Here is a 45,969-nt window from a genome sequence, read left to right as displayed (position 1 = left end):
AGCAAAATCCATTTTTATTTCAAAATATTACATGATTTTATTTTCGATTATTTCATTGATATACTGCGATTTAAGAATCGAACTGAGGTTTATAGTAACCCTGGAACAGTCCGAAATATTTACGTTTACAACTATTTTACCCAAAACAAATCCAGAATATATTTTTGCAAGATTTTAATTTTAAAACCCTACAAAAACATATCCGGGACAAAAAATTATGGCTACGCGTATCTAAATGAATATTGAACCCGATAGCCATGTTATGAGTGACACGTGTTAATTTTTATCTGTGCGCTAAATCTTAAGTTGATTACTATTTAATAGATAATAGCACTACATTTTCAACGTGGTGTGTATGTGGAAACATATCTACCGGCTGAATTTTTTCAACCTTATATTTTTCATCTAACAGATTAAGATCGCGAGCCTGTGTTGCAGAATTACAACTTACATAAACTATTTTTGGAACATTTGTTTTTAAAATGGTTTTTACCACATCTTCATGCATACCTGCTCGAGGTGGATCTACAATCATTACATCCGGCTGACCATTTGTTTTTATAAATTCCTCATTTAGGATATCCTTCATGTCTCCCGCATAAAATACAGTATTAGTAATACTATTATTTTCTGAATTTATTTTAGCATCCTCAATGGCCTCTGGCACATATTCAATACCCACTACTTTTTTAGCCTTTGAAGCCACAAAATTAGCAATGGTACCAGTACCTGTATAAAGGTCGTATACAACCTCATCTCCTGATAAGTCTGCAAACGCTCTTGTTACTTTATAAAGTTCATAGGCTTGTTCCGAATTGGTTTGATAAAAAGATTTTGGTCCGATACGGAATTTCAATCCTTCCATCTCTTCTTCAATAAACTCTTTTCCTTTAAAACAAATAATATCCTGATCACCAATGGTATCATTTGCCTTTGAGTTTATCACATATAGTAATGAAGTTATTTCCGGAAACTTTTTGTTTAAGTGATTCAATAATCCTTCTCGTTTCTCAACATCTTCATGGTAAAAAGAAACGATTACCATCACTTCACCTGTTGATGTTGTACGAATGATTAAAGTACGTAAAAATCCTTCATGATTTCGGATATCAAAGAAGGTCAAGCCATTTTCAAGCGCATACGCTTTAATTGCTAACCTGATACTATTTGATGGCTCATCCTGCAGGTAGCATTTTTTTACATCAATTACCTTATCAAACATTCTTGGCACATGAAATCCCAATCCATATCTATCCTTGGAATCTTCTGCAATTTCCATTTCACTGTTAGCCAACCATCTCTTGTTTGAAAAGGTAAACTCAAGTTTATTTCTGTAAAACTGGTCTTTTTTTGAAGCTAATATGGTCTGTACTTCTGGTAAATCCACCTTACCAATACGCTTAAGATTATTCTCTACTTCGCGCTGTTTATAGACCAATTGTTGCGAATAAGGTAAAGCTTGCCATTTACAGCCTCCACAGGTTCCAAAATGCTCACAAAAAGGCTCTACTCTAATATCTGAGTACTTATGATATTGGGTAACATAACCCTCATAAAAATTCTTTCTTTTTTTGTTTACCTGCACATCCACAATATCGCCAGGAACAGCATTTTGCACAAAAAGAACTTTTTCATCAATCTTTGCCAGGGCTTTACCCTCAGCTGCCACATCTATTATTTCAACACCTTCAAAAAGAGGTTTTCTATTTCTTGATCTACCCACAGTAACTATTTTTATTTCAGGCTGCAAATATACAATAGATCTTATATTTAAGACAAGTGTGACATGACTTATTTAAAATAAAAAAGCCATCAAAAATTGATGGCTTTGTATATTATTGAAAAACATTTTCATCATACGGATTTTGTTGAGTTGGTGCAATAGTAGTTTTTTCCACCTCTACATTCCCTAGTGGTTCTGTAGGAGGATTTTCATAGTCTGTCATCATCACTAAAGATATATTATTATCTATAGGAGTAACTTCTAATTCCGGTTTTAAATATATTTTCTTCTCCATACGCAGAACAAATATACTATTTTTTTACAATTACTTTTTGTGTATACGTACGTTCTTTTCCTATCACCTTTACAATTATTAAACCGGATGATTTTGAAACTATTTTATTTAATGAATCAGAAGACAGATTTCCTGATTGTAATAACTTTCCTGAAACATCAAAAAATTCATAATATGGCTTAGTTAATACAGGAACATCAATATAAACAACTTCATTTGCACTATAAATATTGATTGCTCCAGTTTGCTGAGTGTTTATATCTGTTGTTATATTAGGGATAATATGTAAAACAAAACGATTATTATAAGATCCTGCTTCTGTATTAAACTCGTACTCATCACCAACATTTAATTCGGTAAGATCGCCAGTGATTACATCCTCAAGCTTCACCACTGCATTCTTGTGAAAATTAACCTGTTCTGACAATTTAATTTTATAAGTACCTGCTCCACCTGTTTGATATGACAATCCAATAATTTTACCACCTTCATAATTGTTATATGAATCAATCACATAATCTTTATTGGAATGCTCAGTATATAACTGTAATAATGCATTATTGCCTGAAAAACGCTTTTCAGAATCTAATAAGTCATCATCATCTGCAGCTTCTGAATCAAATGTAATCAACAATTCATCTTTAAGTCCATTTGAATTTTCACCAACAAATCTCAATTGCTGAGATTCAATTACTTTAGAATTTTTTAAATAAGAAGTATGTGTATCTACTCTTGATTCTCTAGGAAACGTGATCATTCCATCTGTTTGCCCGATAGAAACCTGCACCCAAAATGAATGACACGAAGGAATATGACCTGGGTTTGTATTATTTAGATTTACATATCTAGGCTCGCTACCCGCTGTATTATAAACACCATAAATCTCTACATCATCGTTATAAATATAAAATTCATCGTCTAAATTAGATATGTATCCGTTTTGAGATAGATATTCCCAATCAATACTACAAGGGAATGGATTGCCTACTAAATTCCAACCATAATTTAATGGGGATGTAGTAAAATACGTTGCTATCGGTCCAACTTCTGAATTATTGATATTTCCTGAAAAATTGATTGTTTCTCCAGTAAAACCATAAGCTAAATAGCCAATTCCCGGTTGCATTACTTCTGATGCTCCCATTGATTCCCACTGCACGGCTTGGGCATTTCTTCTATATAAAGCATATGAGATATCTGAATTTGCCATGGTTGCACCACTAACCGGACTTGATACATACACAGACTCTCTTACTCCATTTACAGGTCCACCAATTTTTTGTTGCACATGTACGGTTGCCCCATCTGTATTTAAGCTCCCATCTAGCATTAAATTTGCATTCCCTACAACAGGATCTAAAGACGATTGCAATTCAAACAAATTACTAACAGTTAACTCACCCCCACTTGCAATAGTTAAAGTAGCTCCAGCTTCAACAATAACATTATTGGCCTCATTAAACTGGCTAACTATGACAGGTGATGTACCTGTTGCAGGTATGATCACACTCTTACCACTAGCATAATTATTATCCAACCAGTTATTTATATCAGTATATACATTTGATACAGCGCCTGTCCATGTAAAAAACACATCTGTTGTAAAAGAACTATTCTGAGATTCTGTTTGCTCAGAACCATCCATACCTTCAACTGCAGCTATAGAAACATCAATAACAGTATTAGATGGTAGGTTTGAATCTGGAACGATAGTTATTAATGTTTTATCAGTACTTATCGTTGCTGTATAAGGTATTCCAACACCACCGGTTTCGAGTGTAATTAATGATGTAACATTTAAATTTGTAATTTCAGAAGCATCTGTATTACGAACAGGTTGATCATATAATACTTGGATATCTGATTCAATACTAACACCTGTTGTTCCATCAACGGGAGTCAATGTGGTTATTGGAGAAGAACTTATTAGTGTTGTAAAACTTGTTGTTTCAACTGACGAATCCAATAAATCTACATTTTCTGTTACAATAACATGAACATAATACGTATTACCAGCAAGGTACAAGTCACTATCTGAGATATCTATTGCCTGAACAAATTCTGTATTATTTGTCATTGCCCCAGATCCACTGGTATACACAGTGGCAATTCCGGTTTCATCTAAACCAGCTTTAATTTGAGCTGCTGTAGGAGCATTAGCATTTGCTGTTACCACATAATAATACGTCCCTGTTTTATCTGTTTGACCAACCATATCAACTGAAGTGGAAGTTAGATTTCTTACCTGTGGATATCCTATGGCCCATATGGGTTCTACTGCAGTCCAAAAACGCCAACCCGTTGAAGACGTAATACCATTAAAGGGCATCCCCGTTAAAGACTCTATTAAACCACTCGGAATAATTACATTATACTCTGTATTTGGATCAAGAGTCGTGTAAGGAGTTATGGTCAGGCGATCTGAAGTCAACTGATCTCCATCAAAAGTTAGATTACCATCTACATATCCTGGCGAAACGATAAATTCATCAATTACATTTCCTCCCTGACGTAAAAATATTTTATATTCTAATGTTGGAGCAATAAACTGAACATCCTGATCAAAAGTTATTTGTAGAGATGGATTAATACTTACACCTGTAGCATTTTGAACTGGAGTATATGTATTTATAACCGGTGTTGTTGCGACTGCAATTGTTGAAAACGGGATTTGAGTCGGTACAGATGTTTCTATAGCCGTACCTGAAGACCAATCTGTTGAAGAAACTATATATACAACATAACTAGTATTTGGGCTTAGATTCGATGCTGATATATAATATTCTGTATTATCTATCGAATTAATATTTCCCCTATTAAGAGGTTGAATATCTCCATAGGTTCCTGACGGCAAAGACCCTCCATTACCATCATATGACCAGTCTAAAACATTTTGAATGGATGGAACAGGATCTGTTGCTGATAATATAACAAACGAAGTTTCATAAAGCGGAGCATCAATATTAGTATAAATATCACAAGTGGTTGATGTAATATTATTAACAAAAGGATATCCCTGAACATAATCAGCAGAGGTTCTAAGTTGTATTTGAGTGGGATTTGCTGCTTCAATAGCTGAAGTAACCAACCAATCAGTTGTTGACACCAAATACACAGTATAGTCAGTATCTCCAGATAAATTAGAAACATCAAAAGTATAAATTTCATTTGCTGTTGATACCGGACCAAACCTACCCGTTGGCTGTATATCTCCATATGTACCAGAAACAAGAGGATTACCATTTCCATCTACTCCTGAATATGACCAATCAAGAACATTTTGCATTGTTGGTGCTGAAACAGATGACGGCAATACAACAAATGATGTAACATAGTTATCTGCATTTATACTTGTTTCCAAAGTACAATAAGTATATCCTATATTTGTTACAGTTGGATACCCTGAAGTATAACTCTGCCCAAACCCAACAATGTAAAGACTTAGAAACAAAAATAACGTATATATTTTTTTCATATCTATATATTTTATATCATATCAAAACTTACTATTATCAAATCAACCCGATCAAAAACTCAACATAAACATTTGACTAACAACAACAAAAGTAACGTTTTAGTTAAAATTTAAAGCCTACATTATGCAGACAATTTATGAATAGCTTAAGATATTTGATAGAAGGCGTTTTACTTTACAGTTAGTTTAGCCAAATAGTCATAATGCAATCCCTCTGCGACTTTCTCCATCTTCAATCCACTCTTCTCTGCATAAAACTTTAGCAATTCATCATCAATAAACAACCATTTAAAGGATGCGCCTTTTATATCTTTATAAATCATTCTATAGCTGATTTCACCGTAATAATCATCATTAAGATTAATCAGAATACTACCATCATCATCTTCAAAAAGATATCGTATATCACTGGAGTCTACGATTAAACTACCTCCAGGGTTTAGTAATCGCTTCACTTTATCAAAAAACTTTTCGAGATTACTGGTATCTCCTGCTATCCCAATGCCATTCATCAGCATTAAAATAGTATCGTATTTGTCATCTTCAGGGAGTAGATAGAAATCCTGCTCCAGAATATTTTTCACTCCTCTCTTGCGCATTACATCACAAGCTGCAGGACTAATTTCATTGGCATAAACTTCTTTATTACTTTGCTGCAGGTATAAAGCATGGCTGCCGGCACCGGCACCTACATCCAGAATTTTTCCTGTACTTATTGTTAAGGCCTTTCGTTCAAGGTCAGGCATATCTTTAAATGAACGAAAAAGATATTCTACCGGTAAAACATCATCTTCAACTATATTTGACTGAACGGTGATTTGAGCTGATTTGTCTCCCAACATAAAATCCAGACATGCTGCTCCCAGGGGATCTAAGTATTTATTCATAGGTTTATTTTCACTTCCTTTTGCCATATGGTACTTGCCAGAAATAAACATCCTCCTGTGAGAAATGTTTTTGACTTCGTCCATCTCTCGATTCTAATGGCTCGTTTCAATTTATTTTTTTGCAAAAATAGCAAAATATTACGCGCTAAATAAAAGACAGATAGCTAATTATTCTTAAATTTGTGCTATTAAAATCCGTAGCTTTGGGAAATAGATTCAATTATTAAAAGCAGTTTTACGGATCTGCTTTTATTTTCATTAGGTTTCAACATTGATATACTTCGCTCCATTACAAAGTTATACCACTTTACCTTATTACCTGGCTTTTCATTCTCAGATTGGAGGGATTGATAAATATTTTACGCCTTTTTACAGGATTAACAAGCAGGGTATTTTTGAATTTGAGAGTCAGCTTAAAGCCGACTATTCCATTTGCTTAATTCCGCAAGTGTTAACCAATAACAGCAAAGATCTGGCTACTTTTGCACAAGAAATGCTTAATCGTGGCTTTAAGGAGATGAACCTAAACATAGGCTGCCCTTTTCCTATGGTTGCCAACAGACATTTAGGATCCGGTTTACTACCCTATGCTGATGAAATTAAACAAATGCTGGATGAATTCTACAACAAACAAATTCCCATAAAGCTTTCTATTAAAAGCAGACTTGGATGGCAGGATCCTATGGATATTTTTTCTGTTATTCAGGTTTTAAATGATTTTCCTATTCATGAATTGATTTTACATCCACGCATAGGTATTCAGAAATACAAGGGTGAGCCAGACTGGAGCCTTTTTGAAAAAGTATTGAACATTTGGCAAGGAGATATAATTGGAAATGGTGACATCAACACAATTGAGGATTTAAAAGAAAAACAGAGTTCATTTAATGATGCAAAAGGCTGGATGCTTGGAAGAGGATTATTAACAAATCCACTTTTACTTTCTGAAGAAGAACAATCTTCTGGATTTTTTCTAAAAAAATTACAAAATCTTCATGATGCATTTTATCAAAACCTCTTAGAGTTTGGCTATGCAGAAGGCCAGATTCTTAATCACCTTAAATGCTTCTGGGAATATCCCTCTAAAAATTTCAGTAATGGGGAACGAATTTTCAGGAAGCTTAAGAAAACTGGAAAAATGCACGACTACTGGGATTTTCCTAAATTATTTTTCGATCAGGCACTTGAAATAATTTATTAAACTAACATTTACTCCACATAAGTTACCTTGAAATATAATTATCTAAACTCATGCATACCTCTGCTGACAATTGAATTCCGCTTTCAATAATATTATTCCACTGAGTTTTAGTTAAATTCTTCAAATCTTGTTTTAATATTCCCTGCTTTAAAATGGAATGAATAATTCCCGCATTAAAATTATCGCCTGCACCAATAGTGCTAACTGACTCAATTTGGTTCACTTCATATTTTTCTTCCAATTGATTTGTATGTAAATAAACACCATTGGCATTGGCTGTATACACCATATTCATACAACGATCACTAACTAACCTATAGGCATCTTCAGAAGTTTTTGCTCCAAATATATTTGCAAAGTCCTCATCACTACCTCTTACAATATCTGCAGATGTAATATTATTAAGCACATATTTTAATAACTGATCCAAATCTTTAGCATGACTTTTTCTGAAGTTTGGATCATACATCACAATACATCCCTTGCTAATAGCATGTTGCACGATCCGGAGTATATTTGATCTTAGCCTTGAATCAATAGCATAAAAGGAACCGAAAAGAAAAATATCATCCTTTTGAAAATCCGGCAAGTCTATATTTAATCTCTCTTCCGGGTAATTTTTATAAAAATCGTACTCTGCATCATTCTTTTCATTTAAAAACGCTAAAGCCAAAGCACTTTGAGCATCTTCATATCTTTGAAGATAAGTACTATCAATATTATTATCTTTTAAAAACTTAACAACCAGTTCTCCCACTTTATCATTTCCCAGCTCGCTAATAAAACTTACCGAATGCCCCAAACGAGCAAGTGAAACCATAGCGTTTAAAACAGAACCTCCGGGTTTCGCTGAAACGGGTTGAATATCTTTGAATATAATATCTAAAACAGTCTCTCCCAGACCATATACTTTTCGCATTATTGATTTTTTTATATAAAAAGAGACATCAGAAAGTATAAAACAGACCTTCCCATATCTCTTTGAAATGATGATATCTCTACTTTACCAATTTTGATACAGCTTTAAACGTATCAGAACCTGCATAGCGACACAATTCAAACAAAACAGACTCATAGCTGGTTACGATAACACCCTCATGAATCATTCTATTAATAGCTATTCTTTTGTTTTCAGGATTTCTGGATCCAACACAATCCTCAATAATTACAGGTTGATGTCCTTTGGCCTTTAAATCAATAGCCGTTTGCATTAAACAAACATGAGCCTCTATACCAAATAAAATCACGAACTTTTTAAAGCTTCCTTCTTCTAATTTGTGCGAAAATGGGGCATCATCGCAACAACTAAATGCTGTTTTTTCAAATGTGGGATACGTAACCACCATTTCTTTAATGCCTTCAATAGTATCACCTAAACCTTTCTTATATTGCTCAGTGACAATAATGGGTACATTAAGAAGTTTAAGTCCCTGAACTAATATTTCACTATTTTTTTTAAGTTGTTCATGATCATGAATATGAGGAAACAATCGTTCCTGAATATCAACACAAACAGCTACTGCTTCATCTTTTAAAATCCTCATCTGATTAATATTTAATGGATAAATCGATTCATTCCTGATTTAAGAATGCTTACATAAGGATATCAATTTACGAAAAAAATACATCAAAACTTCTCCACTCCACAAGCAGCATATCTCGACGTTAATTTAATTGAATATCGATCCATCAAATGTTTAAAAGTATCTAAAGCAATTTCACCCCTATTATTATCCTCTGATATATGCGATAGATATATCGTTTTCAGATGCTCTCCTGCATGTGCTTCAACCAGCTCCTTTGCCTGCTCATTGGAAAGGTGACCTTGATCTCCTGCTACGCGCTGTTTTAGGTAATATGGATACTTCCCGGTTTCAAGCATGTTCACATCATAATTGGACTCCAGAAATAAGAAATCACATTTACTCAAATGTAACTTAACATTATCGCAGGCGGCTCCAATATCAGTCATTACTCCAATATTTTTACCGTTATACTCTACCCTAAAACTAACTGGTTCAATGGCATCATGCTGTTTTGAAAACGAATGAATACTAATGCCGCCTATTTCAACCGTCTCTCCGGGATTAAAAGTAATAACATTAGTAGGACGCATGGTAAAATAGCTTTTCTCATGCGTTTCTTTAGTCATATAAATCGGAATGTTGAGTTTTTTGCTCAAAACCTTTGCTCCCCGGTAATGATCTGAATGTTCATGAGATATAAAAACGGCTTTTATTTTAGATGGATCCAGACTCTTTTCTTTCATCCGATCCACTATCTGGCGCCTGCTGATTCCTGCATCAATCAATACAGCCTCTTTATCATTTCCAATATAATAGCAATTTCCATTACTCCCCGATGCCAACGCACAAACCTCTATCATAATCAATTTTTAAATAAAATAAGTTTCAACTTCCTCAGCTCCTGCATATTCAATCAGCAGCTTTTGGGTTTCCAACAATACGGAGTCCAGTTCATCTTTACCTGCAAAACCAATAAATATGAATAAGATATTTTGAGTCTTCTCAGAAATCATTGTCCTGACCGAGTCACTTGTAGGTGTTCCAAAGGCACCTGACTCATCTCTAAAAACAGGTAACAACTCAATATTAACTGTTCCACGTCCTATTCCTTCATAAGGTTCTCCTTCTTCTCCTATTCCCAGAACCACCTCACCATTAATTAAACTAGAATCGTAACCACAAATTGAATACCCAGTTTTTATCGAAATGTAGTTTAAAACATCAACCACATTCGAAATCTGGTACAATCCCTTTCCATTGGCAATTCGTCGCATTAATGATTCCGCTGCCGGGCGATATCTGTTAGGATCTTTACCCAACACTCGATAAGCATCTTTTGTTGCTTTTACAGTATGCATTTGCCTGATTGTTTCAGGTGTTAGTGCCACTTTTATTTGGTCCAACTGTTTTTCAATCCAGGTATTCAATGCTTCAGAACCTGGAGCTACTTTAACTTTTGCCTCAATGCAACCCAAAGTAAGCGTAGGTAATTTTGACTGAATTTCAGAAGATATCTTAATAGGAATCATAAGTGAAGTATTTTGAGCCTCAAAAATAATAAACTTTTGCAAGTCTATACTTTTAATAGTCTAATCAATACTTTCAAAGAAATCGTACTAGTTCTTTTTATGAAAACCTAACATTAAAAATTAGAATTCTTATTGATTTTTCATTTCCTTTGTGCCTGTTTATTAATCTAAAAGCAGTTCCACCCCTGTTTTGTTTTCGTAAAAATTCTCAAACAAAGATGAGTAGTTCTATTATTCCAAGTAATTTAAAGTGTGTAATTTTTGATATGGATGGCGTTTTATATGATTCAATGAAGAATCATGAATCGACATGGCAAGGATGTTTTAAACCTGAAGGCATTGATTTTCCTGCCTACGAGGCGTATATGCACGAAGGAAGAACCGGACATGACACCATTGGTTACGCATTTAAAGAATACTTAAACAAAGAAGCTACTCCGGAAGATAAAGAGCGTGTTTATAATGAAAAAGTACGATTAATGGGTCTGGCTCCAAAAGCCGAAAAGATGCCAATGATGTATGACCTCATCCAGTTTTTAAAAGAGAGAGGACTTGAAATTTGGGTAGTAACCGGATCGAAACAACCCACATTATTGGATAAGCTGAATAATGATTTTGGCATTAATCCTCAGCAAATCATCAGCGCAAAAAATGTTACAAACGGTAAGCCTCACCCCGAACCATATCTTAAAGCAGTTGCAGGATCTGGTTTTACTGCCGAAGAATGTATGGTTGTTGAAAACGCACCACTAGGAGTTAGATCCGCTAAGGCTGCTGGTATTACTACAATAGCTGTTAATACAGGAGTTTTAGACGATGAAATATTAGCTAACGAAGGCGCTGATATTATTTTACCAAATACTACAGAATTATTTACATATATTACAAATTTATTGTAAATAGCACTTTTACTTAGAATATATCTATCTTGTAACCAGATAAATATTTAAACCTAAGACATAGTCTAACAGTAAATTTTTAATTGCCCAAGCAATCATATTATAAAAGGTATAAGACTTGAAATTATATTTATTAATATCAATTTTTGTTTTCAGTGGACTCTCTGCGAATCGATGTTATGCGCTCGCTAAGCAACAGGAAGTTCATTATACCGATTTTTCGTATCACCAAACTAAAAAAAACGTACTCATTTTAAATGCATATCATCAAAATTATCATTGGGCTGATGATATTATGTCGGGAGTATTTTCAGAATTGAAAGACAAGCATACTTATGAATTGTATGTAGAATACATGGATACCAAACGCTGCTCGGATTCATTGTATTACACCCAACTTAGAGATATTTACTTTCACAAATATAAAAATGTTAACATTGATGTAATTTTAGCCTGTGATGATAATGCGCTTAATTTTATGCTCTTATATCGCGATCAGCTATTTCTTAATGTGCCGGTTTCATTTTGTGGAGTGGTAGATTATCATTCTAACAGAACTGAAAACCATAAATTATACAGCGGCGTATATGAAAGTTTTGATATCCCTGCAAATCTGAAATTAATTCAAAAACTGCATCCCTCGGTTAATCATATTGCATTTATTTCTGATGTCACAGAATCTGGTAAAGCATTAACTGCCCGAATGAAAAGAGCTGAAGCTGCTCATAATGGTACATTAAGTATTGACTACCTCATCAATGAAAAACCAGAACAACTCAGAACCTACTTACATAACCTTAAAGAAAACACAGCTATAATCTGGGCCATATACATGCGCTTGCCAAACGGCCAATTTATTTCCAGTGAAGAAAGTATTGATTTTATTTCGTCGAACACTTCTTGTCCGCTGTATTGCATTTGGGATGTTGTTGGACAAGGTGTGGTTGGAGGAAAAATAACTACCCCTTTTTATCAGGGTGCAGAAGCTGCAAAAATTGCAGTAAGAATATTAAACGGAGAACCCACAGACAGCATTAAAGTTTCAGGAAGTCCTATTTTATACAAATTTGATTACAACAAACTGAAAGAGTTTAACATCCCATTGTCAAGTATTCCCAAAGACAGCGTTGTTCTTAATAAACCCACATCGTTTTGGCAAACCTATAAAAAACAAGTATCAACGCTTATTATTATCATTGTTTCCTTGTTGGTTGTGGTAATGGCTTTGAGCTATTTATACCGCAAAAGCAAAAAAGTGGAGTCTGAAATAAAACGTAAAAACAAGAAGCTCAGAAAAATCAGAAATAAACTTTTAAAGACAAACGAACAACTTAGACTTTCAAAAATTAAAGCAGAAGAAAGCAATAAATTAAAAACTGCATTTTTAGCAAATCTGAGTCATGAAATCAGAACTCCTATGAATGGAATTGTTGGTTTTACCACTATACTTCAGGAAGGAGATTTAGAAACTGACGAACAAAAACTATATCTTGATTTAATTGACAACAGCAGCCAAAGGATGGTTCACTTAATTGATGATTTGGTTAACATATCCAGAATAGAATCAGGAACAGTTGAATTGCATTGTTCAGAAATAAAACTAACAGACTTTTTTAAAGAGATGTATTTGTTCTTTGAAAAAGAGGCCCATGATAAAAATTTAACGCTGGAGTTAAAACTAGATCCAACAATTATAGTACTGTATACAGACAAAATTAAACTAGAACAGATCTGCTACAACTTAATTAAAAACGCCTTAAAATATACAGACAAGGGATATGTTAATTTTGGATACAACAGAAGAGAGCAATATGTAGAATTTTTTGTTGAAGATAGTGGTATTGGAATATCGGAAAAAGATCAGCTGAAGATCTTTGAAAGATTTCAGCAGGTTGATATTGAAAATTCAACCAGAGGAGGTATTGGATTAGGTTTATCCATAGTAAAAGAATTTGTTGAAATGATGGGTGGCTCCATTCAACTGAATTCAGAAATTAATAAGGGAAGTAAATTCTGTTTTAGTTTTCTTATTACAGAAAAACAACACTAACCTCCATTCGCACTTCATTCTCTAAAATGAAAATGGAGGTTTGTATTTAATTATTTTTTAGAATTGATATTCGTAAGAAGCATCTACAGAGTAATCCTGATCACTATTAATTTTTACAGCATTTCCTTTAGCATCCAAATTAAGATCAAATGAAACCGTAGCTGTTTGATCATTATTAGGGTTTGTGAAAGTCCACGAATTTACGTTGCCATATTTATCATACCCCTGATTATCGCAATCACTATCCATTAAATGAAAAGCCACAACATTATAATTCTCATCATATTCTATATAATCTTTATTGTCACCTTCAACTCGTTTACTTCCTTCGGCATAAGTTGTTTGCACATTAATATGACCTGGAGCTTCGTTTTCAAATGAAAAAGTAATAGACTTACTATCACTAATATTCCAAACCACGCTACTAATATTTCCCAAATAATATCCTACTGAAAAAACAACCCTATTTCCATTCATTAATACTTTTGATATACCATCATTACAATACTCAAATGTATAACGATAGGTTTTATCCGGGTAATAACCTTTCTCTGTACGATAAGTCAGAGAACTGATGTTCCCGAATCTTGTATAGTTCATATTTAAATATTCATGGGATTTTTCATAATAGTTTTTGGTAATAGTTGCTGTTTTTAACAATTGAGGCTGTGCTGGAAAATAATGTATCGTCAAATAAGAGTCCCGCCACTTCGATTGTAAATATGCACTAAAAATACTATTCAAAAATAACTGGGTATTATAATTCTCTTTAGCAATATAGTTATCAAGAGGCTGCATTGGTTTATCTTTATTTTCAACACTTAGAGCCAGGTTTTGAATCATATTCTCAACATCATCTTTTGAATAAAATTCTACTGTTTTATTTCCACTAATTTGCAAACATTTATTCCAATATGCCTCAAGATTATTTACATCACCTAAAGCAAGATACCCCATGGCTATGTTAAAATTGATCTCATCAATATTTAAATCACATATTTTATTCTTTTTACCAGGAGTATATTCATCAGCATATTTTTTCCAGATATTAATTGCATCATGGATTTTAGTTTGATTATCTTCTGAATTTATATTGTAAACGCTATCTGCTTGTACAAACTCCTGAGTGGCATTGTTAAATTCAGTATAGTCAAACTTTTTGGCTTTAATTTCAAATACACGATATCTAAACGACTGATTAAATTCTCCGTATAAATCATCCAGTTTACTTTGGTAAACTTTAAATAAACCAAGGGCATACGCCTTTTTGATTTTGGAGGCATTTTCTTTCTGGATTTTTTTTGCTTCTTCCTCGGCTGCCGCTTTACTTGTTACAGGAAATCCTTTCTTTTCTATTGACTTAAGGTTTGGCTCTAAAATTATTTCTTTTACCGGAAACCCGTCCTTATTGATCATCAATAGTTTTGATTCAGAAGAAGCTGATACAACTGCAGTATAATTCGTATAAGTTTTACCATCTATATTCTGTGTACCTTTATCAATTCGAACTTCAATTTCAGGTTCTTTTACAGAGAAGTATAATTTTAAATCTTCTCCTCCCTTTTCAAATCCTTTAATACATAAATCCAGATTCTTTTCAGCAAACAGATCTTGAATATATTTGTCAAACTCTGTTTGTAAAGTATATCCATCTATATTTAAATTATACTCCGGAATATTCTTATAATATCCATCAAACTTAACTTTCTCAGGCTTCTGCGCATTTAATGACAAGCATGCAATAAATGCACACAGGGCTAAAAATTTGGCTTTCATAAATTTGTTATTAATTAATTATTAAAAATATTCAGCCTTAAAACGTAAAGACTGAATACAGCTGTTTTTAAGTGGGTATAAAAATTACGAATAAATAGTTGCTACAATATTGCGATGTCCTCCAAAATTGCGGAACTCACAAAAATAAATACCTTGCCAGGTACCCATATTTAATCTGCCATTGGTAATTGGAATTGTAATGGACGGGCTCATTAAACTTGACTTAACATGAGCTGGCATATCATCACACCCTTCCAAGGTATGTGTATATTCCTCGCAACCCTCAGGCACTATCTTATTTAAAATTGTTTCAAAATCATGTCGCACTGAAGGATCGGCATTTTCATTAATGGTTAATCCGGCTGAAGTATGTTGCACGAATAAATTAAGTATTCCTTTGTCAGGCAAATCAAGATGCGACTCTATCACATTAGTAATCAAATGAAATCCTCTTCTGAATTCTGGTAAACGAATAATCTTCTGCTCAACCATTTCTATAATATGTATTATATTTTTGAAAATAAAGACTAAAATAAAAAAATAGCCTCATTTACACACTATTGAAGTAAATTAAAATACTTCATTGCAAATTCCATGGCGTAATCCTCTATTTCATTGCAAATTTCGCGGTATGCTTTCAGTTTATCCATATCAGTTCCTTCGGCTAAGCCCGGATTATCAAATGGGTGAACGATAACTACACCTGGTTCATGAGCTAAAACAATATCGTCGGCCTGCGTATGATCCACAATAATCATATAGTCAAAAATCTCGTTTTTAAACTCTGAGATATTCTTCGACTTATATTTATTAATATCAATCACAGACTCCATCATGGCTTTTTGAGCCAACATATGAATAGGCTCAATATGCTTACCTGCACTTTCCACCTCTGCTTTATCTTTTAAATAATACGATAACCAACCTTGTAACATCTGAGATCGTGCAGAATTTCTGTTACTAAATACAAGTATCTTCTTCATCTGATTAAATTTATTTACGACGATGTGTTTTAAATTTGTTTCTTAAGTTCTACCTAAAACGATAATTATAATAACGTTTTATCCTAATTTATAAACAACAATCTATCTATTGACGATATAGTTATTTAAAGTTCCATTAAAAAAGTTACGAATAATTTCGCTAACAAGCCTACTCATTTCTTCCCTTGTTTCAAGAGTTGCAGTTCCTGTATGAGGCGTTAAAACCACATTATTCATAGCCAATAGTTCTGTGGGTATATAAGGCTCATTTTCATAAACATCTAATCCCGCACCTGCTATTTCTTTATTTTCCAATGCTTCAATCAATTCCTTTTCATTGATAACCGGACCTCGTGCTGTATTAATTATATATGCTGAATCCTTCATTAACTTAAACTCCTTTTCACCTATCAAGTGATGTGTTTCTGGTGTTAAGGGACAATTTAACGAAACCACATCAGCCTGCTGCAATAATTCAGAAAATTCAAACCTGGCAGCCTGATATTGTTCTTCAATTTGTTGAGAAAGTTTATTACGGTTATAATAGATAATGCGCATTCCAAAGGCTACAGCTCTTCGTGCTAGGGCCTGACCTATGGCACCCATACCTATAATTCCCAATGTTTTTCCGGTGAGTGTGGTACTTAAATTTTTCATCACTCCGGTTATAACACCTTCAGGCTTTCGAAGTTGGTTATTCAAAAAACCAATCTTTCTGCTCAAAGCAACCATCAAACCCATGGCTAATTCTGCTGTTGGCTCAGTTACAGGATCAGGCGTATTGGTAACAACTATACCTTTTGACGTAACATAAGGAATATCAATATTATCATAGCCTACTCCAAAATTTGCAATCAACTTAAGATGAGTTGCCTTATCAATAATATCGTGCGTCAACTTATGTCCAAAAATTGACACAATAGCATCAATTTCGGCTATATGTTTCTCCAACTCTTCTTCTGTAAACTTATCTCCCTTAGGGAAAATAATTTCAAAATCATCTGCTAACTCATCAAAACCACAAGTTGGAATCTGATGCATTACAAGTATTTTTTTCATTTCAAAACCAGTATAAAAACATAAGTATAAAGATAATTGACAAACTTAATGCACGCCATATAAACTCAAACTCTCATTAAATCATTTCCAGAAGCAGCTTAAATACGATTTAATGTAAATTAGGATTAATCTTTATACCTGTAATAAAAACATAAAACTATCGTTTTTTTAATGAATCCACAATTGGTTTTCATTAATCCAAAGGGTTCGTTACTTTTGTTAGCCTATAATACATTGAATTAAATGCATAAACAGCTATATATATTATTTGCGGTAGTACTTCTTTCTACTTCTCTTTTCGGACAAAATAAAACCGAGATTAAAGGGACTGTTTCTTCATCTGAGCAAAAAAGACTTGAATTGGTTAATGTTTCAATTAAAGGATTGCCTGGAGGAACCGTAACTGATGCAAATGGAAACTTTAGTATTTCAGTAAACCAGACTCCTCCCATTACATTAATATTCAGTAGCATTGGCTACAACCATAAAGAAGTTGTTTTAAGTAATTTTGAGAATGCTAAAAACCTGCAGATTGTTTTAACAGAAAAACAAGAAACCATTGAGGAGGTTAATGTTAAAGCCAAAGAAAGAACCAACCAAAACTTTACTGCTATTGACTCAAAGATAGCGGCCAACCTTCCTGACGCAACAGGAGGAAGCATAGAAGCCCTGGTTAAAACACAAATGGGAGTGACTTCAAATAACGAGTTAAGCTCTCAATATCGTGTTCGTGGAGGTAATTTTGATGAAAACCTGGTTTATGTAAATGACATAGAGGTGTATCGCCCTTTTTTAGTACGTGCAGGTCAGCAGGAAGGTCTTAGTTTTGTCAATCCTGAATTAGTTTCAGATATTCGCTTTTCTGCCGGGGGCTTTGATGCCCGATACGGAGATAAAATGTCATCTGTATTAGACATTAAATACAAACATCCAACAGAATTTGCAGGTAGTGCTTCCGGAAGTCTTTTAGGAGCTAATGCTCATATAGAAGGTGCAAACAAAAGCGGCAAGTTCACTCATATTACTGGAGTAAGATACAAAACCAATAAATACCTGGTTGGTTCCATGGATGTTTCCGGAGATTACCAGCCCAACTTTTTAGACATCCAAACCTACTTAACTTATCGCATCAACGAAAAATGGAGATTAGGTTTTTTAGGAAACATTTCGAGGAACAGTTATAATTTTGAGCCTGTTGACAGGGAAACAACATTTGGAACCATAAGTGAAGTTAGAAAACTTAGAATTTACTTTGAAGGTCAGGAAGAAGATTTATTTATGACCGGATTTGGGGCTGTTTCTCTGGACTTTTCGCCAGATAACAATAACAATTTTAAAGTTGTGGCCTCCGGGTACAGAACTTCAGAAGATGAGACTTTTGATATTTTGGGACAATACTGGCTTCAAGATCTGGGCGAAACCAATGAAAGTGGTGATATAGTTTATAACGAAGCTGAAGATATTGGTGTAGGCAGTTACCTTGAGCATGCCCGAAACTATTTATTTGGGGCTATAACTAATATTGCGTTTAGGGGTAATCACCGCCTGGGAGCCAACAACATTGAATGGGAGGCTAAATATCAATACGAAAGATTCTCCGACATTATTAATGAATGGGAATTAAGAGATTCTGCGGATTACAACATTCCCTTAAACGATGAAGCTTTAACCCTATCGTATGCATATAACGATGAAAATAAAATTGAGTCGAACAGATTTACTGGATTTATTCAGGAAAACAGAAACTTCGAATTAAATAATGGTTCTTTAGATTTGGCCATAGGAGTACGAGCCAATTATTGGGATTTCAATGATGAGTTTTTATTGAGTCCAAGAATGAGTCTGCTGTACACTCCTGAATGGGAGCATGACTTTAGTTTTAAATTTGCTTCCGGATTATATTATCAAAGTCCGTTTTATAAAGAATACCGATCGCAGGGAGAAGGTATCAATACCAACATAAAAGCCCAGCAATCCATCCATTTTGTTACTGGTTTCGATTACTATTTTAATGCATGGGAACGTCCTTTTAAATTCTCAACCGAACTCTATTATAAAAAGATGAAACACCTGAATCCTTATCAAATTGATAACGTGAGAATAAGGTATTCAGCTAAAAACAATGCCGAAGGTTATGCTGCCGGATTGGACATGAAAGTAAACGGAGAATTTGTGAAAGGAATTGAATCCTGGGCCAGTCTATCTATAATGCAAACCGAAGAAGATATTAAAGGGGATCACTATACAAACAGCAATGGACAAAATGTATTTCCTGGTTATATCCCACGTCCTTCTGATCAAAGGTTTAATTTTAGTCTGATGTTTCAGGATTATTTAAGAAACAATCCATCTTTTAAAGTCAACCTGAATTTAATTTATGGAAGCGGATTACCCTTTGGTCCTCCAAACTCCGAAAGATATAAAGCCACCAACAGAATGCCTGCCTACAGAAGAGTAGACATTGGCTTTTCAAAAGAAATTACAGGCTCTCAATTACATCCGGATAAAAAGTCTGGTACTTTTAAAAATATCTGGATCGGATTAGAAGTCTTCAACCTGTTTGATATAGATAATACCATATCTTATTTTTGGGTAACTGATGTAAACAACACGCAATATGCAGTCCCCAATTATCTTACTTCAAGGCGATTGAACTTAAAACTAATCACCAGATTTTAGAAAAAAAACGCCCTTCATAGATATTTTTCTTATCATGAAGGGCATCACCTAAATTTCTATATTTCAATCTTTGCGTCTTTACTTAATTGAGTTGTGGCATGCGTTACCTTTTCAATAGCTTCTGCAGCTTCATTTGAAAGATGATTTGTTTTCTCTATTTCATTTGAAATATGATTCATGCCTTTATTGATATTATCAATAGAAACCCGCAGTGCCTCTAAATGAGGTAAAATCTTTTGCGCTTCCAGACCTGAATGTTCAGCCAGTTTTCGCACTGCTCCGGCAACCACACTGAAACCCTTACCATACGCTCCAACCCGGGCTGCTTCTACAGCTGCATTTAAAGCCACTATATTAGTTTGCTTTGAAACTGACTTTATGGTATCAACAATTTTAGTGAACTCCTGTATCAGATTAAAATCATTTACAATGGTATGCGTAATCTTTTCAAAATCTGAATTAACAGCATTCACCATTCTGGCATTTTCTTTAATAACATTATTCAATAATATTATTTGAGATTCAATGGTTTCAATGGCACCAACAATTTTATTTTTCATTTCCCTCATCATATACAAGGTATGATGATGACAGCTATCCGGCTTGTTTAATCCGTTAAAAATTGCAATGGCCATACGTTCGCAAGTATTGTAACCGCATGATGAACAATCATAAAGATCCTTTTCTTTAAACTTACTCATTGATCTGTACAATTCCTGAAACTGCTGGTCGTTTGGTATTTTTAAATCATTATAACCCGACAAGTCCTTATACCCTCTTTGGTATAAATCCCGGCTCCAGTATTTTGCAATGTTGTTTTTTAGTTTTTTATGACCAATAGTTCTTCCAAATCTTTTTTCCGAAGAATATTGCTGCTTCATTTCCTTATTCCTTTCAGAAACGTAATACTCGATTTCATCCCGTGATTTTCCATGATTATTTGAACCAGGACCTGCATTACAGCCTTTTTCACAATTCAGACAGTCCACCAACAAAGGAGCTCTTCCAGCCTCTATCTGTGTATTTAACTTATCTAAATATTCATAAACAACTTCGGAGCCCTCTATTTTACGAGTTACGGAGCCAATATCCGGAATCTCTCGCTGAACAGTTTGTAACAACCCTCCCGGTGTTGAAAAAGACACAGCTCTTTCCGCTGGCGGATTATCATAATCCCGTTTCTTATATCTATCAAGATCAATCTTTTTACTTTTTAGATATTTCTCAAAGGAAGCCAGCGTTACATTATAATCACCAATACCTGTTTCTTCAAATTCTCTTTTCTTTGCCAAACATGGCGAAACAGCTAAAATCTTATGATTACGATATTGAGGATAAAAATTCCTGATCATTTTTGCAATATGCAGCATAGGACTATCAGCCGGCGCTAAATATGTTATTAACTCGGGACGATAGATTTGAATATAATCCACAATAACCGGACAGGGTTGAGCAATAACGCATTTAGGGTTATTCTCTTTAATATGATTGATATATGACTTAGCAGTTAACTCTGCACCAAAGCTAACATCAAAAATAGCCTCAACACCAAGGCTTTTTAAAAAACCATTAAACTGAAGATATTGATTTGGATAATTTGCTGCAATTGCCGGAGCTACAATGGCTATGATCGGTTCTCCCCGTTTAACATCTGAAATAAATAACTCATAATCATCTTTATAAACCCTTGCATCGTGCATACAGGCTTTAATACAATTACCACAGCCTATACACAAATCCGGATTAACAGTTACGTATTCATTACTTGCATCATTGCAGAACTTAACAGGACAAACTGAGATACACCTGTGACATTCAACGCAATTATCTGCATTGAAAGAGAAAATCAGATTTTCTTTCATATAACACTCCTTTATAATTAATGGATTACATTATGATCATTACACAATGAACATAAAAGAATTACATTAACTTGTTTTAGGGGGGGCTATCACAAGTTTTCCATAGTGTACTACGTCAGTTAATGGTGTAGGTTACGATTTTTTTTACATTTAAAACTGTTCCATCTTTTATTGAACATATTACACAAGGTAAATATAAATTTTACCTACTGATTACCTTGTTATTAACCATCGTACCTATAAAAAGAAAAAGGTTGCCTGAAAAAGCAACCTTTCTAATATTATATATTCCTATTGAATGTTATTCTACTTCAGGAACTCCGGTTGTTGTTCTTACAACCTTTTTGATTTTTCCATTTTCATCATACTCCAGTTTATCAACACAAACACTTCTTCTAAAAGGTCCTCCATCTTCTAAACCTGCATTGTGATAAATAAAGTAATCATTTCCTTTAAAAGTAATAATAGCCTGGTGGTTTGTTGGCGAATTTGGCAAAGTATCGTTAATTACACCCTGATATTCCCATGGCCCCATAATACTTTTACTTGTTGAGTATTCTGTTGTTGAAGGGTAGTGAGCTGCATAAGATAAATAATACGTATCGTTACGCTTATGAATCCATGGAGCCTCAAAAAAGTTTTTAGCCTCCACTGTTTCAACTGGTCCGTCAACTTCTGTCATATTATCTTTTAATTTTACAATACGAGCTTCGTTCCACGATCCCCATAACATATAAACCTGTTTGTCATCATCAACATAAACCACAGGGTCGATATTTAAAACAATTGAATTTTTAGTAGTATCAGCAATAATAGGCTTACCTGATGCATCTTTGTATGGCCCTAGAGGATGATCAGCCACTGCTACACCAATAGCAAAACCTTCATTTACACGAGCTGTAGAATCTTTATGCACCATTGGTACATACCACCAAAATTTCCCGTTATTTTCAACACAATGTCCTGCAAAAGCATTTGCTGCAGCCCATTCAAAATCTTCAACCTGAAGCTTTACACCATGGTTGGTCCAGTTAACCATATCAGGTGTTGAAAACACATACCATTTTTTCATTAAAAAGCCATCTTTACCCAACTCTTGCTCATCACTACCGGTAAAAAGATACAAAGTATCATTATAAACCAACACGCTAGGATCGGCAGTTAAAGGAGATTTAAACAATGGATTTCCACTGTACTTAACCTCTTTTTTACCACATGCCGACAGAATAGCAATCAACATAACCAATGGAAGTAGAAACTTTAGTTTTTTCATCTTTAAATTCATATTTGTTATTAATTTTTCTCTTTAAAAGCTGCGCATTACTTATGCAGTTTTATCTACATAAGCATGCAAAACAAATCATTTAAAGAGGAAAATTACAAAAAACAAAAGCATAATTAAACTGCCAACTTCAATTATAACGAATAGTCCTCCTAGTGTAACTATTTGTCTTCTTTCACGGAATTTTGCACTCTAAAAGTGAAATTTTACATCTCTATAAATACACCTGTAACAATCGTTTTGTGGTGATATTTATCACTCCTTTAGGAGGATGCATTTACTATCTTAGCAACCAAAATAATAACAGTTTAAAACAACTTTCAAATGACTCAAAACGAATACATAGAAAGAGAAGATAAATATGGTGCGCATAATTACCATCCACTACCTGTGGTATTAGATAAAGGAGAAGGCATTTATGTTTGGGATGTTGACGGTAAAAAGTATTTTGATTTTCTATCTGCTTATTCCGCAGTTAATCAAGGACACTGTCACCCTAAAATCATCAAAGCTCTTACTGATCAAGCATCAAAACTTACATTAACATCAAGGGCTTTTTACAGCAGTGTACTTGGAGAGTTTGAAGAATATATTACAAACTACTTTGGTTACGATAAAGTATTACCAATGAACACAGGTGCTGAGGCTGATGAAACAGCTTTAAAACTTTGTAGAAAGTGGGCATATGAGAAAAAAGGTATTGAAGAAAATCAGGCTAAAATCATTGTTTGTGAAGGCAACTTCCATGGTAGAACTATAACTATTATCTCCATGTCAACAGATCCTGATTCATACAAAGGCTTTGGTCCTTACACACCAGGATTTGAGGTAGTTCCTTATAACGATCTTGAAGCTTTGGAAAAAGCTTTGGAAGATCCTAATGTTGCAGGATTTTTAGTTGAGCCTATTCAGGGTGAAGCTGGTGTTTATGTACCAGAGGATGGTTATTTAAAGAAAGCTCACGAGCTTTGTAAAGCGAAAAATGTACTGTTTATTGCTGACGAGGTACAAACAGGAATTGCACGTACAGGTAAAATGTTAGCTTGTGATCACGAAGGTGTTCGCCCTGATGTATTAATACTTGGAAAAGCTGTTTCAGGAGGTGTATTCCCGGTTTCTGCAGTATTGGCTGATGATGACATTATGCTGTGTATTAAACCAGGTGAGCATGGATCTACTTACGGTGGGAACCCACTTGGTTGTAAAGTAGCGATTGCAGCTCTTGATGTAATTAAAGATGAAAACCTTGCTGAGAATGCTACTAAACTTGGAGAGATTTTCCGTAGTGAATTACAAAGCATTCAATCAGATATGATTGAGTTGGTTCGTGGTAAAGGATTACTTAATGCAGTGGTAATTAAACCTAAAAATGGTAAAACAGCCTGGGATGTTTGTTTAGCCATGAAAGAAAATGGATTAATTGCAAAACCAACACACGGACATATTATTCGTTTTGCACCGCCTTTGGTAATTAATGAAGAACAACTTAGAGAAGCATTAGATATTATTAAAAAGACTTTTGCTGAATTTGAATAATTTATAAAGTCTAATCACATATTAAAGCCTGGAGTTTATGATTAAAATATCTCCGGGCTTTTTTTATTATAACAACCAACATCTCAACACTTTACCTGGCCATTAAAAAACACTCCTGTCTTTTTAAAAAAAACACACGTGTTTTTAGGTAAAATGTAACGTGTTTTTCAAAAAATGTAACGTGATTTTTAAAAAAACACGTGTGTTTTTTTTGCATACCAAAAGTAGACTAAAAATTCCTGTGGTAAAATGTATCAAAAAACGTATATTTAATATCTATTAAAACCTACTTCACCATGGAAAAGGAATTACAATTACTTCACTCCAGACTACGAAAACTCGACGAAAGATCTTTTGATTTAAACAGCTGGAAACAAGGAACCATTGCTGTAATAAACTCAATACTCGGACCTGACAACCTAAAAAAGAAACTGATTGAGGACATTGATTTTCAAAACAACAGCTGGTCGTTACGCGATACCACCGGCGATGTTGATTCTGTTAAGAAAACATGTGCCGACGTTCTTGAAACCATTATCCTTGAAATTGAAACCTTTGGTTTAGCCGAAAATGTGATTCAGGATAAAAGCAAAACAAGTTTAGGCGGGATTGAATTGATTGACGAAGCCATTAAACAAGAATTATCGCAATCTCAACTTGATGAACTATTAGCTTTACTCAAAGATAAAAGCACCTCGCATACTCAAATTGTTGATAAGATTAAACGCTTTGGATACGAAGTTGCACCCAAAATTTTGGCCAGCATTCTATTAAATGAGAAATATCTGAAAGCTAAGAAATAGACCTTTATAAAGAATTTATATAAAATAAAAAGGCCTGCAATATCAAATCTACTGCAGGCCTTTCTGTATATATTTATATGCAATTACATTTTTTCAGGAACATCAACTCCTAATAACCACATTGCATTTTTAATTGTTTTACCAACAGTTTTACATAATACCAGACGCATCATACGCTTATTTTCATCCTCTTCGAAAAGGATTGGATAATCATGATAAAACTGGTTGTACTCTTTTGCCAGGTCATAGACAAAATTCGCAATAATTGCAGGCGAAAATACCTTACCAGCTTCCTTCACAATATTCGGGAAGTTAGAGATCATTCTGATCAGGTTATTTTCCTTTTCTCCAATTTCTACATTTGTAGGAGCCTGATCTGCTACCTCAATACCTTTTTCTGCTGCTTTTCTGAAAATAGATTGAATTCTGGCATGAGTATATTGAATAAACGGACCTGTATTACCATTAAAGTCAATAGATTCAGAAGGATTAAATGTCATGTTTTTGCGAGGATCCACTTTTAAGATGAAATACTTAAGTGCTCCCAATGCAATCATTCTGAATACAGACTCAGCTTCCTCTTCAGAATACCCTTCAAGTTTACCTAACTCTTTCGACATTTCACGAGCTGTGTTCACCATCTCATCCACCAGATCGTCGGCATCAACAACAGTTCCCTCTCTTGATTTCATTTTACCCTCAGGCAGCTCAACCATTCCATACGAGAAATGAACCAGGTCTTTACCCCACTTGAATCCTAATTTATCAAGCAATAATGCCAATACCTGAAAGTGATAATCCTGCTCATTACCTACAACATAAACCATTTTATCGATATTAAAATCGTCATAACGAAGTTTTGCTGTACCAATATCCTGAGTCATATAAACCGATGTACCATCCTTACGAAGCAATAATTTTTCATCAAGGCCATCATCAGCTAAATTACACCATACACTATTGTCATCTCTTCGGTAAAAAAGACCTTTATCCAGACCTTCTAAAACCATATCTCTACCAACAGTAAAAGTATCTGATTCATAGTAGATCTTATCAAAGTCAACACCTAACTTTTTATAAGTCACATCAAAACCGGCATAAACCCATCCATTCATGGTTTCCCAGTCTTTGTATACTTCAGCATCTTTTGCTTCCCATTTTCTAAGCATTTCGCGTGCTTCTAAAATTAAAGGAGCATTATTTTCAGCATATTTACTTAACTCTTCACAAGCTTTGAACTGCTCATTTTCTGCATCATTTAAACCTTCCTTGGTTTTCTTTTTTGCTTTTAAGTCTGAATATAACGCAGAAAAATCAGCTGCATCACTAATTGCTGCATACTCATTCTGTTTTTCTGCAATAATAGCTTTAATCTCAGCTTTATATTCCTGATCAAATTTTACATAGTAGTCACCTACCAATTTATCACCTTTAATTCCTGTTGACTCAGGAGTTGCACCTTCACCCCACTTTTTCCAAGCCAACATCGATTTACAAATATGTATACCTCTATCGTTTACAATATTTGTTTTCACTACTCTGTATCCGTTTGCTCCTGCAATTCTGGATAAAGAATATCCTAAAAGGTTATTACGGATATGCCCAAGGTGTAATGGTTTATTGGTATTAGGTGAAGAATACTCAATCATCATTAAAGGAGAAGTTTCTTCTACAGGCTGATAGCCATAAGTTTCTTCCTTTGCAATATCATTTACTAAATTCAGCCAGTAATCAGCAGCTAATTCAATATTTAAAAATCCTTTAACAACATTATAGTTGGCTACATTCTCATCGGAGTTTTTAATAAACTCACCGATATCGTTACCTGTATCTTCAGGGGATTTTTTTGAAATCTTAAGTAATGGGAAAACCACGATTGTAAAATCACCTGTTAAATCTTTTCGAGTGATTTGAACCTGAGCCTGGTTTTCATTTATTTCTTGTCCGTATAATTCCTTAACTGCGGCAATTACTTTACCTTTTAGTTGCAATTCTATATCCATAACTGCTGTTATTCTGCTTTATATTACAAATGAAAGTGCAAAGATAAAAAAGTTATGCGAATGCGATATAGAACAAGTATTATTCTACCAACTCAAACTCAATATCGATATGATATTCGTTACTTACATTTTGTCCGTTGTAGGTTGCAGGAATCCAGTTCCACGACTGAGGGAATGTTTTTGCAACTTTTAAAACCTCACGATCCAGCAAGGGATGAAGTTTTTTTATAATTCGCAATTGTACCGGGCGGCCAGTACTATCCACACTAACTGCCAATGTAACCCGTCCTTTTACATCCTGGTTTTTAGCTACCTGTGGATAATCAATATGATTTACTATATATACATACGGGATGATAGGACTTCCTTCAAAAAAAACCGGTGTTTCAAAGTATTCATCAGGAGTTTGCCGGTTTGCTATTTTGGTAACCTTTTGAGTATTGTAATCATATTCAAACTCAAATATACCATTTAATGAAAAATAAGCCCATCTCCCACTTTTATGCCCATCTTTATAAGTTCCCCGCTCAATAACATAACCTTTATATTTCCTGTAGTATCTGCCATGCCTTATGGAAGTATCATTTTTCATGGCATAATATTGCTCATAAAAAAAACCATATTCTTTGCTCTGTATTGAGGTTTCCTGTGCCTGCGAATTGACAAAACAAAAGAACAAATAAAAAACCGCTAGATATTTAAAAAGATGCAAAATGAATGTTTTTTATATTAATTGCTCAACTGATGAGAATTGATTTTCAATGTTTTTACTCACGAGATACAAAACACATTTAGGTTTGCATAACCATAACGAAACATTGATAATAGTAAAGATAGGAATTAAAACAAAAACCTTATCATTTTACATTAATAACCGTAAAATGATAAGGTTTTCTGATATTGAAAAAAACTGAAGCCTAAATATATATTATAGATTTCTTTTTAAATAATCACTCATCATCTGATAAAGATGCATTCTTGTGTTTCCTCCGTATATACTGTGATTTCTATTTGGATAAACAAACATATCAAATTGTTTTCCTGCCTGAATTAACTGCTCTACATACTCAACCGTATTTTGATAATGCACATTATCGTCGGCAGAACCATGAATGATAAATAATCTGCCGGATAAATCCTGAGCCATATTTATTGGAGAGTTTTCATCATAACCTTTAGGATTTTCCTGAGGTTTACGCATATATCTTTCGGTGTAAACACTATCGTAATAACGCCAGTTAGTAACCGGAGCTACAGCAATACCCACTTTAAATACGCCATTACCTTTACCCAAACAACTACAACTCATGAAACCTCCATAACTCCATCCCCATATCGCGATTCTTGAAGCATCAGTATATGATAAAGTACCTAAATATTTTGCCGCCTCAATCTGATCATCTGACTCATACTTACCTAATTTCATGTAAGTGCACTTTCTGAATTCTTCACCTCGTGCTCCTGTTCCTCTTGGATCTACACAAGCAACAAGATATCCCTGAGAAGCCAGATATTGCTCCCAACCGATAGACCATCTATCCAAAACTTCCTGAGAGTTAGGACCGCTATACTGAGTCATTAAAACAGGGTATTGCTTTGATGCATCAAAATTCAATGGTTTAACCATCCATCCATTCAACTCAACACCTTCGCTGGTTTTAAATGTAAAAAACTCCTTAGGAGAAATTTCATAAGCCTTTAATTTGGTTTCTAAAGCAGAGTTATCTTCTAAAGTTCTTAACTGCTTTCCTGACTGGTCATGCAATGTATATTTAGGAGGCGTAGTTGTACTCGAATAGTTATTTACATAATACTTGTAAGTTGCACTAAATTGAGCACTATTGGTTCCTTGTTCTGTACTTAGTGTATAATTCTTTTTAGCATCCAGACTAACTGCATAAATTTCGCGTTGCATAGGCGCAACTTTAGCTGCCTGATAATAGATTAACTTTTTATTGGCATCATAACCATAAAATTCCGTTACATCCCAATCGCCTTTGGTTAGTTGTCTAACTTTCATACCAGCCATTGTATACAAGTGAATATGGTTATAACCATCCATTTCACCTACATAAACAAAGTAATCTCCTCCCGGAAGGAATGTTAGATTATCCAATACATCTTCAGCGATATAATAATCATTTCTATGTGTAAAAACGCTCTTTGTAAGAGTTGAAGCTGTGTTTGCAATCAATAAGTCGAATTGATTTTGCAACCTGTTCAGTTTTAAAATTCCAAGCTTACCATCTTCGTAAGTCCATCTGATTCGGGGAATATAATAATCTTCTCCTTCAATGGCCATGGTTTTGGTAGTCCTGTTTTTTACATGAAAAACTTTCACTTCTACCTTAGAGTTATCTTCACCCGCTTTAGGATATTTAAATTTATATTCTCCCGGGTATAAAGCATACTCTTCTTGAGTTGGGTGACTTCCTTTATAAAGAGGAAACTTATATTGCTTTACATTTGACTCATCAAATCGCAGGTAAGCCAGTTCCATACTATTGGGCGACCATTCCATTGCTCTGTTAAATTCAAACTCCTCTTCATAAACCCAATCCGGAACACCATTAATGATTTTATTAAATTCTCCGTCATTTGTTACTCTGGCTTCTGTTCCAAACAATATTTTATGAATATAAACATCATTATCTTTTACAAAAGCCACCATATTTCCGTCTGGTGAAAAGATTGCTGCTTGTTGCTTTCCTTCTTCCGACAAAGGTTTAATCTCTTTTCTTTTTATATCGTATATATAATAGTTTGCTTTATAGGTTCTTCTGTAAATATTTTCTCTATTAGTATATACAAGAATCCTGGTATTTGTACTATTGAACTCATACCCCTGGATATAATCAATCGGACAATCCTTGATGTCCTCAAGATTCATTACTACTTTATCCTGCTTGCCACTGGAATAAGAATATCTTACAATTTTCTTTCCGCCTTCAAGTGTTGTGTAATAATTTCCATCTGAAGTAGATTTTAAACCACTAATGGATTTTGAGTAGAATGTTGCATATTTATTTAAGTCCTCTAGTGTAACCGTCTTTTTTTGAGCTGTTACAAACAATGGAATAATAAAAGCAGTAAAAAATAATATATTCTTTATTGATTTTTTTGTTGATTGATACATATGTAAATAATACTTATTACTAATTAAAGAAACTTTTATCGCGAACAAAGCTAATAATTAGACACTAGGATTCAAATTTTAGTGCTAATTCAAGAAAGTAGTTTTTTAAACTATAAATGTTATGCCATTATAGTTTTACTCTCTAACGAACTTCACTCCAAAAGCCACAAAATTAGCCTTTAACCCTGTATTTCGTTTATAGTTATTATACTTTAAATCAATACTCTTCAATCCAAACTTCCCAATTTTTGCCTTTGTAAATATATCTGTATAAGATATGCCAAAACCAAACTGATCGGCACTAAATTTCGACAGATCATAATCAGATGTATAATATTTACTTGTTGAGAGATGTGTATCAAAAGGTGCAAAATAGTCTGCTGCAGACTGATTATAATAACGATAACTCGGATACAATGTAAACTTTTGCGATATTTTTACCGGAATTTCAACGTTTACAGTATTTGATGTAATTCCCCAATCATCGTAGTAATACCTGTAATAAGTTCGTACAGTTAAATATTCGTTGATAAAATAATGAAATCTGGCTCCCACCGGAATCTTAAACCTAGTACCTGGCAAACGCTCAATATCATCAGCTAGCATAAAAACATCCCTGTTTTTTCTGGTATCATAATCAGGTATACTTTCTGCGTTACCTATATAGTAATTGCTTCTATCGGCAAAATAAACCCGCTGCATAGGATTAGACAGCCAGCCATTCTGCTGTACCAGGTCAAAAAACAGTGAAAACTGTGCATTTCTACTTATTATCTGAGAAAAAGAAACCGATAACGAATAAGTATTCCGCCCCTTATCTGAAACTTTTGAATAATTAACCGGATCCCAAGTGATACTGTTTTTATTAGTAACTATGCCCTGTTGATTTAATATATCTGCATTAGCAAAGAATCCTCGATACAGATCGCCATTTACGTCATCATAAGAGATTAGTTCTGAAGGATAAACCGGTTTCCAGGTATCCAAATACAAACTACCTTTTACATTTATCTCCGTATTTTTTTCATGAAACAACTTTGTATATCCACCTCCAAAACCAATTGAGGTATAATCAAACTCCTTTGAAAAAGAAGCATGCGTATCCCATAATTTATTTCTGTCATCAGAACTGTGAGAATAGTTTCCTGATATATTGGTCCAGGTATCTTTTTGTGAAGCACCAGACGAAGCCACCCAGGGACTACCTGTCATATCATTGTTTGCATTTTGCGAAGCTCCCGATTTATCAAACGGATTCACATTACTCGATGAAGCTGATGTGTAAGTAGAAAATCCGACATCAACAGTTAATACATCATCATCATTTAGAGGTATGCTGACAATAATATTGGGTGTAAAATCTGTAATTTTCTCATCTCCAATACCTCCAATTACAGAAGCATTATCGCCCTCCTGATTATAATAGCTTGATAAAATATCTACTTCGGTATTTTCAAGTACACGCTTTTTAAATGTAAAAGTAGAATCAGATTGAGAATAAACAGAAGCTGAGATCAATAATAATATCAATACAATTAAGTTCTTCATTTTTTATAATATTAATTATACACCACATCAATTACATCCGCAACCACCACCAGACTTTCCGCCATTAGCTCCGGATGCTCCTTCACGATAGACCTGATAATTCGTTTCAAACTTTTTAAACTTCTTATCACTTAATGCCATATCCGGGTCATTAATATTCACTTTTTCATATTCTTTCAGCACCACGCAGGAGCTCATAGCACCCATGACTAATAGTGCAACCAATACTATCTTCTTCATATTCTTATTCTTTAATCAAACTTGATTCCTGACTAAGCTGAATTTTATCTGACTTGATAACTTTACTGTTGTCATCCACTATAATACATTCAACTCCGTTCAATTGGTTAATCATATTTAAACCTGCGTCCACTCCCATAACAAACACTGATGTTGCCAAGGCATCAGCAATCTCAGCATTCATTGTAAAAATTGTAACGCTTAAAATTCCTTTACTTGGATATCCTGTTTTTGGATTGATAATATGAGAATAAGTTTCTCCATTAAACTTTACAAAGTTTTCGTAATTACCAGAAGTAACTACAGCACTATTTTTAACAGGCATCCACGAAAAAACTTTTGATTTATTTAAGGGATTCACAATGGCTACCATCCAGTCTTTACCGTCAGGTTGAGTTCCCCAGGTGTTCAAATCGCCTGATGCATTAATAATTCCGGCTGTTACACCTTGTTTTTGAAGCAATGCCTTTGCTCTGTCGGCAGCATACCCCTTCCCTATAGCTCCAAATCCAATTCGCATTCCTTTATTTTTTAAAAACACAGTTTGATTTTCTTTATTAATGATAATATTATGAAAATCAACATTTCTTATAGAATGCTGTATTTGTTCTTTCGAAGGCATTTCAGTCATACTGCCATCGAATTTCCATATTTTATCCATGGATGCATAAGTAATATCAAATGCACCATCTGTCAGATTAGAGATTTTAAGAGACCGCTCTATTAGCTGAATCAACTCCCCACTAACAACTACTGGTTTTATCCCGGCATTACGGTTAATAAGAGCCGTTTCAGAATTTTCATCCCATGAGGAAATCATGTCTTCTATTCTCGAAATTTCACCTATAGCCAGTTGAATAAACTGATTTCCCTGATCCTGCGTTTGGGCAACCACCGTAATTTCAAACCGGCAACCCATCAGCTTAGTTGTTTGCTTATATATATTATCTGCAAACCCCTGAATCCCTATCAGAACAGCTACTATGGTTAAAAACATTTTTTTCAAAACAATCTATTTAAATGCATTTAACTGATCAAAATAGTCTTGCGGAGTCATTTTTTTATATCCCATAGCCCCCAATACATTTCCTTCTGCATTTAAAATAACCACATATGGAAAGTATCCGTTCTGATTATATTTTTCTGCTAAGGCAGCATTATGCTTTTGATTTTCATCAGACAACCTATTCTTTTTGCTCCGGGGAAAATCGGCCTTTAATATTACAAACTGCTCTTCCGCAATTTTCAGAAATTCTTCGGTATCCAATATTTCTTTTTCAAGTTTGATACAAGGCGCACACCAATCTGAGCCTTGAAATACCAACAGAATACGTTTATTTTCATTTGCAGCTTTAATTTTGGCCTGATCTATCGAAAGATCTTTATCCTGCCCATGAACAATAAATACAGCACATAATAAAGCAATGATCAATGCTAATTTTCTTTTCATAATTGTATTAAAATTAAACCGGTATCCAGAAGTTAGTTAGAAACGCATATTTAAATATCACCATAATACTTAAAGACATAAGCATTTATATTGGATACATTTTGCTTAAAGAAACGTTTCGAATATAGATTTGTTTTACAAATATATTATTTAGATATCTATATTTTTATATTTTATTGAATTCAATAGCATTAATTAAAGGTTGAAGTGAAAATTTTAGCAACTAAAAACAATCTTTACCAATTATCTTTTGGGGTATACTAATGCTTGTAATAAAATATATTTATCTTTGCGTGTTTTTTATTACGATTTTGTAAACAACAAGATTTTGTAAGGAGTTAGGTGTTCGTATAATCTAAGTTCTACAAAGTCTAAAATTTAATATTAAAATGGTTAAAATAACCTTACCAGATAATAGTGTAAGAGAGTACGAATCAGGAGTTACCGGTTTGGAAATTGCCCAGAGTATTAGTCCTCGTTTGGCAAAAGAAGTTTTATCAATCTCAGTGAATGAGCAAACATGGGATCTTACACGTCCAATAACGGAAGATGCTTCCATTAAACTTTATAAGTGGGAAGATGAAGAAGGAAAACATGCATTTTGGCACTCTTCGGCTCACTTAATGGCAGAAGCTTTAGAAGCTTTATACCCCGGAATGAAGTTTGGAATAGGCCCTTCTATTGAAAATGGATTTTACTACGATGTTGATCCAGGCGAAGATGTTGTGCTTAGAGATGCTGACATTCCAAAGATTGAAGCTAAAATGAAAGAATTGGCTCGTCAGAAAAATGCTTACGTACGCACTGATGTTACCAAAGCTGAAGCGCTTTCATATTTCAACGATAAAGGCGATGAATACAAACTTGAGTTAATTAATGAACTTGAGGATGGCACCATCACTTTTTATAAGCAAGGTGAATTTACTGATTTATGTAGAGGACCACACTTACCTTCAACAGAACCTATTAAGGCAGTTAAAGTGTTAAGTATTGCTGGTGCCTACTGGAGAGGTGACGAAACCCGCAAGCAATTAACAAGGGTATATGCAATTACATTCCCTAAACAAAAAATGCTTGACGAATACCTTGTTAGATTAGAGGAAGCTCAAAAACGTGATCATAGAAAAATTGGTAAAGAACTTGAACTTTTTGCTTTTTCTCAAAGAGTAGGACAAGGTTTACCTTTATGGTTACCTAAAGGAGCTAAACTTCGCGAACGTTTAGAGAACTTTTTAAAGAAAGTACAATTACAATATGGTTATCAGCAAGTGATCACTCCACACATTGGAAACAAAGAACTTTATGTTACTTCCGGTCACTACGCAAAATATGGTAAAGATTCATTCCAGCCCATCAACACACCAGCTGAAGGTGAAGAATTTTTACTTAAACCAATGAACTGTCCTCACCACTGTGAGATATTCAAAGTAAAACCTGTTTCATACAAGGATTTACCTATTCGTATGGCTGAATTTGGTACTGTTTATCGTTATGAGCAAAGTGGTGAGTTACACGGACTAACCAGGGTTAGAGGATTTACTCAGGATGATGCACATATTTTCTGTACTCCGGATCAGTTAAAAGATGAGTTTAAAAAAGTAATTGATATTATTCTTTACATTTTTAAAGCTTTAGACTTTAATGATTTTATTACTCAGGTTTCTTTAAGAGATAAAGAAAACAGAGAAAAATATATTGGTAGCGAAGAAAACTGGGAAAAAGCAGAAAGCGCCATTATTGAAGCTTGTCAGGAAAGAGGCATGGAAACCATAGTTGAATATGGAGAAGCCGCCTTCTACGGTCCTAAATTAGACTTTATGGTTCGTGATGCTATTGGTCGTAAATGGCAGTTGGGTACCATTCAGGTTGACTATAACTTACCTGAGCGCTTTGAATTAGAGTATATGGGCTCTGATGGTGAAAAACATCGTCCCGTAATGATTCACAGAGCTCCATTCGGAAGTATGGAACGTTTTGTGGCCGTATTAATAGAACATACCGCAGGAAAATTCCCGTTATGGTTAACTCCTGAGCAAGTGGTAGTTCTACCAATTAGCGAAAAATTTAATGATTACGCTAAAAAAGTTTCAAATGTCCTGAATAATTCCGATATTCGCACCGTTTTAGATGACCGAAACGAGAAGATTGGTCGTAAAATACGTGATAATGAGCTTAAAAGGATTCCTTTCTTACTTATCGTAGGAGAAAAAGAAGCTGAAACAAATTCAGTATCTGTGCGTAAGCAAGGCGATGGAGACCAGGGCTCAATGGAAATAGAACAATTTATAAGCTTTATAAATAAGGAAGTTGAAGAACAACTTTCTGCAATAGATAATAAGTAAACAGTTTAATATTAATTAATTATAGGAGGATTTAGCGATAGCACAGAATAGAAGAAAACCACAGGGTTCGCAGCAAAAGGATACACAAAACTTTCGCATTAATAATGCGATCAGAGTTCCTAAAATAAGACTTGTTGGCGATAATATAGATAATCCGGGAGTATACTCTACATCGGAGGCTATTAAAATGGCTGACGCATTGGAGCTGGATTTAGTGGAGATTTCTCCTAAAGCGGATCCACCCGTATGTCGTATTACTGATTATCAAAAGTTTTTATACCAACAGAAAAGAAAACAAAAAGAGCTTAAATCAAAAGCTGTTAAAGTAGTGGTTAAAGAGATTCGTTTCGGTCCAAACACCGATGATCATGACTACAACTTTAAGTTAAAGCACGCTCAAAAGTTTCTTGCTGAAGGAGCAAAAGTTAAAGCATATGTATTCTTCAAGGGAAGATCGATCTTATTTAAAGAGCAAGGTGAAATTTTGCTTTTAAGATTTGCTCAGGATTTGGAAGAGTATGGAAAGGTTGAGCAATTACCTAAGCTTGAAGGAAAGAGGATGATTATTTTCCTTTCTCCTAAAAAAGCGAAGAAGTAATTTCAATTATATAAACCAATTAATAGTAAGTACAATGCCAAAGATGAAGACGAATTCCAGTGCGAAAAAACGTTTTACAATCACTGGAAGCGGTAAGATTAAAAGAAAGCATGCTTTTAAAAGTCACATTTTAACAAAAAAGACTACTAAGCAAAAAAGAAATCTTACTTACGCAGGACTTGTTCATAAGTCTGACGAAAGCAACGTTAAGTTGTTATTAAACATGAAATAATAAGGACGTAACCTTATTAATTAAATTATTAATCGAATGAAGTTAGCCGAAAGATCCTGAATGCAGGGCGCTAATCATTCTAAAAACAAGCAAAAATGCCAAGATCAGTAAATGCTGTTGCTTCAAGAGCAAGAAGAAAAAAAGTTCTAAAGCAAACTAAAGGTTACTTTGGAAGAAGAAAGAACGTTTGGACGGTAGCAAAAAACACCTACGAAAAAGGTTTAGGTTACGCTTACCGCGATAGAAAAAGAAAGAAAGGTCAATTTAGAGCACTTTGGATTCAAAGAATCAACGCTGCAGCCCGTATTGAAGGAGTATCTTACTCTAAATTAATGGGAATGATGACTCAGAAAAATATTGAAATTAACAGAAAAGTTTTAGCTGACTTAGCTGTTAATCATCCAGAAGCTTTTAAAGCAGTTGTTCAAAAAGCAATGGCTAACTAATTAAAAGCCGATAATGAATAAAAAATGGCAGGAGAGCAATTCTTTCCTGCCATTTTCATTTCATATATTAATTACATAACACGCTGAAATAGAAACTTATTACCCAATCTTTCTAAGATACGGTCTAAATAATACAAGTTTTATTTATTCCGCTTCTTCATAACAATCAAAACACATATTTTTGCGATTCAAAGAAATTATGCACCATGAGTAAAGATTTTAAACCTACTCCATACATTTTGGAATCTGTAAATACAGGTAAACAATTCAATGATGAAGGATGGACTTTAGACGCTCCAGGCGAAAAACAACCTACACTAATCAGAGCTGTTTACGAAAAAAAACAGATTGACGTAAAAGATGAGTCATATGGAATATTTCGTTTTGCAGATTGGTTACCTGTACATAAAATGCTGGAAGGATCTTCAGCACCCGTAACATATAAGAGTGAAGGCCTTGCTAAAAAGCTTGGATTAAATAATTTATACATTACTTTTAGTGGATATTGGCCAGAAAAAGGCGCAAATTTCCGTACTTGTTCTTTTAAAGAAACAGAAGCCTTTACCGTTGGTGGAAGGTTAAGCACAGAAAACGGTTCTGTATTGGTTGTTGCTTCAGCTGGTAATACAGCAAGAGCTTTTGCCAGAGTATGCTCCGACAATAATATTCCTTTATTACTTTGTGTTCCTGAAGATAACATCAATGCTCTTTGGTTTGATGAGCCTATAAAGGACAATGTTAAATTGGTTGTAACAAAATCCGGTAGTGATTATTTTGATGCCATCTATCTTTCAAATTTAGCCTGTGAAATAGATGGTTTTATTGCTGAAGGTGGTGCCAAAAATGTTGCTCGAAGAGATGGTATGGCAACTACAACTTTATCTGCTGTTACAACAATTGGACGTATACCTGATTATTACTTTCAGGCTGTAGGTAGTGGAACAGGAGCTATTGCTGCCTGGGAAGCTAACAAACGTTTAATTGAAGATGGTCGTTTTGGAAATAACTACATGAAGTTAATGGTTTCTCAAAACCATCCTTTTATTCCAATCCATAATGCATGGAAAGCAGATTCAAGAGATATGTTACATCTTGATGATGATGAAGCCAGAAAGCAGGTTGAAGAAATAGATGCCAAAGTGCTTTCAAACAGAAAACCTCCATATCCAATTATTGGTGGATTATATGATGCCATGAAAGAAGCTGGTGGAGATGTTTTATGCGCATCTAATGAAGAAGCTGCTGAAGCCGCACGCATCTTTAAAGAAACAGAAGGTAATGACATTCATTCTGCAGCATCTGTTGCTACTGCAACTTTAATTAATGCAGTAAAAGAGGGCATTGTAAATGCTGATGATTGTATTATGCTAAATATTACAGGAGGTGGTGAAGAAAGAATAAAAAGTGAAAAAGACATTTTATATCTTAAACCAACTCACGTATTTGATATTACACCTACACTAGAAGATGTAAAAAGCGTAATTACTGAGTTGTTTAGTAAAAACAATATCACTCAGGAAGCTTAAATTACAATTTGTAAGATTATACAATAAAATATTTTAAAGAGTACAGTATTTATTCACTGTACTCTTTTTGTTTAAATACTCTAAATCTCAATAGTATAATTCTAACTTTCTATTATTATATTTGCTCTTCATTAAACAAAACTATCGGAAGACAGATAATACGCTTAGGTTAATATTTAGTTAAAGTAAACTTTTAACGATTCGTAAAAGTTAAACTCTTTTATCTTTACGCCTAAGTATTAAGAGCTTCCATAATATTATATTTATCTCTTATACAAAACACTATACAATATGAATATTGCATTGATTGGGTATGGCAAAATGGGAAAAGAAATTGAAAAGATTGCCATTGAACGAGGACATACAATTACTTCTAAAATAGATATGCAGTCAGACGACACTTTTGATGGTGAAGGTTTTGCTGCAGCTGATGTTGCCATTGAATTTACAGTTCCTGAAGCTGCTTACAATAATTATCAATCTTGTTTCAAATACAATAAACCAGTTGTTTCCGGAACAACAGGATGGCTTGATAAAATTGAAGAAATCAAAGATCAGTGTGAAAATAAAGGACAAACATTTTTTTATGCTTCAAACTTTAGTGTCGGTGTAAATGTATTTTTTGAAATCAACAAAAAGTTGGCTCAGCTAATGAATACGCTTCCTGATTACGAAGTTAGCATGGACGAAACACATCATATTCATAAATTAGATGCACCAAGTGGAACCGCGATTACTTTAGCTGAAGGCCTGATTGAAAATATCGATCGAAAAAATGCCTGGGTTGAAGGCAAAGAAGCCTCTGAAAATGAAATTCATATTGAAGCGATCAGAAGAGATGAAGTTCCTGGAATCCACACTGTAAAATACGAATCATCTGTTGATGAAATCGTAATTCACCATAGTGCCAAATCACGTAAGGGTTTTGCATTAGGTGCTGTTTTAGCTGCTGAATTTGCGGCTAAAAACAAAGGCTTTTTAGGAATGAGTGATCTGCTTAAATTTTAACATTAAAAAATATAATAATGCCTAAAGTTTCTCTAGCCAAATGGATTAGGTTTTCAATTGCTGCCCTTGTATACTTTTTATGGGTTTTATGGGTTGGTAATTATTGGTTATTCCTGGGATTACCTGTAATATTTGATATTTACATCACTAAAAAAGTACCCTGGAATTTTTGGAAAAAAACTAAAAACGGAGAAAAGCCCAAAGCCTGGGTTGAATGGGTTGATGCTTTATTATTTGCCTTAGTTGCAGTATATTTTATTAACTTGTTCTTATTTCAAAACTATAAGATACCTACTTCATCATTAGAAAAATCATTATTAGTAGGTGACCATTTATTTGTAAGTAAAGTTACATACGGTCCTCGTATCCCGAATACTCCTTTGTCATTTCCTTTACTTCAAAATACAGTTCCTATTCTAAATACAAAATCGTATTCGGAATGGCCACAGTGGAAATACAAAAGACTAAAAGGTTTTAAGGAAGTTGAAAAAGGTGATATTGTTGTTTTTAACTTCCCTACTGGTGATACGGTTACTTCTAATTTCCCGAATTTAAACCCTGATTTTTATATCACATGTAGAAGAGAAGGCATTAATAAAGCAAATGCAAATCCTTCATTACTACAAGGATTTAAGGATAAAAGTCAGTGGGAAATTAATTCCAAGTTAAGACAGTTAGGAAAAGATAATATCAAACAAAACAATGAAAACTGGGGTGATTTAATTTATCGTCCTGTTGATAGAAGAGACAACTACGTTAAAAGATGCGTTGCTGTTGCCGGAGATACATTTGAAATAAAAAGTAATCAGATTTATATTAATGGCGTTAAAGTTCATAATCCAAAAGGATTACAACACTTCTACAACATTATAACTGATGGAACAAAGTTCAACAAACGTTTTCTTGACAAGCTGGAAATCTCAAATGAAGATACCAGATACTTAGGCGAAGCTCCAAATTATACTTTACCTTTAACTAAGGACAAAGCCGACGAACTAAAAGAGTATCCATTTATTCGTCAGATATCAATGGATGAACAGGTTCCTGATTCAAATTACATTTTAACATGGCCACATAGTTCAGATTACAATTGGAGCAGAGATAATTTTGGTCCTTTATGGATACCCCAAAAAGGCACTACGGTTCAACTTACGCTTAAAAATCTGGTACTTTATGATAGAATTATCACTGCATACGAAGGCAATACGCTGGATGTAAAAAATGGTGAAATTTATATCAATGGTAAAAAACAAAATGAATACACCTTTAACATGGATTACTACTTCATGTTAGGAGACAACAGACACCAGTCCCAAGACAGCAGATACTGGGGTTTTGTACCAGAGGACCATGTGGTTGGAAGACCATTACTGGTTTGGCTTTCATTAAATAAAGACAAATCATTGTTTGAAGGTAAAATTAGATTTGAAAGATTTTTCAAATGGGTAGCTAACGAACAATAGCAATAAATAAAACACAAGAAATGGAGTTAGCAAATTATTACTAACTCCATTTTTTTTACATTTAAACTTGTCTGGATAGATATAATTTACAAGCACGAATGAATAGAAAAAAAATAATAAAACTTTGTATTGCCTTTTTATTATTTATCATGGGCTTATGGACAGAAAGCCTGCTTCCTATCTTTGGAGTACTTCTTATTTTAGATTCCATAAAAGAAAAGCCTTATCTGAAAAGAATCATTTCATTTACTAAAGACAAAACTGCAAAGAAATTCATAATTATTGAATGGTTCTTTGCCATATTGTTTGCTGTATGGTTTCTTTTTTTCATCCAAAATAATTTTATTGGAATATATACTTTCCATACATCGTCCATGAATGGAACACTGGATCCGGGAGATATATTACTAGTAAACAAACTGAAACCAGGCGTTGCTAAAAACATTAATTCAGTGAAATGGTTTCACCGAAAAATGGGTTATGACCAATTAAAGCACAATGATATCATCATGTTTCACTTTCCTGAAGGTGATTCATTGTTGAAAAACAGACCTACAGACAGCTATTATTATTTACAACGCTTATATGGAGAAAGTGAATTTATGGGAAAAAAGGATCGCTTATCAAATTTGAGATTTTATCCTGTTGATAAACGACCTCGCTTTGTAAAAAGAATATACGGTCTACCTGGAGATTCAATATCTATCCAAAATGGAATTGTATTCTGTAATGATAAAAAAGCTGTTTATCCGAAATTATCTGTAGATCGCTATAAAATATCAGAAGAATTAAAGCCTGAACTTATTAAAAACAACATCAAACCATATAACGAGCTGATTACCAACGAAGGTATTATATGGGAAATATACGAAGATGACATTAAAGTATTGGCAAAAAAAGGCATTGATTTGTCAATTGATTGCTTACCAAAAAATTATCCTGATGCACTTGTATTTCCGTTTTCAACACATTTGTTATGGAATATGCATAACATGGGACCAATATATGTTCCTAAAAAAGGTGATAGAATTGAATTAAATTTGAATAATATAAAGTTCTACAAACGTATTATTTCTGTATTTGAAGAAAACAAATTAGAAATCCGGGATAATAAAATTTTAATAAATGGAAAAGAATCAGGATATTACAAATTTAAGATGAATTATTATTGGGTAATGGGTGATAACAGACCGCACTCTTTCGATAGCAGATTTTGGGGCTTTGTTCCGGATAACCATATCATTGGTAAGGTTGAATACATTTTATACTCAAAAAATACAAACTCTAAATCCCTACTTAACTATAAGGACGACAGATTTTTTAAAGCTTTAAATTAAATTCAATAGTATGAAAAAATCATTTTGGTTTTTAATAATATTATCCTTATTGGTAGTAATATTCTCTGTTCAAAATGCAGAAGTTGTACCTATTAGGTTTATCGTATGGCAAGGAGAATTATCTTTGGCAATTCTAATGATCTTAACCTTTTTATTTGGTTTAATTGTTGGAGCCATTTATTATGCAGTAAGCATTAAGAAAAAGAAAAAAGATAAGAATCCAGTAGGTGACATTGCTTTTAATGACAAAACTGAGGAAGAAATATCTGACAATCAAGAGGAAGAAAATTCTAATGAAACCAAGTTCAATGAATAATAACAAAACGTTATTTACTTTAAATTACCTGCCATCGGTTCAGTTTTTCTCTCATTGGGTTAACAGTGAACAACCCATAATTGAGAAACACTGTAATTATACCAAGAAGTCTTTTCGTAACCGGTGCGATATTCTAGCAGCAAACGGAGTAATACCTCTGACTGTACCAATTGCCAAGGCAAAATATCCTAAAATACAAACAAGGGATATTGAAATTTCCTATGACACCAGATGGCAACCATTACATTGGCGTTCAATCATTTCAGCATATAACTCCTCTCCTTTTTTTGAGTACTATATGGATGACTTTAAGCCTTTTTATGAGAAGAAATATAAATATCTCTTTGACTTTAATATTGGCTTAATGCAAACAATATTAAATGCTCTTGATTTGAACTCAAACCTGTTATTCACAGATGAATATGTGAAAGATGCAGATGAATATTGTATTGATTACAGAAACATCATACATCCCAAGAAAGAATTTATGGAGTTTGACCCTTCATTTCAACCAAAAAAATACAGACAAGTTTTTCAGGATAGATTTGAATTTCAGCCTAACCTGAGTGTAATTGACTTGATATTTAATAAGGGTCCGGAAGCAATTGACTGGCTTGAAGATAACATCATAACCTCCAGTAGGTAATAAAAAACGATACAAACCTGAATTTATACAAACATTTAAATTCAGGTTATTTTAATATCTCTTTCTTAAATTCTTCCAAAATCAGTTGATGATCAAAAGCTAATTCGGGCAGATTACTTATTTTAAACCAGGATGCATCTTTTGCATCATCCATAGCAACAGCCTTTGGCTTTTCTTTAACAAAAGCATAATAAACAACAGAAACGGTTCTTCCGCGAGGATCTCTATCTGGAGCTCCATATGATTTAAACTGCTTAATTTCAACCCCATCAACACTTGTCTCCTCTTGAAGTTCTCTTTTTGCTGCAGTCTCCAAGTCTTCATCCATATCCAAAAAACCTCCGGGTAATGCCCAAAGGTTTTGATAAGGATTATTTTTTCGTTGTATTAATAAGATTTCAGGAATAGAGTCCTCAGTTACTAAAATTACATCTACTGTAACTGCAGGACGCGGATATTCATAATTATAACTCATTATTTATTCAGGTATAATTCTTTTAATTACCCTAAGCTTATGGCTATATTTATTAATCTCTTTATTGAAAATACCCTGATGATCAAGGTGATCAATACGAACTTCGCCATAAGAATGTATAATTTGTCCTTTACCCAGACAAACTCCTACATGAACAATATTTCCTTCTTCATCATCAAAGAAAGCTAAATCTCCAATTTTAGCTTCTTCAACAAAACTCACATTATTGCCTAACTCAATTTGCTGATAAGCATCTCTGGGCAACCAATAACCGTTTATTTTAAATACAATCTGTGAGAATCCGGAACAATCAATTCCAAAATAAGATCTACCTCCCCAAAGATATGGTGTATGCAATAGTGATGTTGCTACTTCTCTAATGCTCACCTCTTTGTTGTTTGGCACAGGACCAGAAATAAAGTATTCGTTTTTCCCTATTGAAAAACTATTCATTTCATGACCATTAAACACAATCCTACTTCCAGCCGGAATTACCATTGGTGCGCTAGAACCATCCTGAACAATTTTAATTTTTGGTGTAGGAACCATCCAGGCATTAGCACTTTTCCAAAGTTCATACTCAGTAGGGGCAACAGAAAACACAAGTTTAGCATCTATCCATCCTTCGTATCCGTCAAAATCCATCTTTATTTTGGCCCACTTTTCTGTTTTTTCAGTAACAACAAAAGTCTCTCCAAATAAAATCTGAGTTACTAATTCAGATTTTTCAGAAGGTTCTCTCCTTACAGGTATAAAACTATAAACACTAATAGAACCGATCATATACATTATAAATTAATGCTGCGAAGATATATAAATATGCATAAAGATTGATTCTGTATTATGATTTTTATCGAAATGTATTGCGCTCATTTTGAGATAGACTATAATTTATGTTAAAAGAATTAAGAAATGATGCCAATCCCCTCTCCTAATACAAATTGGTTTTTATAAAGCTCATTTTATATTATCTTTTTTTTGCTCATATTTGTTATACTTTTAGCAGTATCAATATTTGCAACGCTAATATTACCTGCTTCATTTAACTTTTTTGCGATGAAGAAATTCTTACAAGATTTTAAAAAATATTCTCAGGCAACCTATCGAATTTTATTATTTCTGACAGCTGTTGTTATAATAGCAAACCTTATGCCTCGCGAAGGTAAATTTCAGTATGAGTTTAAAAAAGGAGAACCTTGGCGATATGAAGTTCTTATTGCGCCATTTAACTTTCGTATTTATAAAACCACTGAAGAACTTGATGCAGAAAGAGATAGTATTTTAAAAAATTTCCGACCTTATTTTGTGATGGACAGTACTGTTCACAGTAAAGTCAATGATGGTTTTGTGCTTGAATACAAAAAACAAGAAGAGGACTTAAAATCAAAATACAGGTTCTTAAAAAGAAAAAACAACAGTACCCTAGTTTCTGAATATGTAAAAACAACTACTGATAGTTTGTTTAAACATATTTTTGACAAAGGAGTAATTTCAATTCCGGAGAACTACCGTGAAAAAGAAAAAGACTTTGAGCTCATGCTGATTAAAAACAATCTGGCTGAACCTTATCTGGCTTCAGAGTTTTACTCTTTACGTTCAGCTTATCAATATATTACACGCGAACTGGCTAAGAATTTA

40 protein-coding genes (1 of these 40 cut by a window edge) are annotated in these 45,969 nt (G+C 33.9%); 17 read left to right on the top strand and 23 right to left on the bottom strand.

The window, feature by feature from the left end; translation table 11 throughout:
- Window positions 1-313: 313 nt before the first annotated feature.
- From rlmD to OM075_RS04590, 4 genes are all read right to left on the bottom strand, one after another.
- A complete protein-coding gene (gene rlmD / locus OM075_RS04605) occupies window positions 314-1,723 on the bottom strand; it encodes a 23S rRNA (uracil(1939)-C(5))-methyltransferase RlmD (protein WP_301189302.1) in 1,410 nt (469 codons plus the stop codon).
- 112 nt (window positions 1,724-1,835) lie between these two features.
- A complete protein-coding gene (locus OM075_RS04600) occupies window positions 1,836-2,018 on the bottom strand; it encodes a hypothetical protein (RefSeq protein WP_301189301.1) in 183 nt (60 codons plus the stop codon).
- A gap of 16 nt (window positions 2,019-2,034) precedes the next feature.
- The gene (locus tag OM075_RS04595) at window positions 2,035-5,493 is read right to left on the bottom strand and encodes a DUF8693 domain-containing protein (RefSeq protein WP_301189300.1); all 3,459 of its coding nucleotides are present in this window, start codon (window positions 5,491-5,493) and stop codon (window positions 2,035-2,037) included.
- Between the two features lie 170 nt (window positions 5,494-5,663).
- Window positions 5,664-6,464, bottom strand: a complete 801-nt coding sequence (locus OM075_RS04590) for a class I SAM-dependent methyltransferase (RefSeq protein ID WP_301189299.1) — start codon at window positions 6,462-6,464, stop codon at window positions 5,664-5,666.
- Between the two features lie 187 nt (window positions 6,465-6,651).
- Here OM075_RS04590 and OM075_RS04585 point away from each other — a divergent pair, with 187 nt between their 5' ends.
- On the top strand, window positions 6,652-7,581 hold the full coding sequence (locus OM075_RS04585; protein ID WP_301189298.1) for a tRNA-dihydrouridine synthase family protein: 930 nt from the start codon (window positions 6,652-6,654) through the stop codon (window positions 7,579-7,581).
- 22 nt (window positions 7,582-7,603) lie between these two features.
- Here OM075_RS04585 and OM075_RS04580 read toward each other — a convergent pair whose 3' ends face one another.
- The 4 genes from OM075_RS04580 to OM075_RS04565 all read right to left on the bottom strand — a co-directional run bounded on the left by OM075_RS04580 (window position 7,604) and on the right by OM075_RS04565 (window position 10,678).
- Window positions 7,604-8,500, bottom strand: coding sequence for a carbohydrate kinase family protein (locus tag OM075_RS04580; protein WP_301189297.1), 897 nt, complete (start codon window positions 8,498-8,500; stop codon window positions 7,604-7,606).
- 79 nt (window positions 8,501-8,579) lie between these two features.
- Window positions 8,580-9,125, bottom strand: a complete 546-nt coding sequence (locus OM075_RS04575) for a hydrolase (protein WP_301189296.1) — start codon at window positions 9,123-9,125, stop codon at window positions 8,580-8,582.
- A gap of 83 nt (window positions 9,126-9,208) precedes the next feature.
- Entirely contained in the window at window positions 9,209-9,967 is a 759-nt protein-coding gene (locus OM075_RS04570; protein WP_301189295.1) for an MBL fold metallo-hydrolase, read from the bottom strand.
- Between the two features lie 9 nt (window positions 9,968-9,976).
- On the bottom strand, window positions 9,977-10,678 hold the full coding sequence (locus OM075_RS04565) for a B3/B4 domain-containing protein (protein ID WP_301189294.1): 702 nt from the start codon (window positions 10,676-10,678) through the stop codon (window positions 9,977-9,979).
- Between the two features lie 176 nt (window positions 10,679-10,854).
- On the opposite strand from OM075_RS04565, the gene OM075_RS04560 reads away from it, so the two are divergent.
- On the top strand, window positions 10,855-11,535 hold the full coding sequence (locus tag OM075_RS04560) for an inorganic diphosphatase (RefSeq protein WP_301189293.1): 681 nt from the start codon (window positions 10,855-10,857) through the stop codon (window positions 11,533-11,535).
- A gap of 118 nt (window positions 11,536-11,653) precedes the next feature.
- Window positions 11,654-13,585, top strand: coding sequence for an ABC transporter substrate binding protein (locus OM075_RS04555; protein WP_301189292.1), 1,932 nt, complete (start codon window positions 11,654-11,656; stop codon window positions 13,583-13,585).
- A gap of 57 nt (window positions 13,586-13,642) precedes the next feature.
- On the opposite strand, the gene OM075_RS04550 is transcribed toward OM075_RS04555, so the two are convergent.
- The 4 genes from OM075_RS04550 to OM075_RS04535 all read right to left on the bottom strand — a co-directional run bounded on the left by OM075_RS04550 (window position 13,643) and on the right by OM075_RS04535 (window position 17,403).
- Entirely contained in the window at window positions 13,643-15,361 is a 1,719-nt protein-coding gene (locus OM075_RS04550) for a hypothetical protein (RefSeq protein WP_301189291.1), read from the bottom strand.
- An 84-nt stretch (window positions 15,362-15,445) separates the two neighbouring features.
- Window positions 15,446-15,853, bottom strand: a complete 408-nt coding sequence (locus OM075_RS04545; protein ID WP_301189290.1) for a secondary thiamine-phosphate synthase enzyme YjbQ — start codon at window positions 15,851-15,853, stop codon at window positions 15,446-15,448.
- A 65-nt stretch (window positions 15,854-15,918) separates the two neighbouring features.
- The gene (locus OM075_RS04540) at window positions 15,919-16,344 is read right to left on the bottom strand and encodes an arsenate reductase/protein-tyrosine-phosphatase family protein (protein WP_301189289.1); all 426 of its coding nucleotides are present in this window, start codon (window positions 16,342-16,344) and stop codon (window positions 15,919-15,921) included.
- 102 nt (window positions 16,345-16,446) lie between these two features.
- Window positions 16,447-17,403 (bottom strand): NAD(P)-dependent oxidoreductase, encoded by a 957-nt coding sequence (locus tag OM075_RS04535; protein WP_301189288.1) that lies wholly within the window; start codon window positions 17,401-17,403, stop codon window positions 16,447-16,449.
- A gap of 243 nt (window positions 17,404-17,646) precedes the next feature.
- Between OM075_RS04535 and OM075_RS04530 the strand changes: the two genes are divergently transcribed.
- The gene (locus tag OM075_RS04530; protein ID WP_301189287.1) at window positions 17,647-20,082 is read left to right on the top strand and encodes a TonB-dependent receptor; all 2,436 of its coding nucleotides are present in this window, start codon (window positions 17,647-17,649) and stop codon (window positions 20,080-20,082) included.
- A gap of 56 nt (window positions 20,083-20,138) precedes the next feature.
- On the opposite strand, the gene OM075_RS04525 is transcribed toward OM075_RS04530, so the two are convergent.
- Window positions 20,139-21,944 carry a [Fe-Fe] hydrogenase large subunit C-terminal domain-containing protein gene (locus OM075_RS04525; protein ID WP_301189286.1) on the bottom strand — a complete coding sequence of 602 codons (1,806 nt, stop codon included), beginning with the start codon at window positions 21,942-21,944 and terminating at the stop codon, window positions 20,139-20,141.
- Between the two features lie 301 nt (window positions 21,945-22,245).
- Window positions 22,246-23,217: a glycoside hydrolase family 43 protein gene (locus tag OM075_RS04520; RefSeq protein ID WP_301189285.1), complete on the bottom strand. Its 972-nt coding sequence runs from the start codon at window positions 23,215-23,217 to the stop codon at window positions 22,246-22,248.
- Window positions 23,218-23,550: 333 nt separating this feature from the next.
- Between OM075_RS04520 and rocD the strand changes: the two genes are divergently transcribed.
- Together rocD and OM075_RS04510 are read left to right on the top strand one after the other, a co-directional pair.
- The gene (gene rocD / locus OM075_RS04515) at window positions 23,551-24,762 is read left to right on the top strand and encodes an ornithine--oxo-acid transaminase (protein WP_301189284.1); all 1,212 of its coding nucleotides are present in this window, start codon (window positions 23,551-23,553) and stop codon (window positions 24,760-24,762) included.
- 296 nt (window positions 24,763-25,058) lie between these two features.
- Window positions 25,059-25,565 (top strand): hypothetical protein, encoded by a 507-nt coding sequence (locus OM075_RS04510; RefSeq protein WP_301189283.1) that lies wholly within the window; start codon window positions 25,059-25,061, stop codon window positions 25,563-25,565.
- Window positions 25,566-25,648: 83 nt separating this feature from the next.
- Here the strand turns inward: OM075_RS04510 and argS are convergent, their stop codons facing one another.
- The 7 genes from argS to OM075_RS04475 all read right to left on the bottom strand — a co-directional run bounded on the left by argS (window position 25,649) and on the right by OM075_RS04475 (window position 33,942).
- Window positions 25,649-27,568, bottom strand: a complete 1,920-nt coding sequence (gene argS, locus OM075_RS04505) for an arginine--tRNA ligase (RefSeq protein WP_301189282.1) — start codon at window positions 27,566-27,568, stop codon at window positions 25,649-25,651.
- Between the two features lie 79 nt (window positions 27,569-27,647).
- Complete coding sequence (locus OM075_RS04500; RefSeq protein WP_301189281.1) at window positions 27,648-28,160, bottom strand: energy transducer TonB; 513 nt, start codon at window positions 28,158-28,160, stop codon at window positions 27,648-27,650.
- A 336-nt stretch (window positions 28,161-28,496) separates the two neighbouring features.
- Window positions 28,497-30,704: a S9 family peptidase gene (locus OM075_RS04495; RefSeq protein WP_301189280.1), complete on the bottom strand. Its 2,208-nt coding sequence runs from the start codon at window positions 30,702-30,704 to the stop codon at window positions 28,497-28,499.
- A gap of 135 nt (window positions 30,705-30,839) precedes the next feature.
- Complete coding sequence (locus tag OM075_RS04490) at window positions 30,840-32,252, bottom strand: DUF3570 domain-containing protein (protein WP_301189279.1); 1,413 nt, start codon at window positions 32,250-32,252, stop codon at window positions 30,840-30,842.
- Between the two features lie 27 nt (window positions 32,253-32,279).
- Window positions 32,280-32,492 (bottom strand): DUF4266 domain-containing protein, encoded by a 213-nt coding sequence (locus OM075_RS04485; protein WP_301189278.1) that lies wholly within the window; start codon window positions 32,490-32,492, stop codon window positions 32,280-32,282.
- A 4-nt stretch (window positions 32,493-32,496) separates the two neighbouring features.
- Window positions 32,497-33,489 carry an FAD:protein FMN transferase gene (locus tag OM075_RS04480; protein WP_301189304.1) on the bottom strand — a complete coding sequence of 331 codons (993 nt, stop codon included), beginning with the start codon at window positions 33,487-33,489 and terminating at the stop codon, window positions 32,497-32,499.
- 15 nt (window positions 33,490-33,504) lie between these two features.
- Window positions 33,505-33,942 (bottom strand): thioredoxin family protein, encoded by a 438-nt coding sequence (locus tag OM075_RS04475; RefSeq protein ID WP_301189277.1) that lies wholly within the window; start codon window positions 33,940-33,942, stop codon window positions 33,505-33,507.
- A gap of 389 nt (window positions 33,943-34,331) precedes the next feature.
- Here OM075_RS04475 and thrS point away from each other — a divergent pair, with 389 nt between their 5' ends.
- From thrS to OM075_RS04425, 10 genes are all read left to right on the top strand, one after another.
- Complete coding sequence (gene thrS / locus OM075_RS04470; RefSeq protein WP_301189276.1) at window positions 34,332-36,284, top strand: threonine--tRNA ligase; 1,953 nt, start codon at window positions 34,332-34,334, stop codon at window positions 36,282-36,284.
- A gap of 37 nt (window positions 36,285-36,321) precedes the next feature.
- Complete coding sequence (gene infC / locus OM075_RS04465; RefSeq protein ID WP_363321527.1) at window positions 36,322-36,882, top strand: translation initiation factor IF-3; 561 nt, start codon at window positions 36,322-36,324, stop codon at window positions 36,880-36,882.
- 34 nt (window positions 36,883-36,916) lie between these two features.
- A complete protein-coding gene (gene rpmI, locus OM075_RS04460; protein ID WP_301189275.1) occupies window positions 36,917-37,114 on the top strand; it encodes a 50S ribosomal protein L35 in 198 nt (65 codons plus the stop codon).
- A 95-nt stretch (window positions 37,115-37,209) separates the two neighbouring features.
- A complete protein-coding gene (rplT, locus tag OM075_RS04455; protein WP_301189274.1) occupies window positions 37,210-37,560 on the top strand; it encodes a 50S ribosomal protein L20 in 351 nt (116 codons plus the stop codon).
- A 206-nt stretch (window positions 37,561-37,766) separates the two neighbouring features.
- On the top strand, window positions 37,767-39,086 hold the full coding sequence (locus OM075_RS04450; RefSeq protein ID WP_301189273.1) for a cysteate synthase: 1,320 nt from the start codon (window positions 37,767-37,769) through the stop codon (window positions 39,084-39,086).
- 291 nt (window positions 39,087-39,377) lie between these two features.
- Window positions 39,378-40,094, top strand: coding sequence for a 4-hydroxy-tetrahydrodipicolinate reductase (gene dapB / locus OM075_RS04445; protein WP_301189272.1), 717 nt, complete (start codon window positions 39,378-39,380; stop codon window positions 40,092-40,094).
- Between the two features lie 17 nt (window positions 40,095-40,111).
- Window positions 40,112-41,557, top strand: a complete 1,446-nt coding sequence (gene lepB / locus OM075_RS04440; RefSeq protein ID WP_301189271.1) for a signal peptidase I — start codon at window positions 40,112-40,114, stop codon at window positions 41,555-41,557.
- Window positions 41,558-41,655: 98 nt separating this feature from the next.
- Window positions 41,656-42,894 (top strand): signal peptidase I, encoded by a 1,239-nt coding sequence (lepB, locus tag OM075_RS04435; RefSeq protein WP_301189270.1) that lies wholly within the window; start codon window positions 41,656-41,658, stop codon window positions 42,892-42,894.
- A gap of 10 nt (window positions 42,895-42,904) precedes the next feature.
- Complete coding sequence (locus OM075_RS04430) at window positions 42,905-43,210, top strand: LapA family protein (protein ID WP_301189269.1); 306 nt, start codon at window positions 42,905-42,907, stop codon at window positions 43,208-43,210.
- Window positions 43,203-43,856, top strand: coding sequence for a WbqC family protein (locus OM075_RS04425; RefSeq protein ID WP_301189268.1), 654 nt, complete (start codon window positions 43,203-43,205; stop codon window positions 43,854-43,856). The genes OM075_RS04430 and OM075_RS04425 overlap by 8 nt, the downstream gene beginning before the upstream one ends.
- 46 nt (window positions 43,857-43,902) lie before the next feature.
- Here OM075_RS04425 and OM075_RS04420 read toward each other — a convergent pair whose 3' ends face one another.
- Complete coding sequence (locus OM075_RS04420) at window positions 43,903-44,331, bottom strand: NUDIX domain-containing protein (protein ID WP_301189267.1); 429 nt, start codon at window positions 44,329-44,331, stop codon at window positions 43,903-43,905.
- A 3-nt stretch (window positions 44,332-44,334) separates the two neighbouring features.
- The gene (locus OM075_RS04415) at window positions 44,335-45,114 is read right to left on the bottom strand and encodes a C40 family peptidase (RefSeq protein WP_301189266.1); all 780 of its coding nucleotides are present in this window, start codon (window positions 45,112-45,114) and stop codon (window positions 44,335-44,337) included.
- Window positions 45,115-45,387: 273 nt separating this feature from the next.
- Here OM075_RS04415 and OM075_RS04410 point away from each other — a divergent pair, with 273 nt between their 5' ends.
- On the top strand, window positions 45,388-45,969 hold the 5' portion of the coding sequence (locus tag OM075_RS04410) for an HD family phosphohydrolase (protein WP_301189265.1). 1,551 nt of this gene lie beyond the right edge of the window; 582 of the gene's 2,133 nt are visible here — the first part of the coding sequence; the start codon lies at window positions 45,388-45,390; the stop codon falls past the right edge of the window.

The organism is Plebeiibacterium sediminum, assembly GCF_026013605.1.
In the GTDB taxonomy this organism is placed as follows: domain Bacteria; phylum Bacteroidota; class Bacteroidia; order Bacteroidales; family Marinilabiliaceae; genus Saccharicrinis; species Saccharicrinis sediminus.
Note: the sequence above shows the minus strand (reverse complement) of the source record. Positions and strands in the feature narration are given on the sequence as shown.

What these genes read in the sequence shown, in the direction of transcription:
- OM075_RS04495 (WP_301189280.1), bottom strand. Translation starts at nt 30,704, where the DNA reads ATGTATCAATCAACAAAAAAATCAATAAAGAATATATTATTTTTTACT.
- thrS (WP_301189276.1), top strand. Translation starts at nt 34,332, where the DNA reads ATGGTTAAAATAACCTTACCAGATAATAGTGTAAGAGAGTACGAATCA.
- OM075_RS04520 (WP_301189285.1), bottom strand. Translation starts at nt 23,217, where the DNA reads ATGAAAAAACTAAAGTTTCTACTTCCATTGGTTATGTTGATTGCTATT.
- lepB (WP_301189271.1), top strand. Translation starts at nt 40,112, where the DNA reads ATGCCTAAAGTTTCTCTAGCCAAATGGATTAGGTTTTCAATTGCTGCC.
- OM075_RS04575 (WP_301189296.1), bottom strand. Translation starts at nt 9,125, where the DNA reads ATGAGGATTTTAAAAGATGAAGCAGTAGCTGTTTGTGTTGATATTCAG.
- OM075_RS04485 (WP_301189278.1), bottom strand. Translation starts at nt 32,492, where the DNA reads ATGAAGAAGATAGTATTGGTTGCACTATTAGTCATGGGTGCTATGAGC.
- rpmI (WP_301189275.1), top strand. Translation starts at nt 36,917, where the DNA reads ATGCCAAAGATGAAGACGAATTCCAGTGCGAAAAAACGTTTTACAATC.
- OM075_RS04545 (WP_301189290.1), bottom strand. Translation starts at nt 15,853, where the DNA reads ATGGTTGAGCAGAAGATTATTCGTTTACCAGAATTCAGAAGAGGATTT.
- OM075_RS04525 (WP_301189286.1), bottom strand. Translation starts at nt 21,944, where the DNA reads ATGAAAGAAAATCTGATTTTCTCTTTCAATGCAGATAATTGCGTTGAA.
- OM075_RS04490 (WP_301189279.1), bottom strand. Translation starts at nt 32,252, where the DNA reads ATGAAGAACTTAATTGTATTGATATTATTATTGATCTCAGCTTCTGTT.
- OM075_RS04535 (WP_301189288.1), bottom strand. Translation starts at nt 17,403, where the DNA reads ATGAAAAAAATACTTGTAATGCATCAGATTCCAACTTGTGGTTTTGAT.
- lepB (WP_301189270.1), top strand. Translation starts at nt 41,656, where the DNA reads ATGAATAGAAAAAAAATAATAAAACTTTGTATTGCCTTTTTATTATTT.
- OM075_RS04430 (WP_301189269.1), top strand. Translation starts at nt 42,905, where the DNA reads ATGAAAAAATCATTTTGGTTTTTAATAATATTATCCTTATTGGTAGTA.
- OM075_RS04600 (WP_301189301.1), bottom strand. Translation starts at nt 2,018, where the DNA reads ATGGAGAAGAAAATATATTTAAAACCGGAATTAGAAGTTACTCCTATA.
- OM075_RS04450 (WP_301189273.1), top strand. Translation starts at nt 37,767, where the DNA reads ATGAGTAAAGATTTTAAACCTACTCCATACATTTTGGAATCTGTAAAT.
- OM075_RS04425 (WP_301189268.1), top strand. Translation starts at nt 43,203, where the DNA reads ATGAATAATAACAAAACGTTATTTACTTTAAATTACCTGCCATCGGTT.
- OM075_RS04530 (WP_301189287.1), top strand. Translation starts at nt 17,647, where the DNA reads ATGCATAAACAGCTATATATATTATTTGCGGTAGTACTTCTTTCTACT.
- dapB (WP_301189272.1), top strand. Translation starts at nt 39,378, where the DNA reads ATGAATATTGCATTGATTGGGTATGGCAAAATGGGAAAAGAAATTGAA.
- OM075_RS04415 (WP_301189266.1), bottom strand. Translation starts at nt 45,114, where the DNA reads ATGATCGGTTCTATTAGTGTTTATAGTTTTATACCTGTAAGGAGAGAA.
- argS (WP_301189282.1), bottom strand. Translation starts at nt 27,568, where the DNA reads ATGGATATAGAATTGCAACTAAAAGGTAAAGTAATTGCCGCAGTTAAG.
- OM075_RS04550 (WP_301189291.1), bottom strand. Translation starts at nt 15,361, where the DNA reads ATGAAAGCCAAATTTTTAGCCCTGTGTGCATTTATTGCATGCTTGTCA.
- OM075_RS04540 (WP_301189289.1), bottom strand. Translation starts at nt 16,344, where the DNA reads ATGAAGAAGATACTTGTATTTAGTAACAGAAATTCTGCACGATCTCAG.
- rplT (WP_301189274.1), top strand. Translation starts at nt 37,210, where the DNA reads ATGCCAAGATCAGTAAATGCTGTTGCTTCAAGAGCAAGAAGAAAAAAA.
- OM075_RS04500 (WP_301189281.1), bottom strand. Translation starts at nt 28,160, where the DNA reads ATGAAAAATGATACTTCCATAAGGCATGGCAGATACTACAGGAAATAT.
- OM075_RS04510 (WP_301189283.1), top strand. Translation starts at nt 25,059, where the DNA reads ATGGAAAAGGAATTACAATTACTTCACTCCAGACTACGAAAACTCGAC.
- OM075_RS04580 (WP_301189297.1), bottom strand. Translation starts at nt 8,500, where the DNA reads ATGCGAAAAGTATATGGTCTGGGAGAGACTGTTTTAGATATTATATTC.
- OM075_RS04590 (WP_301189299.1), bottom strand. Translation starts at nt 6,464, where the DNA reads ATGGACGAAGTCAAAAACATTTCTCACAGGAGGATGTTTATTTCTGGC.
- OM075_RS04420 (WP_301189267.1), bottom strand. Translation starts at nt 44,331, where the DNA reads ATGAGTTATAATTATGAATATCCGCGTCCTGCAGTTACAGTAGATGTA.
- OM075_RS04570 (WP_301189295.1), bottom strand. Translation starts at nt 9,967, where the DNA reads ATGATAGAGGTTTGTGCGTTGGCATCGGGGAGTAATGGAAATTGCTAT.
- rocD (WP_301189284.1), top strand. Translation starts at nt 23,551, where the DNA reads ATGACTCAAAACGAATACATAGAAAGAGAAGATAAATATGGTGCGCAT.
- OM075_RS04480 (WP_301189304.1), bottom strand. Translation starts at nt 33,489, where the DNA reads ATGTTTTTAACCATAGTAGCTGTTCTGATAGGGATTCAGGGGTTTGCA.
- OM075_RS04475 (WP_301189277.1), bottom strand. Translation starts at nt 33,942, where the DNA reads ATGAAAAGAAAATTAGCATTGATCATTGCTTTATTATGTGCTGTATTT.
- OM075_RS04560 (WP_301189293.1), top strand. Translation starts at nt 10,855, where the DNA reads ATGAGTAGTTCTATTATTCCAAGTAATTTAAAGTGTGTAATTTTTGAT.
- OM075_RS04595 (WP_301189300.1), bottom strand. Translation starts at nt 5,493, where the DNA reads ATGAAAAAAATATATACGTTATTTTTGTTTCTAAGTCTTTACATTGTT.